The 57,671-nt window shown below is 39.9% G+C and carries 46 protein-coding genes and 2 pseudogenes (2 of these 48 running past the window's edge); 21 read left to right on the plus strand and 27 right to left on the minus strand.

Annotated features, from left to right (window positions below; translation table 11 throughout):
* The 6 genes from cdhA to acsC form a co-directional block, all read left to right on the plus strand.
* Window positions 1-877: the end of a CO dehydrogenase/acetyl-CoA synthase complex subunit alpha gene (cdhA, locus tag MSKOL_RS16100; RefSeq protein ID WP_048157672.1), read on the plus strand. The gene continues 1,544 nt to the left of window position 1, outside the view; only the last 877 of its 2,421 coding nucleotides appear in the window; the start codon falls outside the window, past its left edge; it ends in the stop codon at window positions 875-877.
* A gap of 5 nt (window positions 878-882) precedes the next feature.
* Window positions 883-1,395: a CO dehydrogenase/acetyl-CoA synthase complex subunit epsilon gene (cdhB, locus tag MSKOL_RS16105; RefSeq protein ID WP_048122583.1), complete on the plus strand. Its 513-nt coding sequence runs from the start codon at window positions 883-885 to the stop codon at window positions 1,393-1,395.
* Window positions 1,396-1,419: 24 nt separating this feature from the next.
* Window positions 1,420-2,841, plus strand: coding sequence for a CO dehydrogenase/CO-methylating acetyl-CoA synthase complex subunit beta (gene cdhC / locus MSKOL_RS16110; RefSeq protein ID WP_048154115.1), 1,422 nt, complete (start codon window positions 1,420-1,422; stop codon window positions 2,839-2,841).
* Window positions 2,842-2,899: 58 nt separating this feature from the next.
* The gene (locus tag MSKOL_RS16115) at window positions 2,900-3,661 is read left to right on the plus strand and encodes an AAA family ATPase (RefSeq protein ID WP_048118928.1); all 762 of its coding nucleotides are present in this window, start codon (window positions 2,900-2,902) and stop codon (window positions 3,659-3,661) included.
* Window positions 3,662-3,906: 245 nt separating this feature from the next.
* Complete coding sequence (gene cdhD / locus MSKOL_RS16120; RefSeq protein ID WP_048122577.1) at window positions 3,907-5,232, plus strand: CO dehydrogenase/acetyl-CoA synthase subunit delta; 1,326 nt, start codon at window positions 3,907-3,909, stop codon at window positions 5,230-5,232.
* Between the two features lie 3 nt (window positions 5,233-5,235).
* Window positions 5,236-6,645 (plus strand): acetyl-CoA decarbonylase/synthase complex subunit gamma, encoded by a 1,410-nt coding sequence (gene acsC / locus MSKOL_RS16125; protein ID WP_048118925.1) that lies wholly within the window; start codon window positions 5,236-5,238, stop codon window positions 6,643-6,645.
* A gap of 346 nt (window positions 6,646-6,991) precedes the next feature.
* Here the strand turns inward: acsC and MSKOL_RS16130 are convergent, their stop codons facing one another.
* Complete coding sequence (locus tag MSKOL_RS16130; RefSeq protein ID WP_048157674.1) at window positions 6,992-9,286, minus strand: CDC48 family AAA ATPase; 2,295 nt, start codon at window positions 9,284-9,286, stop codon at window positions 6,992-6,994.
* A 303-nt stretch (window positions 9,287-9,589) separates the two neighbouring features.
* Window positions 9,590-10,720: an alkene reductase gene (locus MSKOL_RS16135; RefSeq protein ID WP_231592286.1), complete on the minus strand. Its 1,131-nt coding sequence runs from the start codon at window positions 10,718-10,720 to the stop codon at window positions 9,590-9,592.
* 611 nt (window positions 10,721-11,331) lie between these two features.
* Here MSKOL_RS16135 and MSKOL_RS16140 point away from each other — a divergent pair.
* Together MSKOL_RS16140 and MSKOL_RS16145 are read left to right on the plus strand one after the other, a co-directional pair.
* Window positions 11,332-12,531 carry a tetratricopeptide repeat protein gene (locus MSKOL_RS16140; RefSeq protein ID WP_052725562.1) on the plus strand — a complete coding sequence of 400 codons (1,200 nt, stop codon included), beginning with the start codon at window positions 11,332-11,334 and terminating at the stop codon, window positions 12,529-12,531.
* Window positions 12,532-12,642: 111 nt separating this feature from the next.
* Window positions 12,643-12,828 (plus strand): hypothetical protein, encoded by a 186-nt coding sequence (locus MSKOL_RS16145; RefSeq protein WP_231592287.1) that lies wholly within the window; start codon window positions 12,643-12,645, stop codon window positions 12,826-12,828.
* Window positions 12,829-12,944: 116 nt separating this feature from the next.
* Here MSKOL_RS16145 and MSKOL_RS16150 read toward each other — a convergent pair whose 3' ends face one another.
* Together MSKOL_RS16150 and MSKOL_RS16155 are read right to left on the minus strand one after the other, a co-directional pair.
* Window positions 12,945-13,871 carry a hypothetical protein gene (locus MSKOL_RS16150; protein WP_048157688.1) on the minus strand — a complete coding sequence of 309 codons (927 nt, stop codon included), beginning with the start codon at window positions 13,869-13,871 and terminating at the stop codon, window positions 12,945-12,947.
* A gap of 403 nt (window positions 13,872-14,274) precedes the next feature.
* Window positions 14,275-18,348, minus strand: coding sequence for an NACHT domain-containing NTPase (locus MSKOL_RS16155; RefSeq protein WP_048157690.1), 4,074 nt, complete (start codon window positions 18,346-18,348; stop codon window positions 14,275-14,277).
* 894 nt (window positions 18,349-19,242) lie between these two features.
* Between MSKOL_RS16155 and MSKOL_RS16160 the strand changes: the two genes are divergently transcribed.
* Together MSKOL_RS16160 and MSKOL_RS16165 are read left to right on the plus strand one after the other, a co-directional pair.
* A complete protein-coding gene (locus MSKOL_RS16160; RefSeq protein WP_048157692.1) occupies window positions 19,243-20,298 on the plus strand; it encodes a 6-bladed beta-propeller in 1,056 nt (351 codons plus the stop codon).
* A 1,250-nt stretch (window positions 20,299-21,548) separates the two neighbouring features.
* Entirely contained in the window at window positions 21,549-22,268 is a 720-nt protein-coding gene (locus tag MSKOL_RS16165) for a CDGSH iron-sulfur domain-containing protein (RefSeq protein ID WP_231592288.1), read from the plus strand.
* Window positions 22,269-22,537: 269 nt separating this feature from the next.
* On the opposite strand, the gene katG is transcribed toward MSKOL_RS16165, so the two are convergent.
* The 3 genes and pseudogenes from katG to MSKOL_RS16175 form a co-directional block, all read right to left on the minus strand.
* Window positions 22,538-24,736 (minus strand): catalase/peroxidase HPI, encoded by a 2,199-nt coding sequence (gene katG / locus MSKOL_RS16170; RefSeq protein ID WP_048157695.1) that lies wholly within the window; start codon window positions 24,734-24,736, stop codon window positions 22,538-22,540.
* A gap of 673 nt (window positions 24,737-25,409) precedes the next feature.
* Window positions 25,410-25,597 (minus strand): annotated as a pseudogene (locus MSKOL_RS19560) (zinc ribbon domain-containing protein); the annotation flags it as partial.
* Window positions 25,598-25,772: 175 nt separating this feature from the next.
* Complete coding sequence (locus MSKOL_RS16175; protein WP_052725647.1) at window positions 25,773-26,546, minus strand: type II CAAX prenyl endopeptidase Rce1 family protein; 774 nt, start codon at window positions 26,544-26,546, stop codon at window positions 25,773-25,775.
* 1,012 nt (window positions 26,547-27,558) lie between these two features.
* Here MSKOL_RS16175 and MSKOL_RS21220 point away from each other — a divergent pair.
* Complete coding sequence (locus tag MSKOL_RS21220) at window positions 27,559-29,238, plus strand: hypothetical protein (RefSeq protein ID WP_231592289.1); 1,680 nt, start codon at window positions 27,559-27,561, stop codon at window positions 29,236-29,238.
* A 242-nt stretch (window positions 29,239-29,480) separates the two neighbouring features.
* Here the strand turns inward: MSKOL_RS21220 and MSKOL_RS16190 are convergent, their stop codons facing one another.
* Both MSKOL_RS16190 and MSKOL_RS20505 read right to left on the minus strand, forming a co-directional pair.
* Entirely contained in the window at window positions 29,481-29,897 is a 417-nt protein-coding gene (locus MSKOL_RS16190; RefSeq protein ID WP_052725564.1) for a GNAT family N-acetyltransferase, read from the minus strand.
* A gap of 44 nt (window positions 29,898-29,941) precedes the next feature.
* Window positions 29,942-30,133, minus strand: a complete 192-nt coding sequence (locus MSKOL_RS20505) for a hypothetical protein (RefSeq protein ID WP_156151125.1) — start codon at window positions 30,131-30,133, stop codon at window positions 29,942-29,944.
* Window positions 30,134-30,414: 281 nt separating this feature from the next.
* Here MSKOL_RS20505 and MSKOL_RS16195 point away from each other — a divergent pair, with 281 nt between their 5' ends.
* Entirely contained in the window at window positions 30,415-30,672 is a 258-nt protein-coding gene (locus MSKOL_RS16195) for a hypothetical protein (RefSeq protein ID WP_156151126.1), read from the plus strand.
* 494 nt (window positions 30,673-31,166) lie between these two features.
* On the opposite strand, the gene MSKOL_RS16200 is transcribed toward MSKOL_RS16195, so the two are convergent.
* Complete coding sequence (locus tag MSKOL_RS16200) at window positions 31,167-32,852, minus strand: phospholipase D-like domain-containing protein (protein WP_048157698.1); 1,686 nt, start codon at window positions 32,850-32,852, stop codon at window positions 31,167-31,169.
* Between the two features lie 128 nt (window positions 32,853-32,980).
* Here MSKOL_RS16200 and MSKOL_RS16205 point away from each other — a divergent pair.
* A pseudogene (locus tag MSKOL_RS16205) lies at window positions 32,981-33,274 on the plus strand (helicase); the annotation flags it as partial.
* A gap of 19 nt (window positions 33,275-33,293) precedes the next feature.
* Here the strand turns inward: MSKOL_RS16205 and MSKOL_RS18945 are convergent.
* From MSKOL_RS18945 to MSKOL_RS16220, 4 genes are all read right to left on the minus strand, one after another.
* Window positions 33,294-34,289, minus strand: a complete 996-nt coding sequence (locus MSKOL_RS18945) for a restriction endonuclease (protein ID WP_052725566.1) — start codon at window positions 34,287-34,289, stop codon at window positions 33,294-33,296.
* Window positions 34,290-34,913: 624 nt separating this feature from the next.
* Window positions 34,914-35,069, minus strand: coding sequence for a type II toxin-antitoxin system RelE/ParE family toxin (locus tag MSKOL_RS21685; RefSeq protein ID WP_369799551.1), 156 nt, complete (start codon window positions 35,067-35,069; stop codon window positions 34,914-34,916).
* The gene (locus MSKOL_RS21225) at window positions 35,015-35,176 is read right to left on the minus strand and encodes a hypothetical protein (protein WP_231592290.1); all 162 of its coding nucleotides are present in this window, start codon (window positions 35,174-35,176) and stop codon (window positions 35,015-35,017) included. Before MSKOL_RS21225 ends, MSKOL_RS21685 begins: the two co-directional genes overlap by 55 nt.
* Window position 35,177: 1 nt before the next feature.
* Window positions 35,178-35,381 carry a hypothetical protein gene (locus tag MSKOL_RS16220; RefSeq protein ID WP_048157701.1) on the minus strand — a complete coding sequence of 68 codons (204 nt, stop codon included), beginning with the start codon at window positions 35,379-35,381 and terminating at the stop codon, window positions 35,178-35,180.
* A 500-nt stretch (window positions 35,382-35,881) separates the two neighbouring features.
* On the opposite strand from MSKOL_RS16220, the gene MSKOL_RS16225 reads away from it, so the two are divergent.
* Together MSKOL_RS16225 and MSKOL_RS16230 are read left to right on the plus strand one after the other, a co-directional pair.
* The gene (locus MSKOL_RS16225; RefSeq protein ID WP_048122687.1) at window positions 35,882-36,262 is read left to right on the plus strand and encodes a lamin tail domain-containing protein; all 381 of its coding nucleotides are present in this window, start codon (window positions 35,882-35,884) and stop codon (window positions 36,260-36,262) included.
* Window positions 36,263-36,340: 78 nt separating this feature from the next.
* The gene (locus MSKOL_RS16230) at window positions 36,341-36,604 is read left to right on the plus strand and encodes a type II toxin-antitoxin system HicB family antitoxin (protein ID WP_048157705.1); all 264 of its coding nucleotides are present in this window, start codon (window positions 36,341-36,343) and stop codon (window positions 36,602-36,604) included.
* Here MSKOL_RS16230 and MSKOL_RS16235 read toward each other — a convergent pair.
* Window positions 36,579-36,842 carry a type II toxin-antitoxin system RelE/ParE family toxin gene (locus MSKOL_RS16235; RefSeq protein WP_048122688.1) on the minus strand — a complete coding sequence of 88 codons (264 nt, stop codon included), beginning with the start codon at window positions 36,840-36,842 and terminating at the stop codon, window positions 36,579-36,581. The two genes, MSKOL_RS16230 and MSKOL_RS16235, sit on opposite strands and share 26 nt — an antisense overlap.
* Window positions 36,842-37,078, minus strand: a complete 237-nt coding sequence (locus MSKOL_RS16240) for a hypothetical protein (RefSeq protein WP_048122689.1) — start codon at window positions 37,076-37,078, stop codon at window positions 36,842-36,844. The genes MSKOL_RS16235 and MSKOL_RS16240 overlap by 1 nt, the downstream gene beginning before the upstream one ends.
* Window positions 37,079-37,523: 445 nt before the next feature.
* Here MSKOL_RS16240 and MSKOL_RS16245 point away from each other — a divergent pair, with 445 nt between their 5' ends.
* Both MSKOL_RS16245 and MSKOL_RS16250 read left to right on the plus strand, forming a co-directional pair.
* Window positions 37,524-38,036 (plus strand): hypothetical protein, encoded by a 513-nt coding sequence (locus tag MSKOL_RS16245; protein ID WP_048157707.1) that lies wholly within the window; start codon window positions 37,524-37,526, stop codon window positions 38,034-38,036.
* 180 nt (window positions 38,037-38,216) lie between these two features.
* A complete protein-coding gene (locus tag MSKOL_RS16250; protein WP_048157710.1) occupies window positions 38,217-39,416 on the plus strand; it encodes a hypothetical protein in 1,200 nt (399 codons plus the stop codon).
* A gap of 413 nt (window positions 39,417-39,829) precedes the next feature.
* On the opposite strand, the gene MSKOL_RS16260 is transcribed toward MSKOL_RS16250, so the two are convergent.
* From MSKOL_RS16260 to MSKOL_RS16280, 5 genes are all read right to left on the minus strand, one after another.
* Window positions 39,830-40,822, minus strand: coding sequence for an ABC transporter ATP-binding protein (locus tag MSKOL_RS16260; protein ID WP_231592291.1), 993 nt, complete (start codon window positions 40,820-40,822; stop codon window positions 39,830-39,832).
* A 123-nt stretch (window positions 40,823-40,945) separates the two neighbouring features.
* A complete protein-coding gene (locus MSKOL_RS16265; protein WP_048122698.1) occupies window positions 40,946-41,641 on the minus strand; it encodes a GTP-binding protein in 696 nt (231 codons plus the stop codon).
* Entirely contained in the window at window positions 41,638-42,870 is a 1,233-nt protein-coding gene (locus MSKOL_RS16270; protein WP_048157714.1) for an ABC transporter substrate-binding protein, read from the minus strand. The genes MSKOL_RS16265 and MSKOL_RS16270 overlap by 4 nt, the downstream gene beginning before the upstream one ends.
* 818 nt (window positions 42,871-43,688) lie before the next feature.
* A complete protein-coding gene (locus tag MSKOL_RS16275) occupies window positions 43,689-44,612 on the minus strand; it encodes a ribose 1,5-bisphosphate isomerase (RefSeq protein ID WP_048122701.1) in 924 nt (307 codons plus the stop codon).
* 78 nt (window positions 44,613-44,690) lie between these two features.
* Window positions 44,691-45,482: a winged helix-turn-helix domain-containing protein gene (locus MSKOL_RS16280; protein WP_048157717.1), complete on the minus strand. Its 792-nt coding sequence runs from the start codon at window positions 45,480-45,482 to the stop codon at window positions 44,691-44,693.
* A gap of 1,268 nt (window positions 45,483-46,750) precedes the next feature.
* On the opposite strand from MSKOL_RS16280, the gene MSKOL_RS16285 reads away from it, so the two are divergent.
* Window positions 46,751-47,335 carry an FmdE family protein gene (locus MSKOL_RS16285; protein WP_048157719.1) on the plus strand — a complete coding sequence of 195 codons (585 nt, stop codon included), beginning with the start codon at window positions 46,751-46,753 and terminating at the stop codon, window positions 47,333-47,335.
* Window positions 47,328-47,762 carry a tRNA (N6-threonylcarbamoyladenosine(37)-N6)-methyltransferase TrmO gene (tsaA, locus tag MSKOL_RS16290; RefSeq protein ID WP_048157721.1) on the plus strand — a complete coding sequence of 145 codons (435 nt, stop codon included), beginning with the start codon at window positions 47,328-47,330 and terminating at the stop codon, window positions 47,760-47,762. Before MSKOL_RS16285 ends, tsaA begins: the two co-directional genes overlap by 8 nt.
* A 230-nt stretch (window positions 47,763-47,992) precedes the next feature.
* Here tsaA and MSKOL_RS16295 read toward each other — a convergent pair whose 3' ends face one another.
* On the minus strand, window positions 47,993-52,375 hold the full coding sequence (locus tag MSKOL_RS16295) for a cobaltochelatase subunit CobN (protein WP_048157723.1): 4,383 nt from the start codon (window positions 52,373-52,375) through the stop codon (window positions 47,993-47,995).
* Window positions 52,376-53,423: 1,048 nt separating this feature from the next.
* Between MSKOL_RS16295 and MSKOL_RS21690 the strand changes: the two genes are divergently transcribed.
* Entirely contained in the window at window positions 53,424-53,543 is a 120-nt protein-coding gene (locus tag MSKOL_RS21690) for a DUF1648 domain-containing protein (protein ID WP_197078783.1), read from the plus strand.
* A 271-nt stretch (window positions 53,544-53,814) separates the two neighbouring features.
* Here the strand turns inward: MSKOL_RS21690 and MSKOL_RS16300 are convergent, their stop codons facing one another.
* The 3 genes from MSKOL_RS16300 to MSKOL_RS16310 are packed head-to-tail and all read right to left on the minus strand — an operon-like array spanning window position 53,815 to window position 55,613.
* A complete protein-coding gene (locus MSKOL_RS16300; RefSeq protein ID WP_048124244.1) occupies window positions 53,815-54,267 on the minus strand; it encodes a DUF2149 domain-containing protein in 453 nt (150 codons plus the stop codon).
* Between the two features lie 33 nt (window positions 54,268-54,300).
* A complete protein-coding gene (locus MSKOL_RS16305; RefSeq protein ID WP_048122714.1) occupies window positions 54,301-54,924 on the minus strand; it encodes a MotA/TolQ/ExbB proton channel family protein in 624 nt (207 codons plus the stop codon).
* The gene (locus MSKOL_RS16310; protein WP_048157725.1) at window positions 54,921-55,613 is read right to left on the minus strand and encodes a DUF2162 domain-containing protein; all 693 of its coding nucleotides are present in this window, start codon (window positions 55,611-55,613) and stop codon (window positions 54,921-54,923) included. The genes MSKOL_RS16305 and MSKOL_RS16310 overlap by 4 nt, the downstream gene beginning before the upstream one ends.
* A 601-nt stretch (window positions 55,614-56,214) precedes the next feature.
* Here MSKOL_RS16310 and MSKOL_RS16315 point away from each other — a divergent pair.
* Complete coding sequence (locus MSKOL_RS16315; RefSeq protein WP_048122718.1) at window positions 56,215-56,760, plus strand: helix-turn-helix domain-containing protein; 546 nt, start codon at window positions 56,215-56,217, stop codon at window positions 56,758-56,760.
* Between the two features lie 162 nt (window positions 56,761-56,922).
* On the opposite strand, the gene MSKOL_RS16320 is transcribed toward MSKOL_RS16315, so the two are convergent.
* Window positions 56,923-57,603, minus strand: a complete 681-nt coding sequence (locus MSKOL_RS16320) for a fibrillarin-like rRNA/tRNA 2'-O-methyltransferase (RefSeq protein WP_048122720.1) — start codon at window positions 57,601-57,603, stop codon at window positions 56,923-56,925.
* On the minus strand, window positions 57,604-57,671 hold the end of the coding sequence (locus tag MSKOL_RS16325; RefSeq protein ID WP_048157727.1) for an NOP5/NOP56 family protein. It continues 943 nt past the right edge of the window; the window shows 68 of its 1,011 coding nt (coding positions 944-1,011); the start codon falls outside the window, past its right edge — the gene reads right to left on this strand; the stop codon is at window positions 57,604-57,606.

Raw genomic sequence — 57,671 nt, forward strand, 5'->3', positions numbered from 1 at the left:
AGGTATTATCGCAATTATTGGATGCCCGAACTATCCAGAAGGCACAAAGGACGTTTACTACATCGCAGAAGAGTTCCTGAAGAGAAACTTCATTGTAGTGACGACAGGCTGTGGAGCAATGGATATTGGTATGTTCAAGGATGAGGATGGCAAGACTCTCTATGAGAGGTTCCCAGGAGGATTTGAGTGTGGAGGACTTGCCAACATTGGGTCCTGTGTTTCTAACGCTCACATTACAGGAGCAGCTGAAAAAGTCGCGGCTATCTTTGCCCAGAGGACACTTGAAGGAAACCTCGCCGAGATCGCAGACTATATCCTTAATCGTGTAGGTGCCTGCGGGCTTGCCTGGGGTGCATTCTCACAGAAGGCTTCATCAATCGGTACCGGCTGTAACATACTTGGTATCCCTGCAGTACTCGGTCCCCACTCCTCTAAGTACAGGAGAGCACTGATTGCCAAGACCTATGAAGAGGACAAGTGGAAAGTCTACGATGCAAGGAATGGACAGGAAATGGCGATCCCACCAGCACCAGAATTCCTCTTGACCACAGCAGAGACCTGGCAGGAAGCAATCCCGATGATGGCAAAGGCATGCATCCGTGTATCCGATAATAGCATGGGTAGATCCATAAAATTGACTCACTGGATGGAACTCCACAGGAAGTACCTTGGAGCAGAACCAGAAGACTGGTGGAAGTTCGTCAGAAACGAAGCTGACCTCCCGCTGGCTACCCGTGAAGCACTCCTCAAGAAACTTGAAACAGAACATGGCTGGGAAATTGACTGGAAGAGGAGGAAAGTCATCTCCGGTCCAAAGATCAAGTTCGACGTATCGGCACAGCCCACTAACCTCAAAAGACTTTGCAAGGAGGCCTGAATTAAATGGTTGACACTACCAAGAACACAAAGGTCTTTACCAGCTACGGGGTGAATACCTCAAAAACCTTAACTCCTGAAATGGCTGCAAAGCTTATCTCAAAAGCAAAGAGACCGCTCCTTATGGTAGGAACCCTGACTCTTGAACCAGAGATGCTTGATCGTGTAGTAAAAATTTCAAAGGCTGCAAATCTCCCTATTGCTGCAACCGGGAGTTCTATGGCAGTCCTTGCTGATAAAGATGTAGATGCAAAGTATATCAATGCACATATGCTCGGCTTCTACCTGACTGATCCCAGCTGGCCTGGCCTTGATGGAAACGGAAACTACGACATGGTCATAGTCATAGGATTCAAGAAATACTACATCAACCAGGTACTGTCAGCAGCAAAGAACTTCAGTAACTTGAAAACAATTGCGATTGAAAGAGGCTATATCCAGAACTCAACGATGTCCTTTGGAAACCTTAGCAAAGCAGATCACATCGCAGCACTGGATGAACTTATTAACGCATTATAAGTTTAATTTAGGAGGCGAAATATAATGGCAGAATTCCCATTTGAGATTTCTCCAATGTTTGAAGGAGAAAGAGTAAGAAAGGAAGGAATGTTTGTTGAACTAGGTGGCCCAAAGTCCCTGGGTCTAGAACTTGTCCGTGCAAAACCCATGGACGAGATCGAAGATGACAAAGTTACGATTATCGGCCCTGATCTCAAGGAAATGGAAGAGGGTAAAACCTACCCCTGGGCAATGGTCTTCAACATCGGTGGAGAACTCATAGAGGCTGACCTTGAATCTGTCATCGAGAGGCGTATCCACGATTTCATCAACTACTGCCAGGGCATTATGCACCTGAACCAGAGATATGATGTATGGATGAGAATCTCCAAGGATACAGCTGCAAAGATGGACTCCCTTGATTCTTTCGGAAAAGCTGTCATGATGCTCTTCAAGACCGAGCTTCCCTTTATTGAGAAGATGCAGGTGACCTTCTACACCGACCAGGCTGAAGTTGAGAAAAAGCTGGTAGAAGCAAAGGAAATTTTCAAGATAAGAGATGCCAGGACAAAGAACCTCCATGACGAAGATGTTGACGTCTTCTATGGATGTACCCTCTGTCAGGCTTTTGCTCCAACCAACGTCTGTGTAGTTTCCCCTGACAGAGTCTCTCTTTGTGGTGCAATCAACTGGTTCGACGGCCGTGCAGCAGCAAAGGTAGACCCAGAAGGACCTCAGTTTGCAATCGAGAAGGGTGAACTCCTCGATTCCAACACCGGTGAATACTCCGGTGTCAATGACATTGCTGTAAAGCTTTCAAGTGGCGAATTTAGCAAGATTAAACTCCACTCCTTCTTCGACTCCCCACACACCTCCTGTGGCTGCTTTGAAGTTGTCGGATTCTACATCCCTGAGGTTGACGGTATTGGCTGGGTTAGCAGAGAATACCAGGGAATGGCCCCTAACGGTCTTGGTTTCTCCTCTATGGCAGGTCAGACAGGCGGTGGAAAGCAGATCGTAGGTTTCCTCGGTATCGGTGTCGCCTACTTCTATTCCCCCAAGTTTATCCAGGCTGATGGTGGCTGGAACAGAGTTGTCTGGCTCCCATCCATGCTCAAGGAAAAGATTGCCGAAACTATTCCAGAAGACATCAAAGATAAGATCGCAACTGAGAACGATGCAACTGACATTGATTCCTTGAAGGCTTTCCTGCAGGAGAAGAACCACCCGGTCGTTGCTAGCTGGGCAGCTGCAGAAGAGGAAGAAGAGGAAGAAGAGGAAGAGGAAGAAGAAGAGGAAGTAGCTGTTGCAGCCGCTCCAATGATGATGCCTGCAGCCGGATTCCAGATGCCTGCAATGGCTTCAATGCCAATGATGCCTGCTGGTAAGGCTGGTGGAATTAAGATCACCTTCAAGAAGGCAAAGATCTCCATTGAAAGAATGGTCATCAGCGAGAAGAAGGACTAAACGTAGTTGGGTGACTAAGTAATCGCCTAAGACGAAAAACAATCCAATGGGGTATTCTGTGACAAAAGTAATTGCAATAACGGGAAAAGGTGGGACTGGTAAAACAGCGGTAGCGGCTCTTCTGATCCGCTCCCTTTCCAAAAAAGGTCAGTTTCTCCTGGCAGTTGATGCAGATGCAGACACTAACCTGCCTGAGACTCTTGGCTGTGAGAACGTAAAAACCATCGGGGATGCAAAGGAGTATTTACAGGCTGAGATCACAAAACCAAGGCCTGACAATCCCGATATGAATAAAGAGTCCGTACTTAAAAGCAAGGTTTATGAGATCATCGAAGAAATGCCTGGCTATGACCTCCTGGTCATGGGCCGGCCCGAAGGTTCAGGATGCTACTGTTATGTAAACAACCTTCTCCGTGGCATCATGGATAAACTGATCATGAATTATGATGTAGTTATTATTGATGCAGAGGCCGGTCTTGAACATTTCAGCAGGAAGATTATACGGGACATAGATGACCTTATTGTCGTAACAGACGCTTCTCGAAGGGGTTTTCGGACTGCTGAGAGAATTCATGAACTTGTGGGTGAACTGGACTCAAACATTGGTAGAATTCACGTTATTGCAAACAAGGTTACAGATGCTAACCGCGACAAGCTTGTCAAACTGGCAGAGGACCTGAAACTTAACATGATAGGTATGATTCCACTCGACCCTAAAATCGAGGAAATGGATATAAAAGGCGTACCTCTCTTCGAAATTTCGGACGACTCAATTGCTGCAATAGAAATCGAAAGTATTGTGAAAAAACTGGGATTCTAATCCCGGTTTTCTTTTGAATTTGTAATATTGCAGAAAAACGTGCCGGAAATAAGATACAAATCCTTTTGCCCGTTTTAATAGCTTAAAACAATATTCAAAATCATGTGAAATATGGGGCAGAGTTTACTTCAACTTCAATTTTTCTTTCCATATCAGGGAAGAATCTGGAAGTAAAATCTGTATTATTTCTTTATTTATACAGTCACTCATCAAAACGGAAAACTTACAGAAAAGGTGAGGTTTACATGGCAAAGAAAGCTAAGTTATCAGAAATGACAGACATGTTCAAGGATGTAGATATACTCTCCCTTGAAGGTGTAACTATAGAAGGGGACATTGAGATTGAACTCGATGGACTTGGAGGCGGCTTTGACCCGATGCTTGCTGCTATCCTCGGACAGGAGAATGCAGTACTTGCACAGCACTTCGCAAGACTTGCTGGCATATTCGGCGTCCCTGTAGGCATTGGTGCCCCTGCGGCTGGTGCCCCTGCTGCCCCTGCTATTTCCCCTGCTCTGGCAGCTCCTAAGTTTAAGGATCTCATTCCTGCCAAATTCAGTTTTGAAAACTTTGCAGAATGGGCAACCCCTATTCAGGAAGTCCCAATAGGTAACACCTCTGCAGATGGTGGAAGCCGTGGAAAGAGAGTGTTGGTTGGTGGCGAAAAAGCCCTCCCATTCTTCCCTGACGCCGTAATGCCCAACAGGAACCAGGTTACCATTGACGTATTCGATATGAGAATCGGTCTTGCAAAAGCTGTCAAGGAGAACTATGATGAGGTCATGGACAGCCCAGGAGAATGGGCAAAGAAGAACGTTGAAAAGTTCAACGCAGACATGATCACAATCCACCTGATTTCAACCGACCCACTGGTTAAAGACACACCTGCCAAGGAAGCAGCAAAGACTGTGGAAGAAGTACTTCAGGCTGTTGATGTCCCAATCGCAATTGGCGGTTCCGGGAACCCACAGAAAGACCCTGAAGTACTTGCAAGAGCTGCAGAAGTTGCAGAAGGCGAGCGCTGCCTGATTGCATCTGCAAGCCTGAACCTTGACTACGCAAAGATTGCAGAAGCCGCATTAAAATATGACCATGATGTACTATCCTGGACTCAGCTGGATATGAACTCCCAGAAGGAGCTTAACAGGAAGCTCATGAAGCAGTGCAACGTCCCAAGAGACAGGATCATCATGGACCCAACCACTGCAGCACTCGGCTATGGTCTCGACTACGCTTACACCAACATGGAGCGTATCCGCCTCGCAGCCCTTATGGGTGACGAAGAACTGACCTTCCCAATGTCATCCGGTACCACCAATGCATGGGGTGCCCGTGAGTCCTGGATGGTTAGCTCACCACTGAAGGAAGACTCGGATTGGGGCCCCAGAGAATACAGAGGACCAATCTGGGAAATCGTTACAGGTCTCTCTCTTGCTATTGCAGGAAACGACCTCTTCATGATGATGCACCCAACCTCGGTTGCTGTCCTGAAGCACATTACCCAGACTTTATTTGGTTCAATTGAGGCAGAGCCTATTGACCTTGCTAACTGGATTGGATCGGGGGTGTAAAACATGAAAATAAACAGCCCATTAGAAGCTTACAAATACCTTCCTCAGACCAACTGTGGAGAATGTGGTGAGCCTACCTGTATGGCATTTGCCTCCAAGCTGATCGACAGATCCGGGAAGACAACAGACTGCCCACCCCTCGTAAAGGAGAAGAAGTTTGCAAAGAAACTCGCAGAGCTTGACAAGCTCCTTGCCCCGGAAATTCGTGAAGTTGCAATAGGTGTAGGCGACAGAGTAGCCAAGATTGGTGGCGACGATGTGCTTTACCGTCACAAGCTGACCTTCTTCAACAAGACAAAGATGTTCTTCGATGTTACTGATACAATGGAGGAAGCTGCCCTTGTTGAAAGAGTTAAGAAAATTACTGACTACAAAAAGTTCTACGTCGGACGCAACCTGCTCCTTGACGGTGTAGCAATAAGAGCTGCATCCAATGACCCTGCAAAGTTTGCAGCAGCTGTCAAGAAAGTTATAGAAAACACAGAATTGCCAGTGATTCTCTGTTCCTTTAACCCTGCAGTCCTGAAGGCAGGACTTGAGGTTGCAAAGGACAAGAACCCTCTGCTTTATGCTGCAAACAAAGACAATTGGAAGGAAGTAGGAGAACTGGCCCTTGAATATAAGGTGCCTGTCGTAGTCTCAGCTTTCAATGACCTTGATACCCTTAAGAGCCTCGCAAAAACCTTTGCAGAAGCAGGTATCAAGGACATTGTTCTCGACCCAGGAACCTACCCAAGTGGCAAAGGCCTGAAAGACACCTTTACCAACTTCCTGAAGATTAGGAGAGCAGGCATTATGGGCGATACCGAGATCGCATATCCAATCATGGCTATGCCGCTTACTGCCTGGATGTCTGGAATTTCGGATCCTGTCAGTGCATCCTACTGGGAAACAGTTCTTTCCTCGGTCTTTACCATCAGGTACGGAGACATTATGCTTCTCCACAGCATGGAACCATACGCCACCATGCCCGAAGTGCACCTGGCCGAGACAATTTACACAGACCCGAGGTCTCCTGTCGCTGTGGACTCGAAGATGTACAAGGTAGGAACCCCAGATGAGAATTCCCCAGTTCTCTTCACAACAAACTTTGCTCTTACCTACTACACAGTAGAGAGCGATCTTGCCTCAAACGGCATCAACTGCTGGCTGCTTGCAGTTAACACAGACGGTATCGGTGTGGAAGCATCTGTTGCCGGTGGGCAGCTGACCGCTGATAAAGTGAAGGAAGCTTTTGAGAAGTCAGGCTTTGACCTCAAGAAAGATGTTACCCACAACACGGTAATTACTCCGGGTCTTGCTGCCCGTCTACAGGGTGACATTGAGGACAAACTCGGTGCAAAGGTTCTTGTGGGACCAATGGACTCAGGAAGGCTCCCTGGATTTATGGAAAAGAACTGGCCTCCAAAATAATCAGAAAATAAATTTGAATATTAATATTCCGTGTCAAAAGGACACGGAAATTTCTTTTTTTGATATGGAATGTAGTTTATTGAAACTTTTACAAAACACAGATGTCGACTTTCCAGATAGGTTCTGAATTAAAGAAAAAATGACATAAAAAGTAAAATGTAGAAGAAAAATAACAGGAAAAATAGTAAAACGCAAACAGGAAAAATAGTAGAATACAAACAGGAAAAATAGTAGAATACAAACAGGAAAAATAGTAGAATACAAACAGGAAAAATAGTAGAATACAAACAGGAAAAATAGTAGAATGCAAATCGGAAAAATAGTAGAATACAAATTGCGCTCTTACTCATATATATAAGGGATTTTCTATTTCCTTTGATTTCCTGGTTATGATTTCTCCTTTTATTGCTTCATAGTATTTCATAGTATCAGGGGTAACTGAAGGTCGTGTCTCTGAAACTGCTTTAAGGAAATGTTTCTGTTTAACATTGTCTGCATGAAGTTCTTCACGCAGGGCGTATCTTCCTGCCTTTTTACATATTGCTGCAAGATCTGCGCCTGTGTAATTATCGGTACGGGCAACGAGTTCCTCGATATCCACATCTTCTGCAAGGGCCATCTTCTTTGTGTGAACCTTGAGAATTTCCCTTCTAGCTCCTTTATCAGGGACCGGGACGAGAATAAGCTCATCAAAACGCCCTGGACGAATCAAAGCCGGGTCTATGATATCAGGGCGGTTAGTTGCACCGATCACTACCACTCCTTTGAGTTCTTCAAGCCCATCCATTTCGGAAAGAAGCTGATTAAGGATTCTGGCTGTAACCTGAGGCTCACCTGCTGAGATCCCACGGATGGGAGCAAGTGAGTCAAGTTCGTCCAGAAAAACAATAGAAGGGGCAACCTGTCTCGCCCTGGTGAAGACCTCAGCAATCCTTTTTTCAGACTCTCCATACCACTTGGAAAGAAGGTCGCTTCCTTTGGCAGTGATAAAGTTGGCATCTGACTCATGGGCAATGGCTTTTGCCAGAAGGGTCTTTCCAGTGCCCGGAGGACCATATAGGAGTACGCCTTTTGGAGCTTCCACACCTATATGCCGATAAGACTCAGGGTTTTTAAGTGGCCATTCTACAGCTTCTTTCAGGAGACATTTTACGTCTTCCAGGCCGCCAACATCATTCCAACTGATATTGGGAATCTCAATAAGTATTTCCCGGATGGCTGAGGGCTGCACGTCTTTCATGGCCTCTTCGAAGTCTGCTCTTGTGACCTGTAATGAATCCAGGATTTCTTTTGGGATATGAGGTTCTTTTAGATCAATCCTTGGGAAGACACGCCTAAGAGCTCTCATGGCAGCTTCCCGGCAGAGTGCTGCAATATCAGACCCCACAAACCCATAGGTAATTTGAGCAAGATCCATGAGGTTTACGTCCTCTGTAAGGGGCATTCCTCTCGTATGAATATGGAAAATTTCGAGCCTGCCTTCGGTACTCGGGACCCTGAGCTCAATTTCCCTGTCAAACCTGCCCGGGCGGCGCAGTGCCAGATCCAGAGCTTCAGGGCGGTTCGTTGCACCTATCACGATTACATTCTTGCGGCTTTTCAGCCCATCCATCAGGGAAAGGAGCTGTGCGACCACTCTCCTCTCAACTTCCCCTGTGACCTCAGCTCTTTTCGGGGCAATGGAATCGATCTCGTCCAGAAAGATGATTGCTGGTGCATTCTTTTCAGCCTCATCGAATATATCGCGGATAGCTTTTTCGGACTCCCCGTAATATTTGGACATTATTTCCGGGCCGTTGATAGAGATAAAATAAGCATCAGACTCACTTGCAACAGCCCTTGCAAGCATAGTCTTGCCAGTACCGGGAGGGCCATGGAGCAACACTCCTTTTGGGGCTTCAATCCCTAACCGATCAAAAAGTTCAGGGTATTTCAGAGGGATTTCTACCATTTCCCTGACCTTTAAAATTGCATCCTGGAGTCCACCCAGATCTTCATACATAACAGTTGGAATGGCCTGCTCAGGAGTAATTTCCCTGGCTTCTGGCAGGAGTTCAATTTCGGTCATGTCAGTGATCTTTACTATCCCCGACGGAGAGGTAGAAACAACCTGAAGCTTGATTTCCCCGAGCCCGAAAGAGGAGCCGAAGCCCTGCCTGAAAAAGTCCTGGAAAAATTCATCCAACATGAGTCCTTTGCCATAAGTATCCATATCTCGAGAGCTACTTAAACTGGTGGTGGAGATAAAATCCCCTTTTGAAACCGTACGGTTCATGAAAACAGCACTAAGAGTCTCACTGGGAGCATAAATCTTTATTCCCCTTTTTACAGGAGAGAGGGTCACATGTTTTGCTTCTTTCCATTCTGCTTTGCAGATTTCCACGTATTCTCCTATGCTGGTCTTCGCATTCGTGCGGATAAGCCCGTCCATACGGATGATATCAAGACCCTCATCGTCAGGATAAGGTCTTCCTATAAGAGCTGAGGTCACCTTTCCCCCTCTGATTTCCACAACGTCAAAGGGGTTTAAACCAAGCTTTTCCCTGAAGGCTTCATCTATACGAACTATACCTTTTCCGACGTCACGATGGTTAGCTTCTGCAACTTTCAGTTTGATTGTCTTTTCATCTCCATTAGTCAAGCAATCTCCCCCATTTACACACTACTCCCGTATTTACACACTACTCCCCATTTACACACTAATATTGCGATTCCGAAATAGGTCATGAAACTTGCTTTTTGAATAGATCCGACGATCACGGATTTTTCCAGGAAATAAGAAATCAATTTTGGAATCGAAGCACTGGTGTGGAATCGATGCACTAGTAGAACCTATAAATTTACTCATCCCCCGAAGATTTGACAGTACTATTCTTTGAGCCATATCATCTATAGACCAATTCTTTGAGCCATATCATCTATGGACCAATTCTTTGAGCCATTATTATCTATGGACCAGGACAGGATAGTCCGTGTAGCCTTTCGCACCGCCCATATAGAAGGTGGCCACATCCGGCTCGTTCAGCGGTGCATTCTGCCTGAAACGCTCTGGCAGGTCAGGATTGGCCAGGAATGGCACTCCGAAGGCGATAAGGTCGGCCTCGCCGCTGGCAATGGCCTCATTCCCGCTGTGGAGGCCATAGCCGCCGTTCAGTATTAACGTCCTTTTGAAAATGCTGCGCAGGATAGGCCCAATCCGTGCTTCGGGTGGCACGAACCCCATTCGGCCTCCTATGAGCTCGATTAAATGAAGGTATCCCAGGCCCGTTTTGTTCAGCTCTCTGGTGAAATAGGAAAAGGTCTCCTGGGAATTGGCATCTGACATAGAATGCTCGGTATTGTGCGGGGAGATTCGGTAGCCGACACGGTTGCCTCCCCACACTTCAATGACGGCTTTTGTGACTTCAAGCGGTAAACGGGCCCGGTTTTCAAGGCTGCCGCCGTACTTATCGCTTCGCTTGTTGGACCCGCTCCGCAGGAATTGGTCCAGCAGGTAACCGTTGGCTCCATGAATTTCGACGCCATCGAACCCGGCGTTTCTGGCGTTCTCTGCCGCCTGCCGGAACTGCTTGACAATATCCGGCACCTCTTCGGTATTCAGGGCTCTGGGCACGGGAATTGGCTTTTTTCCACCGGGTGTGTGGGTAAAGCCTTCGACGGGTAGTGCGGATGGTGCAACCGGCAGAGAGCCTCCCAGCAAGTCGGGGTGGGAAATCCGTCCTACGTGCCAGAGCTGGATGAAAATCCTGCCGCCAGCCTTGTGGACGGCGTCTGTCACCCTCTTCCAGCCGGCGACCTGTGCTGCAGAGTATATGCCCGGCGTATGCATGTAACCTACTCCCTGCGGGCTGACCTGCGAGCCCTCGGTGATAATCATGCCGGCTGAGGCTCGCTGTACATAATAAGTGGCCGTCAGTGAGACCGGGACGTCGGCATCCCCTGCACGGTTTCGGGTCATTGGTGCCATCACTATGCGGTTTGGCAGCGTGAGATCGCCCATCTGATAATGTGAAAATAAATCTGTGTCTCCTGCCATGATAATCATCTCCTTTAAGCTTGAAAAATCAGTAGCCATCTTTTTAGTATCAGCTATCTTTTTAGCTGGATTTTTAGTATCAGTTATCTTTTTAATAGCAGCTATTAGTATCAGCTATCTTTTTAGCTGGATTTTTAGAATCTCGGAATCTTCTCAATGCTCCCGCAATCATTGAACTGGTTCTGGTTATTGTCTCAGCGTTTAGCACCATCCCCCATTGTGCGACGCTTACAATTTAACCTTGAATCATTAAATACGAGCTAATCATTAAATACGAGCTCCGGGTAATTACTTCTACGATAATTATTATGGATTTTTTATTTAAATATTCGTAGCTTGCCTGATGATTGTCGGGTATTTAAACTACCAAATCGCAGTCACTGTGCAGTCACTGTGCAGTCTAATGGGAGGACAAGTATTCTTTCCAGCCTGCGGTTGAGCTTATAAGTGTCCATCGTTCTGAGACTATGCAGTATACAGCACCTTCTCTCCTATTATTTTGTCAAATAGCAACCAAAAGCATCGGGCTGCCATAAACTGACAAATTCTAAAAATCAAGAGATGATCACTAATTTTAACCATTCAAACAGGAAGATATTCATTGCATACAGGATGTATAAGAATTATATTTTGATGGACGGACTCTGCTTATGAAAGAAAGAGATCGAAACGAAGAGACAGAAAAGCAGTATAAGCTTGCTCTGGAAGCTGATCCCAATGATGTTGATTCTCACTTTAATTACGGGGTTTTCCTATATGAAATGGGTCGCATGAAGGAAGCTGAAATACAGTATAAACTTGGACTGAAAATAGATCCAAAAGATGTATCAGTACATTCAAATTACGGACTTCTCCTGTACGAAATGGGTCGCATGGAAGAAGCTGAAAAACATTATAAACTTGTTCTGAAAATCGATCCTAAAAACGTATCCATACACATAAATTACGGACTTCTTCTCGAAAGTTTGGGACGTATGGGAGACGCTGAAAAGCATTATAAACTTGCTCTGAAAATTGATCCAAAAGATGTAGCTACACATGCAAACTATGGACTTCTTCTGAGCAAATTAGGTCGCGTGAAGGAAGCTGAAATACAGTACAAACTCGGACTGGAAATCGATAAAGATGAGCCATTAATACATTATAATTACGGACGTCTGCTGAGCAAAATGAATCGTATGGAGGAAGCGGAGGTACAGTATAAACTTGCTTTGAAAACCGATATAAAAATTGCAACCATATATTGTGACTATGGGAATTTCCTGCAACGAATGGGGCGCGAGAAAGAAGCTGAAAAACAGTATAAGCTTGCTTTGAAAATCGATCCCAATTTTGCAGCTGCACACAATAATTACGGTGTTTTGCTTGAGATGATGGGAAATCAGGCCAAAGCTGAAAAACAGTATAAGCTTGCAGTTGAAGCAAACCCAAATTATGCGGCGGCTTACTATAACTACGGAAATATCTTAAACGAAATGGGACGATTTGAAGAAGCTGAAAAGCAGTATCAGCTATCTCTTGAAAAAGATCCTAATAGCGCAGATGCACATTATAATTACGGGCTTCTCCTGCACAATATGAATCGCATGGAGGAAGCGGAGGTACAGTATAAGCTATCTCTTGAAAACGATCCTAAAAGTACAGAGGCACATTGTAATTACGGGCTTCTCCTGCACGATATGAACCGCATGGAGGAAGCGGAGGTACAGTATAAACTTGCTCTAGAAGCTGATCCCGAAGATACAGATACACACTGGAATTATGGAGTTCTCCTCGAAGAATTGGGCCGTAAGGAAGAAGCTGCAATGCAGTATCTTCTTGCTTTGAAAGTCAGTTATGACAATGTATAATTGTATCATTGTATCTATTGAACGGCTCTATGTAGTCTGCGGGTTTGGGATGGATTTCCAGGACTGATTACAATGCAAAAGACCTTCAGAAAATTTAGTGGCAAAACCTTCATGCTCGACGAATTCAGCTATTCAGGTATTTGTAAATCAGATGCAGAAAAGCGCAAAGATATGTGGAAGAAGAATGGGCTTGGAGCCAGGTGCATAAAAAAGACAAACGGCAAGTATGTAGTTTATCGGGAATATCATGGAGACCCGAATGACGTAGAAGGCTCATCACTGTTTCCTGTTGACTGAAATTTATTTCCCTTCTTCACAAAAATTGTCAAGATCTTTTCTGAGATAGAAAATTCCTCTTTGCAGCTTTCGTGCCTGTAACCTCAATAAATGGGGATAAATAAAGGGGAAAAGTCTCACCAGATACTTGGAGTGTAATTGAATTCGATTTCATCCAGTTTCTCGACAGGTAGGCCGACGTTTTCGAACATTTCCCTGAACACTGTTCTGTACTCCTCTTCAGGGATTTCTTTTCCGGCGCTGCCTGTGGGCATATCGATATCTACACGTATAAGTCCCGAACTGCTCACATAGATCTCGTATTTATTGAAATGATGTTTCCGAGTGATGGTAGTTTCAGGGATAACAAATTCTACGCACCCAAGTTTTGTATCGTTTCTGTAAAATTTGTCTTCAGACCCTATGAAAGTTGTTGTTTTGCTCTGGTTAAGATAAGCATAGACTGCCGGAAAATCCACATTTTCTTTTGTAGTCAGACTCACAACTCCTTTCTGAACCCCTTTCTGGGTTGATGCCTCATTCTTTAGCTTTTTAAGAAATTCTCCAGATTCAGTTTCGTTAAGCTCTAAACTCACTCCAAGCATCTTAAGCATCCAGGGGTCGTCCGGAAACATGGAAGGCATTTGCGGGGTAATATCACCGGCGTCATCATGATGAGAATAATTGTAGAGTGTTACAAGCGTTTGATTTTTCTCATCTTTTTCAAATTCGAGATACGTGTTTAAGTTGTAGTAGAGAGCGATTCTTGCTACCCTGTAGTCTGTTTTAAACCTGTCTTCAAGAGATTCAACATTTCCCGGTTCTATTAAATTTGCTTCATCCAGCCTGGTATAAGGTCCACTGAGATCATATCCGGCCTTTTCTGCTTTTGTGACAATGGAATTGTAATCGATTGGTCCGACATCAACAGTATCTCCAGAATAAGAGGCTTGATCACTAATAGTCATTAACATAAGAAACCCAAAGAAGCCCACAAAGAGAAGCACAGCCAAACCTGCAATTGCCAATAGCAAATATTTCAAAATTTCGAGGGATTTACTCATTTCAAGAACCTCTGATTTCTCATTATTTTGCAGGAGATGTCTTTCTTAAAACCCGAAATGTCAGAAAAAATTACAAAATTTCTTTATTTAATCAAGGCTAAATCCGCCACTCAATGATTACTTATTTTCAGTCTATCCAGTTTATATTAATTATTTTTGAAATTGTGAGCTTTTCAGGAAAACCGAGTATTTTTTGGGGAACTTTGGACTCCTAAAGTGACTACTCTAATAAAAAGTTCATATTATCTAATAAATATTTGTAATTTCTTTTAATAATACCTAAAAACTTCCTCCACGACCGCATACTGCGGAGCAGCAGATATCGGGCGGTCACTGACAAAAAAGAAGTAAAAATAGAGAAGTAAAAGTTCTGAATCTCAAAACAAAGATTCCAATAAGGCCATTATATCTTAATATCTAATTCCTTAAACTTAGTAATCACATAATTTATATCTTTATTTCTTGTCTCGCTAAATTTAAGTTCTAAGTCTTCCAAATATGAATATAAGAAATGAATATTCTTCATGGTTGATTTATTTTCAGTTATAAAACCTTCTATGCACATTTTTATGCTATAATAATTACTTTCAGAGTCCATTGCTATTCTGGATAAAGCTTCCAAAACGTCATTATGCAAGCTGTGGAAACTGTCTTGGGAAATGTTTTCTTGGTAACTCATTTTCAATAACTTTAATAAATCTGGAACAAAAATAAAACCGTGAAGGGATCGCAGAGGAGATTCACCAATAAACCAGGGATATTTTTCATTTTCTTTTATCCATTCAATTAAAAATTGAAGTCCCTTTATGTTTTGGGATTTCATTAAATAAGCAGAAGACTGTAGTTTATCATTTTCGTCTCCGTTGTTATAAGTGTTTAAAAGAAAAGCTTCACAATTCTTATTGTTGTCAATAAGTGTTTTAAGAATTTCCCATTTAAAGGCATCACTTATTTTTGTTAATATAACTTCTAATTCATTTAGGTCTTCTGACATTTCAGTAGTAATGTCCAGTGCTAGTTTTCGCGTACTATAAGCTCGATTTTCATCATTTATGATGTCAGGAGTAAATTGTAGTATTTGTTTTATTCTGTGGTTTTTGCAGAAAATAATGTGGTTTTCCAAAACGAAATCATATTCGATTCCCTCATTCAAATTTTCTAAAATTCTTGTTTTCATTTCTTGGGGAGATAATCGCCTTTCCAGATATTCTATTCCAACAAATTCGGTTCCTAAATCAAAACTATCAAAAGAAATCATGTCTAATAGAATATTTACTGGATAAGAAATATCAAATTTTCTTAAAAAATACCACAGAAGTATAGCTGTTCGATTAGTAGTTATTCTTCTATCTATTTTAGAAATTGCTTTTTTAAAATCAACATCATGAACATGTGAAAGGCACCATTCAGATACATATTGTTTTTGTTCCGGCGTAAGACTAATGCTCTCATCTCTTATCGACATCTCGTAAACTTTGCCTATGACAAAATAGTCCCACTTTAAACCATTAATATGTTCAATGGCATCTTCAAGGGTAATTGTTTTATCACCAGCAATTTTGTATAATAAATGAATTATTAACTTAGAAATATTATCTTCAAAATTCTCTAATTCGATATGAGAAAGCTCGGAGCGTGTAAGTTTTTCTTTCTTGCTTATTTTGAAGATCCTCGAAATTTCTTCAAGGAATAGTTCTTTATTAAAAATCAAATCAATGTCTCTCTGAACTCCTTGAATCCTCATTTTTTCATAATCTTTTTTGGGAGGTAAAGCAAACATTTCTCCAAACTTTTCGACAATAAGTCTGTTAAATTGAGGACATAACTGCTTATTTTCAAACGCAAGTGAATTTTGTAGGCTCCATATTTCGGAATCTGTAATTCTCCTTTCCTCATATTCTTTAATATAAAATTCAATACAGTTCATATCAGCTAAAGCTCCGAGGATTAAAAATGCATCTTTCTCAACATTCCTTTCCGAATAAATATTTTGAAAAACCTGAAGTCTCAAATCGGCATTGTCAAAAAAGCATAGAAAGTTTTGAGCTTGCCTTTCATGCCCTATTAATAATGCTTTGAATAACTCCAAACAAGGTTCTAAAATTGAAGGATCTTTCTTGTAAGCTTGAACAGCATTGTCCAAAAAACCAATTTCCCGGTTAAAATAAATATTCTCTAAATTTTCAGGTTTTTTCCTAAAGAATTCTACAATTTTTTTAATTGATTCAGGAGAATTAGCTTTATTAAAACCTTCTTTTAAATATGTAAGTTCTGAAGAAGAAAAAACCTTTCGGGAATATGCATAATCAACTCCTTCTAGAAAAATATCTATGTAATCATTAAGAAAATCACTATTACATAAGAGACGATACAATCCTGACCTAATGTTATCATCTTTTGATCTTCTCAGTGAAGGCACAATTTGATCAACGATCTCTTTTGAATCGAATTTCTGGACCGACAAACACTCAAGGGCATAATTTTGCACAATTCCTTCATAACTTATTTCCAAAGCGCGTTTTATTAAAATATTTTTTGCCCTATCTTTATACTCTGTCGGCATATCTTTTATTTCGCACAATAATTCAATTGCCGTTCCTATAGTAGTAAAATGTGCATCGCTTTCGATCTTGTTCAGCAAGTAGTCGACTATCTCGTCAGATTGTCCGAATCTTGCAAGTTCATCAATTCGGAACTTACCCCATGGTATCCATATTTCTTTTTCTTCATAGCTTTCGAATATTTCCTTGAATATTCGAATCCTCTCTTTTTTACCGAGTTTTTCATGCTCAAACTTTACAAAAAGCTCAGGTTGCACAGATAAGATCCATTTTTGTAGATCATCAGTGTCATAAATGCTAACAAGAAAAGAAAGTGTATTTATCCAAGATAGGGAGATTTTTTTATGCTCATATCCAGTAGATACAAACTCTTTAATCACTTCAAGGGGATAGTTTGCTAGTTTTTTGGCTGCCAAATATTCCTGAAAATTATTGTGCTCAAATTGCCAAGTTACTTTATCTGTTTCTTGTTTAATCCATGTCGTACAATATTCCAATAATTCCCTTGAAGATGAATCTGGTAGTATTTCCTCTAATTCTTCGTTATATATATAGTTTCTACCTAGACATTCCATTGCTAAGGCAACATATTCTAGGTTTTTCATCACATTTTTTTTCTCTTTCTCCAGTTGTTTTGTTGTTTGGTAGTGTGTAATATCAAGCTTAATTCTTAATTTCAATAAATTTTCGAATATTTCGGCTTTACTTCTTGGTAGGTCATTGTTTTTCATAAACAATTCAATTAAATATTTCAAATAAAAAGGAGATTTCAGTAAGGGATAAAGATTTTTCTCGTAAATCGAATCAAAAAAGTAAGTTGATTTAAAATCAAGCTTATCATTGACGTATTTTTTGATTTCTTTATTTCCAAGGTCAAGAAGTATATAAGAAGTAAATCCACTTAATGTATTCATACCAAAAATATTTTCATTTTCTATTTTGTAAAAATTAGTCCTGCAAGAAATTACAATGCATATATTGGGATGATTTTCTGCAAATAATCCTATTTCACGGATTGCATCGTTTTCGTTTTTACTTTCAATTTCATCAAGGCCATCAAGTAAAATAATTAGTTTTTCCTCTGGTATTAGTTCCCAATAGTTTGGAAAATATTCAGATATACTTTTATTTGTGTACTTATTAAGACGAACAAGGATTGGGTAATAAAGACGATTTCTTGAATAATGATAAGCAAGTTGTTTTAGCTCGGTTGTTTTTCCCACTCCAGCATCACTGAGGAGTACAACATGCTTGTTTATATCGGTTACTTTGATAATATTTTCATAATTTTCATAGTCGGAAAATAAATAATAATTGTGACTGAAATTCTCTGCTTTTGCCACCTTGCGAGGTAAGTAATCAGAGATGTTGGTGTATTTACTCAAAGACTGGTAAAACTCTTTTAGTTGATTGTATTGCTCTATGAACTTTTTGTGATTATCAAGAGCAGGTTGAGAAGAAAGGTCTCCATCATTATTTAATATCGTCAAAGTTTTGTTACATCCTTCAATCATTATTCCAAAAAGTATTGAGGTAAAATCGATTGTTTTATGCTTTTCCAATTTGAAATATTGTAAAACTATACATTCAAATTCAGTATAAATTTTGTTTATATCATAATAACTGAGAGGATCCGAATGATATGGAGAATACATTTTTCCGATTATATCTTTTAACTGAGGAATTTTAAAAAAACTGAGAATTAATCCTTGTTCTATTGGGCTTACATTCTCCGATAATAAAGAATCTTTCATTACGTCATAATAACTTTCAATTAGAGGATCAAAATTAGTTTTTTTAAATAATTTTGTTTCTATATCCTCGCGCCTGAAAGCATATTTTTCAATAAATTTCCACAAGTATTTTATGGATCCTACAAGACTAGATAAGATTTTAACTATGAATGTAGGAACCATAAATGCGTCTCCTTTGTTCAAAAAATTGATATTTATTAATCAAAAATAATTTAGTACCTTTATTTCTATATGTTTATTAAATTTTTCTATTTTGCCAGCGACCGCCCGATACCTGCTCCCTTCATGAGCATGCGGGCGTGGAGGGAAGTTTCAGATTAATTGTATCCTCTTCAAATTTGATGGGTTTTTAATCGACTCTGTTCCAAAATAGAGTGATTTTTGCATTTCTTCCTAGATTAGGCAGGTCGACATTTCATTTCCGATCATTTTTACTGATTGCGGTTTTGAAATGAGGGTCCCTTATTATGTGCAGTTGGGCGGTTTACATATGATCCAAACATAATCTTTCATGCTAAACTTCAATAAAAAAATGATACATTATTTATATGTGTCGTGGGAGTTGAACCACACGTTAACCAACTTTAAATCTAATGTATATTTATCAAATGTTCAAAAAACGATATCAATAAAAATGTTCAAATTTCTTATGTCGACCTGCCGAATCTAGGTTTCTTGATTGAAAATCTGAATTCGTAAAAAAGATTCAGTCTCTAATTAGAATTAAGATTCAATATGTATAGCCTTCAACTCACATTTTGAATTCTGGTATTTTTGTACAAATTCATGGTACAAATATGCCATTTTGTTGAGGTCCTATTAATTAAATGGCCAATATACAGGAATTATTTGCCCCTATTGGCAGGGGGTCGAAATGTGGATTGAAATAGCTTACTGTCTCTATACAATTGTTTTTCTATGAGATTATTTTTATATATATTCAACCGTTTGAATATTTAATATAATTGCACATTAAGCAAGGAAAGTTTTAATATCTAATCATAGCTTGGACTTTTAAAGGTCGTAGATGAAAAAAAACAAGGAAGGATTTCAAAAATGAAATATCAACGAGTTAGTGTTTCTGGGAAAATATTGTTTTGTTTGGTTTTATTATTTCTTGGATTGATGAGCTCTTCGGTTGCGCATGCTGAGACTTATAATTTTGTTACTAAATGGGGTTCGTATGGCACCGGCAACGTTTTTAGTTATCCAAGAAGTATTGCTGTAGATTCTTCTGGCTATGTTTATGTTGCCTTTTTGCATAAAGATCGAATTGAGAAGTTCGATAGCAACGGAACTTTCCTTACAAAATGGGGTTCGTATGGCACCGGCAACGGACAATTTGAAGAACCATCTGGTGTTGCTGTAGATTCTTCGGGCAATGTTTATGTAGTCGATCCAAGCAACAATCGCATTGAGAAATTTAACAGCACTGGCGGATATCTTACACAATGGGTTTGTAATGGCAGCGGCTATGAACATATATATGGACACTATTCTTGTACATCCGGTATCGCTGTAGATTCTCTGGGCAATGTTTATGCTGACAATCCTCACAATTCTCTCATTCAGAAATTTAACAGCAACGGCGGATACCTTACACAATGGGGCTCTTTAGGCACCGGCAACGGACAATTTAATGGTTCAATAGGTGTTGCTGTAGATTCTTCGGGCAATGTTTATGTTGCCGATCAATATAATAATCGAATTCAGAAGTTTGACAGCAACGGTGGATACCTTACTCAATGGGGTTCTTCGGGAAGCGGCAACGGACAATTTAAAAATCCATCTGGTGTTGCTGTAGATTCTTCGGACAATGTATATGTTGCCGATTCAAGCAATAATCGTATTCAGAAGTTTGATAGCAGTGGTAACTATATTACCCAATGGGGTTCGTATGGCACCGGCAACGGACAATTTAATGAACCATTTGGTGTTGCTTTAGATTCTTCGGGTAATGTTTATGTTGCCGATTATAGTATACTATGCATTCAGAAGTTTGCTCCAAATATCAGTAAATCTACCACTAATTTCTCAGATTTCCCTTCAATTATTGTACCTGTTGCTGCAATGCTTGTTTTAACAGTAATATTTAGATGTAAAAAATGGTGAAGTCATCCTCTTTTAAACTTTTTATCAAAACTCCAACATGTATTTTTTCTCAGAGTGCTCTTTTGAATCAGCACGAACACTCTGGCTACACCGCGAATAACGCTTTTTTAATTACCTTAACTCTCCCTCGTGTAGGGAATAAACCAATTCGAGGATTGTGTCTTTTGATGCTGTTTTTTAAAGGATTTTTGCATTTTTCCCTTCTCTACTGCTTTTTCTTCTTTTTTGCCAGTGACCGTCCGATATCTACTCCCTTCGTGAGCATGCGGACGTGGAGGGAAGTTTAAGATAGTTAATTAAACAGAGATTTGATAACTTCTTCAGAGTAAATAAGGCACTGCGGGGTCTTTACACCTAAAACTCTCCTATTTTTCACCGTTGAAATTATTAGCGTTATATCCGTGTATGACAGACTAAACAAATGTTTTTGCAATAAAAGTTTAATTTCAAGACTCTCTCTAATCTGGTTTACGATAGCAGTTTATTACTAATATACTCAGAGTTATGAATAAATACGGAAAGATAGATTCCCATATAGATGCAACACTTGCACTTATAATAAAAAAAATAGGATTAGTAAACCAGAAATTATTACACCATGATTTGGTATAGGGATTGAAAAACCATGAACTATTATAAATATTGTACAAATTATATAAGAATAGCGGGATAAACAAAGCAAAAAACAATTTTAAGTAACTCGATTTACTCATACAGTGTCTTTCTTTTCTTGTCATCCTACAGTATAAATATAAACCAAATAATACAAATAATGCTACAATGACAATGTAAACAACCGGTATCCCATATAATGTTACAACATGACTCGAAACTACTACTGCTTTTCCTACTACTACTTCTCCTGTGCCAGAGCCAATGATTGCACTTTCATTGTTCACATTTCTATATATGTTTTAAAAAGTTAAAAGATTTTTTATTTCACCCAGCACCCTTGGACTTGATAAACTTTATTTTATCTCCAGTGGAGAAATGAGATTTAGAAATCCGTAATCATCGTTTGTCTCTGATCCCTCTCTCTTAGTCTTGAAACCCTCAGTTGAGCTGATAGCTATCGAATATGTCCGCAGCAGTAACCATCTTATTGCCTGGTTGAGGATTTGATCAATCCTATTACAGGCTCTCTTATTGGAGACAGTATGAATCGGAAAACAATAGAAATAATCAAAGAGACGAATAGTCAAACTAAACATCCAGTACTGCATTATAAGAGGTAATGGGGAATTATGATTATGGCAGCCAATGAGAAAGAAATGAGGATTAAGATAATCAAAGACGGGCCATATCGGGTTACAGGTGGAGTGCCGCTTTTAGAACAGGTAATTGTCACCGATGATGCCGGCCACACAAGAGAATTAATTGATATAAAGGAATACCCTCAGCTGGAAGCCTATATTTTATGCCGCTGTGGCTCATCCGAAAACAAGCCCTTCTGTGACGGGACCCACCGCAAGATCGGTTTTAACGGTAGCGAAACAGCCAGCAGAAAGCCTTACCTGGAAAAAGCGGAAGCTTTTGAAGGTCCTGATCTAAAACTCACCGATGCCTACGAGCTCTGCGATCATTCCCGTTTCTGCCAGCGGTCTGGCGGAATAAGGAATCTCATACAAAAATCAGACGACCCGGAAGCCAGAAAAACCGCCATAGAGGAAGCTATGATCTGCCCGTCGGGACGGCTGGTCCTGTGGGACAAGAAGACAGGCAAACCCTTTGAAAAAGAATTTGAACCATCTATTGTACTGGTTCACGACAAACAAAAAGGTTGTGAAGGCCCCCTTTGGGTTAGAGGCGGTGTCCCCATTGAATCTGCTGATGGCAGCATGTACGAATCCCGGAACAGAGTAACCCTCTGCCGCTGCGGGAAGTCAGAAAACAAGCCCTACTGTGACGGCAGCCACTGGATGAATAGCCAGCAGAAGCTCGAGTTCAGGAAGAAATGGGGTCTGGAATGAGTGAGTTCGTTGATTTATAGAGATTCTTAACTTGCGGAAATAGTAATCTCGCATACAATCAGGCAATCCAAAAGCCAGAGTGAAAGCAATAAATGAGCGATTCCGCGATAAAAAATAGAAAATTCGAGGATAGTCTTCTTTAGATAGTCTTCTTTATCTTGAGATATCCTCTAATTCCTTCTGGCTCTACTGATCTGCAAAGTCTCATCAGCCTGAGCAAAGTCGTTTGTTTTGAAGATCTTCAAGCCCTTGAAGACATTTATACGTGATCAGGCTAGGTCGAAGCGATCAAGGTTCATTACCTTGGTCCAGGCTGCCACGAAGTCCTGGATAAACTTCTCCTGCGCGTCCGCGCTTCCGTAAACCTCGGCCAGAGCCCGGAGCTGGGAGTTCGAACCGAAGATGAGATCGACACGCGTGCCGGTCCACTTGACTTTGCCAGTCTTGCGATCGCGCCCTTCAAACATATCCCTTGTTTCCGATACCGCCTTCCACTCCGTGCCCATGTCAAGCAAGTTCACGAAGAAGTCGTTTGTTAGCGCCTCCGGCTTCAGGGTAAAAACGCCGTGCTGGGTCTGTTCGAAGTTGGTGTTTAGCACGCGCATACCGCCAACGAGAACCGTCATCTCTGGTGCGGTCAACGTCAGCAATTGCGCCTTGTCAACCAGCAATGCCTCGGCTGATACAGTGTATTGGCTTTTGAGGTAGTTGCGGAAACCATCCGCAATCGGTTCCATTAAGGCGAAGGAGACAACATCGGTCTGCTCCTGCAAGGCATCCATGCGCCCTGGCGAGAAGGGGACCGTCACATCGTGGCCAGCATTTCTCGCAGCCTGCTCAACGCCTGCACAACCAGCCAGAACTATCAGGTCAGCAAGCGAGACCTTCTTGCCGTCGGAGGCCGCACTGTTAAACTCTTTCAGAATACCTTCGAGAGTGTTCAGCACTTTCGCCAGCTCTACTGGCTGGTTGACTTCCCAATCCTTCTGTGGAGAGAGGCGAATTCGTGCACCGTTCACACCGCCACGCTTGTCGGAGCCACGGAAGGTGGACGCCGATGCCCAGGCAGTTGAAACCAGTTGCGCGATCGACAGCCCAGAAGTGAGGATCCTGTCCTTGAGGGAGGAAATGTCCTTCTCATCGATCAACTTGTGATTGACTGCGGGGATGGGGTCTTGCCAGATGAGCTCTTCGGCAGGGACTTCCGGACCGAGATAGCGGGCGTGCGGACCCATGTCGCGGTGCGTTAGCTTGAACCATGCGCGGGCGAATGCATCCGTTAATTGATCCGGGTTCTCGTAGAAGTGCCTTGAAATCTTTTCGTAGACGGGGTCGAACCTCAAGGAAAGGTCAGTGGTCATCATGCTTGGCGGGTGACGCTTGGAAGGGTCGTGGGCGTCCGGAATCGTGCCTGCACCTGCGCCACCTTTAGGTTGCCACTGATATGCACCGGCCGGGCTCTTCGTCAATTCCCACTCGTAGCCAAACAGAATCCTGAAGAAGTTGTTACTCCACTTCGTTGGCGTGTTGGTCCAGGTGACCTCCAGGCCGCCGGTGATCGTGTCACCGCCTTTGCCGGTGCCGAAGCTGCTCTTCCAACCGAGGCCCTGCTCCTCAATACTGGCCGCTTCTGGCTCAGGCCCGACATGGGACGCAGGACCGGCACCGTGGGTTTTACCGAAGGCATGACCGCCAGCGATGAGCGCAACGGTCTCTTCGTCGTTCATGGACATGCGAGCGAAAATATCGCGGATATCCTTGGCCGCCGCTATCGGATCCGGGTTGCCGTTCGGGCCTTCCGGATTGACGTAGATCAGCCCCATCTGCACGGCAGCGAGCGGATTTTCGAGGTCCCGGGCACCGGAGTAGCGTTTATCACCACCAAGCCACGTATCCTCAGGGCCCCAATAGACATCCTGATCCGGCTCCCATACATCCTCGCGGCCGCCTCCGAAACCGAACGTTTTGAAACCCATTGTTTCCAGGGCGACGTTACCAGCAAGAATCATGAGGTCGGCCCATGAAATCTTCCGGCCATACTTCTGCTTAATTGGCCAGAGCAGGCGACGCGCCTTGTCCAGATTGACGTTGTCCGGCCAACTGTTGAGCGGAGCAAAGCGCTGCTGGCCTCTACCGCCACCGCCACGGCCGTCAAAGGCACGGTAGGTTCCGGCGCTGTGCCACGCCATGCGAATAAATAAAGGGCCATAGTGACCAAAGTCCGCTGGCCACCAGTCCTGCGAATCAGTCATCAGCGCCGCGAGATCTTTCTTCACAGCCGCCAGATCGAGGCTCTTGAACTCTTTCGCGTAGTTGAAGTCCTCACCCATAGGGTTGGACTTGGAAGAATGCTGGCGCAGGATCTCGATCTTCAACTGGTTTGGCCACCAGTCGCGGTTCGACATGCCTTTACCGGTTTCTTGTTTGTCTGCTCTGCTCGTTTCAGGAATCTTTCTTTCTTCAGTCATAACGTTACCTACCCCAACTATTAATAAAAATTCAAGACCAAATCTCTAGTATGTAATCTCAAATCTTGTCTCCTCTGGAAGAATTGAGTGCCGTTTGCCAGAGAGATTAATTTCGGTCCGCTTTTCAAAAGCTTGAAATTCTTACATGATGTTTTACCATTTCCAATTTATCATCTTTTAATGTGAGCTTGTTTCAAAACTACCTCTAATCCTTCCATGCCAATTTTTGGAGTAAAGAAATCAAGATCATCAAGTCGAATGGAAAATCTGCTTTATATAAAACATGAATAATCGGGATTTTGAAACTAGCTCGATATGAACGACATGAGCCTCTTAATAGGCTTCATCATAATACAGCTCATGTAAAGTCCATTGCTATTCTTTCAAACCGTCATCCTCTTGTCGAATTTGCCTTTCCAATCCTGGAAGCTCGTTACTTCAGGTCTTACGACTCCGATTCTGGCTATATTTCCCCCTTTAATCATTACTATTAGTTTTATCCCTAAAGAAATTATTCAAATTCAATATTAAAAACTATATAACCACGGATATCTATTTAATATTGAGTAGTGAACTATCCCTCCCTGCCTGATGGTGAGGAAGGGGCTTCTTGCTTCATCCCTCGAACCACTGCTCGCAAATCCACAAGCCCATCCCCTACGTTCCGCAGGTGTCAGATAACTATTAGGTTTTGATCTTGAAGAGAGAACTTTTTTTATATTGATTGCAGCATTTACATCTCTATCGCGTTTGGTTTTGCAATCAGGACATATCCATCCTCTGTCTCTCAAGGTCAAATTTGAATTAGAATATCCACACAAAACAACGAAGAGCCCAGGTTTTTGAAGAAGGCTCAAACTTTCTATGAAGAACCGCTTCAACTTTTCCAATCTTTGGAAGTTTGATAATATTTTTGTCAAAGTCTACCGTGTAATGATGTGGAATTTGCTTTATGACGCCGAATTTGCTTTATGACGCCGAATGCACTTGATTTTGCATCATACGCGCGTAAGTCCTGTTTATGTAAACTAATTCTTCAAATCACTACGATCAATGGTAAAATCACATGCAATACTATATCAGCAGAGAAATGCGATATCATAGCTGATTCTAAACCTTTTTTCCAGTAAAGCCATCCAAATATAATTCCAGCGACACAATTTATAACAATGGTACGGACAATTAACAGCGGGCTGGGTGTTGTTATTGCTAACAAAGTTGGTAGATGACCAATACCAAAAATAACGGCTGCCAGAATAATAGCTAACCACATATCTGCGTTTGTTGGCTTTCCATCCTCTGTTTTTTTAATTTTAAAAAATATCCAAACAAGTAGAGTCATTAAAAATAATCTTAAAAGGATCTCTTCGTTTATTCCACCATAAAACGATGAAAGGAAGCCCTGCCATGCCGGAGGATTTAGCTGACCTGTCTGAGCTACATTAATTGTTACACCCGCAAAGGAAAACAGGTAATCAAGTCCAATTATCAGGATACCGGCTAATATTCCAAGCCCAATAGATATTCCAAGTATGGATTTTAAATAACTTTTAACCTCTCTGCCTTCAATCCATCCTTCAAGGATTGGAAGACCAAGTCCGACTTTTTTGGCAAGATGAAGGCCAATAATGATGGCAACCGAAAACAGAATTATACTCTGGATAACCTGAGCAGCCAGGAAGACGTATAAAGGCACGGGTAAATTTTGAAGTAATTCTCCTTGAAGAGTAAGAGTATAAGGAAGTACAAATATAACTCCAAAGATACATGCAATTAGTAAGATTATAAATAATTTCCACTCTGTTTTCATTTTTATCTCCATATTACTTCATTTAATTATTTTCTCCTGATATCCGATATTTTCCAATGGCCACTTTTCTTCTCCAGGGAATTCCATGTTGAATACAAGGGCTTGAACATTGAGGGGTTAAATGTTACTGGGTCAAATGTTACTGGGTTAAATGTTCCTATTAGCGGTTGGGCAGAATAACGGATGAATAAAACTCTTTTCTAATTACGAGTAACTGGGAACGATTCTGGAGGGCGAACCCTATCAGAACGATTCTGGAGGAAGGGCCCTATCAGTTTGTGAGCAGATATCGGGCGTGGAGAGAAGTACAGGTTCAAATTTAAAATCTGGAAATTTGACATTTTCAAATTAAATTTTAGTAGTATATTAAATTTTTTAGTTTTTAGTCATTTTCTATGGATAAGACGATTTCCAATTCAAAGCCGCATTGGTTTTTATGAGGACATTATGAGGACATTATGAGGACATTATGAGGATATCCACAAAACAACGAAGAGCTAATTCAACATGAAAATGCTGTCCATGTGCAAGCATTTTCATAGGTTGTGCATGTTATTCAAAGAATATCATGTTCGTTTAACATGAAAATGCCGCGATCTGCAAGCATTTTTTAAATAAATATTCAACTTAGTGCCAAAATTTACAACTAGGTTGCAACCAGCTAACAAAGTCAGACTTTAAAATAAGAGCTATTCCCTTTTTGTTGACAGCATATGAATTTACTTGCGGCAATCGGGTCATATATAATTTTTCTGTGCGAATCTTTGAACAATCAAAGATAAGAAAACGGCTTCACGTCCAAATTCTCACGAAAATTGCATAATGTAACACTTTATACGGAAAACTTATAAAGAGTAAGTAAAGAGGGATTTATGAAGTTCAAATGTAGTCTTCTAGACCACCAAAGACTCCATAAGATACGCTCTAAGAGGAATTATTGAGTTAGCTTTGAGTGTTTTAAGCTTGTGTTATTCTGCCTCCTAAGGAAAATAGACTCTTCGGAATGAAATAAATGATCAGGAACAAAATTGGAACAAGAGTACTGCTTTTGGCAGTGTTTCTGGCTGCTGTCGCATTGGTGCCGGCTGTTAATGCTCAAAATGAGAATGATTATTCTGTAACTGAAGAGGTAGCTTTTGAACATGCAAATGCGCAAATAATAGATTTTATTGCAAACGATGCTGAATTTGAAGAGTGGAAAGGAGCAGCTATCGATCCCAAGCCATTAGAACTCTATGATCCAAACGGGCAGAAACTGTATTATCAATTTTCGGTATATAAAAATAATAGCCTGATAGGTAGAGTCGACGTAGGGGCTAATAAGACCCTTGGGCAGTCAATTCAGGTTATCGAACAAACTCCGGTTCTGTATAATATAACTGAAGCAGTGAATAAATCAATTGAAACTGCCAGAAATGAATATCCAGACGGTGAAATAAAATCAACCGAGGTGGTTGTATATTGCTATCCCAGTATTGGGGCAATGACCGTAATAAAAGACAAAGCCTCAGGAGATGAGCATCGGATATTTGTAGATGCATATACTCTTGAAGTGATACCGGATAGACCTGCAACTGAAACGGAGCCCGGAATTTGGTCAATTTTTGATAGGAGATTACAGAATGGGGTGGAGGAGAATTTAAAGAGCTGGCAGGCAAGCGATCAGCTTACTAAATCTATAGAACAAGAAGCGGCTAGTAAAGGAATTTGTATCAGTGTGCCAGTAACATTGAATGATTACCTGAATTCCGAAGCAACTAATGTGAATTATGAGTACTATAATTACTTTTTTGGACTTTATTCACTGGGAAATACTGTAATTAGCAGATACGGCAAACTTCCTGTACTGGAAAATGAAGAACAAAAAGAAAACTGGAACTCTACTCTTGAAGAACTCAGTAACAGGATAGAAGATCCGGTTGCTTCAAAATATATGTATCCCCATGGAGAGGTAATGTCATGCGGAATTAATGACAGGGGATACTTTGTAATTTTGTTCAAGTATGGCAATGTTGACGAGCCTTTGATGAATGAGATGTACACTCTAATAGACGACTCTGCAAAAGAGATGGGTATACAGGACGTTCCGGTAGAATTTGGTTACGGAACCTATTGGGAGGAAATTTACCTGGAAGGTATTAACGGCTGGTACTGGTTTGGAAAAAGTACAGAGAATCTATCCAAATCAGATATTAATACTCTTGAAGAGGTTATGGAGCACAAACCGACCATGCCTCTGAATAAAACAATTGCAGCTTATGGAATCATTCCTTTGTTAAAAGACCCGAATGAGATAAACTTATGGCAAGAAAAACTGTATACGATTACTTGTCAAATACAGAAAAAAATGACGCCATATATGGAAAAGGGCCAGATAATAACCTATGGGGCAAGGATAAGACTGGAAATAGAAATTAACGAAAATTTGTCTTCCGAAGAACAGAACACTGTAGTTAAAGAGGTTTACCAGATAATTGATGAAGAAGCAAGAAAACAAAATATTACCGACGTCCCGGTTGTTTTTATAACACCGGAAGAAGAATCCATGACAGAACCTGACAATTCAAGCAATAATAGTGATTCTGAATCTGATGTTGGGGGTAAACAAAGCAAAAATAACTCTACTCCAGGTTTTGGATTATTGGCAAGCTTAACCTGCCTTTATGGAGGATGGAAACTCAAGAGAAAATAATGAGAGAAAATAATGAGAGAAAATAATGAGAGAAAATAATGGGAGAAAATAATGAGAGAAAATAATGAGAGAAAATAATGAGAGAAAATAATGAGAGAAAATAATGGGAGAAAATAATGGGAGAAAATGATACAGGACAGAAAGTTACTATGAAACAACAAACCTCGTTTTTCATCTGGTCGCTTCTCAAAAAACTGCGTAATTAGGCTGGTACGTATCCATCTCCATCAACTACACAAATCTCATAAAGTTACCCAGTATACCTGTACAATTTTTCCATTGGGATGTAAAATCTCTTTTTCAAAGATACCATTGCATTTTTGAATTATTTTACTTGAAGCTTCATTGTCTTTATAACATGCCAGCATCACTTTTGACAATCTAATTTGTCTCGCGTAATCAAGTGCCATTTTCAGCATTTGTGTGGCATAACCTTTTTTGCGTTCGGAGGGACGTACACCGTAACCAATGTGTCCGTAATTACGTAAAAAGTCGTTTAGGCTGTGCCGAATATCAATCATACCTATAATTTTTTGATCAGACTTACGAACAACAAAAAATGTACTTGCGACTACCCAATCACTATGTACGGTTTTTTCATTGGAGTTTTCTTCTATAATTTTGAGCCAATCCGAGTAAAGATCTAGGCTCTTCGTCATTTCCTATGGATAAGATGATTTTCAATTCAAGACCGCATTGGTTTTTATGAGAGTATTATGAGAATATCCACACAAAACAACGAAGAGCCAAGATCTATTTTGTCAAGCAGAGCGCTACCATGTAATTCATATTCTCCGATATCAAAGTGTTCTTTTTTATATTCTAAAGCAGCCTCTTCAAGCGTTGTAGTCGGTTTTATTAATTCGAGGTCATCCATAAAGTACTTCTCTGACATTCATTCGGACATTGATTACGACATATATAAAAATTTTTGTATTGCCCGTATTTTCTAAAATTTTTGCAACAAATCCGGATTAAACGCCTGAGTTTTATTGAAGAATTTGGTAACTGTGTGTATATGCAAGAGTTGAATTCTATTATATTTTTAGATCCTTAAACGTTAAATAGAGATCCAGATAAACAATTTATCATTACCGAAGTGAGCCATTCTCGGTATTTGAGAAAACCAGGAGGTGTTTTAACGGTTCAAAAGTTAAATAGTAGAGTGGTGGGATTATGGTATTAGTGAGTAAGAGATGGATTTTAGATAATGTTCAAATGTTGTACTGCTCCAGTGGAGTACTTGACCTTGAAGATATCAAGGATTTCAAGGAACCTAAAGAGGGTTTTGAAACAAATCTGAGCCATATTGAAAAGCTGGAAGTAGAGAAAGGGGAAAGAAGGGAAACGTTCCATGTCCTTATTCCTGGAGAGTTTGGATGGGCTGAAGCGCTCCCTTTCACTGCGTACCCCGAAGAAACTGACGAATATTAAATGTGTAAAGGATATCGGATGTTAAAACCGAATAACTGTGAAAAAAGATCGGCTACGATAGATACAAAAATATAAAAGGAATAAAATTAAGCGGAATAAAATTAAGCGGAATAAAATTAAGCGGAATAAAATTAAGCGTTTTCTTACACTCTTCTTCTTGCTTTTCTATTTGTCTTATTCACTTTATTTCTGCACTTTCATAGAAACATTTACACTGATGCCAACTAACACAACAATTGAACAATTTAACCAAAAATTGATTGCAAAAAACATGTCATTTCATAACATCTTTAACACTTTTCACCCAAAGACCCAGGAAGCCCTCAAAACTCTTGGCTTTACAAAACCCACAGAACCGAGCGCTGTTTTTTCATAAGGCTCTTCGTCATTTCCGATGGATAAGATGATTTTCAATTCAAGGCCGCATTGGTTTTTATGAGGACATTATGAGGATATCCACACAAAAAAAGAAGAGCCCTTTTTATGAGTTGCTGTTACTTCGGCCCTTGAGATTGTTGTGTGCCGATGAATAATTTTCTTGTTTGGCACCTTAGATCACTTGAGTTGTAGAAAGGTTTTACCCAGTTATCTGTTGTATCGAGTTGCAATGGTTTGTTTGACGTACTGTTTTCATGCAGGCTTCTGAACCTGTAGTGGTCGAATAGCCGGATAGCTTCAATGGCGTAATAGTAAGCTATATCTACATCCCGGATTTCGATCAAATTATCACCATTGCTTTTTTCGCCACCCTGGGAGAGATTGGAAGAGCCGCAGTACACAACCGGATTATCGCCATTAAAGTCGCAGACAACGAATTTGTGGTGGATAACCTGTCCCGTCCCCCCGCTATATTCTTCCTTGAACGGCTCTGGAATGTCCTTTTCCAGGAACTCAAAACTTGTCACTCCACTATTCTTTCCTTGCTTGAACAAACTTAGCTGGCTGTTTTTTTCAATAGTTCCAAGAGAGAGAATATTATCTCTTTTTGACAGGTTCTCAAGGGCTGGCATCACAGGTCCTCCTCCAGAAGTCTCCATAACCGCAAAGAAGACCGAACTTTTTGCCGAATCTATGGTTTGAGACACGGTTTCCAAGGAGAATGCTGTTTTATGCGGAGCATAGCTGATTGAGACCGAAGGGTTGTGATTCGTTGTTGCTTCAAACCATTGTGATGCGATGGTTGAGGATTTAAACTTTTTTTGATCATTGAAAGCCTGTTCGAATGCCTTTTCATAGAGTTCGGCGGTTGTGGGGTCATTAAAGATCAGAACACTGTTAGCCTGGACGTAGAATCCTCTTAATGAGAAGTTGGCTGAGCCTGTTAGCACTTTTACAGCTTTGCCATTTTTCTTTTGAATCATTACTTTGTTATGCGCAAAACGAGAGAAATGACCGGTTTTTACAGCCGCTCCTGCCTGCTTCAACTTGTTGACAACATCAGGTTCAACCGCCGTGGATTTAGTATGTAGCGGAGCATCGTCCTGAAATACACGAACACGAGACCCCATAGAAGCAAGTTTTCGAATAATATCAGGTTCGTCGAAGTCGTAAGCGAATACGTCTACACTAATCGAATTATCATTCAAGCACTCTTCAAGAAAATCGAAAACCATTTTCCTTGCGTGAGCACCAAGCCATTTATATTGTGCCTGGTATGGAGCAGTATCGAAATCAATGGACTTGGTCTTCGGCCTGATAGCCTTATTATCAAACCTGTCAGCATAAGCCTGAGATGAAATATATCCCCTAGTAAAACCCAGCTCAAGATTGGGAAAAGCACGATAACTCAGGTCTGCTTCAGTTTGAACGCTGGGACCTAAATCAACAGATCCATTGCTATTGAAATAACACGCATAAACAGTGTAAACGTACTTCCCAGGGCCTGCACTTGGAAAATGAACCCAGTGGAATATCTGAAAAGGAGCTTTATTCGAATCTTCCCACATTTCAGGAGTAAGTTCAGTTTCACTTGAAAGTTCTCTCTTAAAACTAAGCCTGTTCTTCAACCAGTACTCGTTCGACCTGTAAGGACCTTTGTTCGGAGTAATAACCTTCACCGCAAAGCCAGCAAGGTTTTTCGTCTTCTCCTCATCAATATCAAATGCCAGAAGAACAGTACCGTCTCCATCATAAGCAGTGACTGCCAATCCTTCATTCTTAGACAATTTGCTCAAAGGCATAATAATGCGCTCCCTATATAATTTTAGTAATAATAAATTATAAAAGAACAGAATTTAAAGATGTTAGTATCAAAAATAAAACGAAAGTACATTGTGATTTGGATTCATTGGCTACTCTAAAACTCTAAATGGTTGCAGACTTCAAACCCTGGGAAGAAGAGGAAATCAAGCTTGTCAAAAAAGGGGCAAAAAAGGTTAAAGTCTCCGCTGAAGAAAAGAAATGGATACGGAGAGTTTACAGAAACGCAAGTGTGGTCAGCTTGCAGGGGAAAAAGGTGGTTATCGCACTTGCTAGGCGGGGAATTGGGCGTGATACGGCGTAAAAGGTGATTGAAAAAATGATAGTGGGTGAAGGGAAGTTTTACAGGGATATTTTGATTGCAGAGAGGAATTATGTGAAGACGAAGAAGTTTTGGGAATGAGAAAGAACTTTAGCAAAAATCAAGACTTATGTCTTTTAATGCTTTCTGAAATAATATAGTCTATATGCATTGGCCACTTTGGACCAAAATATTCATTCATCAATTTTTGCAAATTAAAATTACCAATTAGTTCTATTCGATTATTTTGATCTACCAGTTTCTTTGAATCTGGTGTAAATTCTGCTGTTGTAACTAAAACGCCTTTTGTTGCCTTACTATCTGAGACAACTCCTAGTAAAGCTCTGGTTTTATCAACGTTAACATTTTTTCCTTGTTTTTTGCATTGAATCAAGATTTTTTCTCTCATCCCTATTTCCTTCCTTTCTGCAATGATGTCTTTGCCTCCATCGTGCGTTTTCTTAGTCATGGTAGTTGTATATCCCATCTCATAATAGAGTGCTTCAACAACATGCTCAAATTGATATGGATCAATAGCTTCGAAGATTTCTCGAGGGTGAGACATCTCCATGAACTTTGCGCGAATTATTGCAATTGCATCAAGAAGACCCTGCGATCTTTCATCAGGTAACAACTGAATATGAGCAAATAAATATGCGTTTAACGAATTTATCGCATGCTTAGGCTCATGTGGCAGTAAATCAATAACCCAAGTAATACCTTCCCAAACTGGTTGTTTATTAATATACGACCTTGACAAGCGTTTATAATATTCAATTTTTGTCAGTGTTGCAAATTTCTTTTTATTATTTTTAGCACACTCTATCAAAAAACATAAATTAAGATTGTCTATCCCCATAGATCCTGAGGTAATAAGGAATTTTCGGAGTAAGAAAATTACTTCTTCTTCACTTCTACTATTGATTGTTTCCAAATATTTTTCCCGAATCTCATCATTTGGAAACATATAATTTATGAATTGGAGATTTTTACTTTCTTTTGATTTAATTAATTTTAACCATTCCTCAAGACTATAACCGGTTACATCAACGAATTCTTTATCCGTATCAAGACGATACGCGGTTAAATCAACCACTTCTTTGTCATTAGTTCTCATTCTGCATCAATCAATAATACTCTTATTTAGTTTTTGACATATTTTCTTTTATCTCTATTAGAACTCTGCTATTTCTTTAATGCTTAGTATTTATGGAGTCAATCCCAAAAATTATAATTGCGACTCTAAATCCTTTATTCCAAATAATAAATCGAGTTTCTGATCACGAAACTCAGTTCGGAAAACTTCACCGACTTGAGGGATAAATTGGTTTTGGGATGAGTTCATTCTGTAAAAATAAGTACGAAAATCAGATAAGCCATATAATACAATTTTGAAATACTAAAATAGTTTTTCCGATACAGTAAAACATGAGCCTATCTCAAAACTTAAAATTTACTTCTTTAGGTCTCGTACTTTAAGTGACCAATCGAACTTCTAATTATGAAAGTAATTCTGAATAATTTTGGTATTGGGGTAAAACCAGGTTTTGGGATGAGCTCAGGGTGTACACTCAAAAGTATCTCTAAATTTGTACAAGAGAAATATATGTCCAGTATCACGCTCAAAAAAATAATAATCTCCAAAGTGGAGGCGCAATTGAAGGATTTCCAATCGAAGAATTTGATAAGTTGGGCCGGAAATATAATAAAAAAGTGATTTAAAAACCGGTTGCTTTTAAACTTAGAAATCTCGATATACCCTCTTTCTCGAATCGACGCTGACAATAATTATAATAATCTCTTCATAGTCAATCCGATAGAGAATCCTGAAATCCCCAACTCTTATTCTAAAAAGCTTTTCGCTGGTGCCGTAGATTCTTTTAGCATCATGAGGAATAGGATCTTCAGCAAGTTTTTCAATGGCTTTGATGATTCTCTGGCTGTTTTTGGAATCCAGTTTTTGAGAAAATTCTTTGCAGGCGTGTCCAGAAAAATTTCAAACATATTAGATTCCCAGTTCTTTCTTGAACTCCGAAAGGGAAGTCAGTTTTTCTTTTTTCTGGTGCTCATAGCTTTTATCTACGAGCTTTCTTTCCTCATCAGTGAGTATACAGTCTATGTCTACCATATGCTCTCTTATGTCTGTCAGTTGTTTTTTGATAGAATCGAGTTCCTTTATTACTTTCTCCTCAAAATCAGCCTCAGCCATAATAACTGGTTAATATGAATCTTATTTATAAGTATGCTTTCTTGGTATACCTGTTTTTCTTTCAAGGTTTATCTTAATGGTAGAAAATCATACTTCCTAGACTAAACGAACATGAAATTCTTTGAATAACAGGCACAAAGAAATGAAAGTACTTTTATGAAAGTACTTTTTACCTCAACCTTTTTTGACTGTAGATCCCATCATCATCTTGGGCAGTAAGGTTGTACTTATTTTGGTTCTTCGAAGCCGTAGCTAAACTAACCAGTGAATTGCCATCGCAGGCTCAAATGTGACTTTGATCACTTATGCTAAATATGATTACATACACCAAACTTTGGATATTTCTTGAAATATAAATTTTATTTCTTTGGGTTTAATCGGAAGAGATATACACTATTCAAAAGTTACTCTCCAACATTATAAAACAGCGAATAGATATTGGAGGCAGTAATACGATAAGAAACAAAACATTTGTTATCTTTTTGGCTATTTGTTTAATTTTGGGTACCGTTCCTTTTGCTTTGGGTGCCACTGAAAAGGTAAGTGGTTCTACAACCTCGGTTTATATAAGTGCTTTATATGTTGGAGCTCGTGGTGAACAGCCGAATCAAGAGTATGTTAAAATTACAAATAAAGGAACAACATCAGTAAATCTGAAAGGTTGGAAAATTAAGGACAAGGGTGCAAAGCATACCTACACTTTTTCTTCATACAAATTAAAATCTAAAGCTTCGGTAACTCTCAGAAGCGGAAAGGGTAGAAACTCTGGAAGCACGTTGTATTGGAATAAGTACTCCTATATTTGGAATAATGACGGAGATACGGCGTATTTGTATAATGCTCAAGGAAAATTGGTTTCTTCGAAAACTGTAAAGAAATGAGGATTGCCTCATTTCTTCTTTTTTATTATATGAGCTAATCCCAGAACTTAAAAATACTTCACTGAAATTCCGGTAAAGATGGAAGGCAAGAGCCTGAATTATACGCTTCTGATCGAGAAGGACGAAGATGGAATATATATTGCAAAAATTCCTGACATACCGGGTTGCTATACTCAGGGAAAAACAGTTGAACGGGCTATGGAACGCATAAGAGAAACGATACAGGTCTGTCCTTCGCTGAAAAACAGTTCAGACATAATTATTGTAACAAGACCTGTTTTTTATCAGAACCTAATTTCCTATTCAGTGATTTTAGTTAAAATTTTCTGTAAACTGTGCTGAGATATCCAGCTCCGATTACAAAAATAATAAGCTGTGACCGTGTAATATTCAACAGTACTCGATATTCTCCTACTCTCAAAGAATAGATAGGTGAATCAGGAGATGTTTTTAATTTCTTGACATGTGAGTAAGGTTTTTCCTTAATCTCAGTAATCGCATCAAAAATTCTTTTTCTAGCTTCAGGTGGCAGTTTATTGATATCCTTAATAGCGCGTGAAGTATACTGAACAGTGTACATTAGTCTATACCTAACATTTTCTTTGCTTCATCTTCGCTATAGTATCTTCCTGCTTTTATGTCCTTCAGGCTTTCTTCAATTCCTTTAATTTCACTGTCTGTCAAGGGCTCACTATCATAAGCCATAGTTGCGATCCTTTCGATAACAGAATTATAAGATTCTTCTCGGTGGGTTTTCAAGCCATTAAGCATCTCTTTTACTCTAGGTTCAAGGCAAACTGTAGTTGTAGCAGCCATATACTATCCTATAGGATACTATAGATTATAAACGTTTTTAGCTCAATAGGTTGTGTATCAAAGTTATCTAAAATTAAATAGATTCTCTGTCCTTTTAGTGTTACAACAGTTATGATGGAATTATTATAGGCCTTAAAACAGTCACCAAAATTTCCACCACTTTTTTCTCCCCAGGCACTTCAATCTGCTTGACTTCGACGTTTTTGAAGCTGAAGAACTTGAACATAATATGAACGGCGAAATAATAAGATTTAATGAAGTTGGGTAAAATCATAATAAAAAATATTTAATAGAAGATTATTCCTGATTTATAACTCTCGATATGCACCGCTTTCTCAAAACGATTTATCCAGAACTTATATCAGAAAAACATAACCATAACATAACTTATAATACATCTTCTCTAAATCTTTATTGTTACAGATGAACTTTTAAGGGAGTGTATATGAAAAAATACATCTACATCGCATTGTTTATTTTGCTAGTTGCACTGTTTGTCGGGATTTTAGCCGGGTCACAAAACGAAGAAAATGTTTCTCAGGCTCAATCAAACTCACTGAAAAATTCCCTCAAGTCAGCATCCCAGGATATTGCATGGGCAGCTAACGTCCAGAAGCATTTGAAGATACTTAATGCAGATCTGAACGGTGTATCCAACGCTACAAACAATTCTGATTATACCGCACTCGCAGTTTACGCCGAAAAAATAGTAAATGATACTCAGAACGCCATAGATGAAAATGATCAATATACCGTATCTTCCAAACTCCAGGATGCGCAGAAAGAATGGAGAGCGGCTCTTCAGGACTATAACTCTGCAGGCCAGTCATTGTTGCAGGGAGCAAATGAAGCGAAAAACGGTACTATAGGAGCTGAAAATTTCCAAAAGGCCAGAACATTTCGCGATTCCGGTACAGATCATCTTAAGAAAGCATCTGAGTTAGCAGGAATAACATAAACATATTTCTTTTTTGAAGAAAGAACCTGTGAAGAAATATATGAAACAATACAATTTTAAGTTAATTTAATAACACTTTTATAATCTATCACATGTATGGCTGTATGAAATCGGAATTTCTTAAAATCAACTTTTTGTTGCAAGTGAAGAAAAAAGGTTTTGTACATAGTGGTGTGATTAATGAAAATTAAAGAGATATTAAAACCGGTAATTTTTGTACTTTTTTCACTTCTGGCAGTTTCAGGGGTTGCTCTTGGTGCATGCCAGAATAATAGCCAGAATAATAGTTTGATAGGAGAACTTTCAACGGTTGATGTTTTTCATCCTCCGACAGACAGTAGTATGATGCCCCTATACAATGAGTGGCATTACTTCAATGTAATAGATGAAGAACAGAACCTTTCAATCATCTGTACATTTAAATTAAATGGGGTCTTTAATTCCTCTTCTGTTCTTCTTGGTTATGATACTGGCGACGAGAATTCCAATGCCTCTTTTGGATCATATCCAATAGGTATTGCAGAATACTCTTCTCAAACGCCAAATGTTACGATAGCTAATAGTACGGTCAGGCTGACTCCAGCGGGATATTCTGTGCACGTAGAATCCGATGACGGATCTACGGTCTTCGATGCATTATTTAAACCGGAGGTAGAGCCGTCCCCAGAGTTTAATGCTTCTGGTTTCTCTACAGTACCGGGAGAAGGTATCAACTGGATAGTAGCTTCATCAAAAATGAAGGTCAACGGAGAACTTTCTGTTAATGGGAAAAAATATATCCTGAAAAACGAAAGAGGTTACCATGACCACAACTGGGGATACTGGTCTTGGGGAGATGATCTTGGATGGGACTGGGGTCAGGTTACTCAGACCAAGAATGGTTTGAATGGAAACGATGTCGGAAAATATTCAATTAACTTTGGGAACATCACCGATGCTGGATATACTCAATCATTAAGATCAGTTTTGAACATATGGAAGAACAGGGAAATCGCTGCTACTTTTAATGATAAGGAGATCCAAATCATGCATTCGAACTTTATATATGTCAATGAGCCCGTTCCGATGCCATACTTAGGTGCTTATATGCCGGCAGGTTCGTTCCCTCTGCCTCTTAACACAGATATACTTGTCTCATCCGATTCTGGTGATTGTCTAAATATAGAGTTTACAACCACCTCGGAACATTCTACTCCACTTCCAGTATCTGTACCAACAATTGATGAAAATGGAAACGTGACATTTAAATATCGTGTAATCTGGGAGATGATTGGAACTTACCACGTCAATGGAGAAATTGACGGGAAACCGGTTTCATATGTTGCAGATGGATTTATGGAATACGTAACTGGAGATTCCGTTTCACCCGTATCTCAGTAATGAATGGAGAAATTCGGATAGGCAATATAATTTGGTTGATTTACAGCTATAGTTTTCCAACTATAGTTAAAAACGGATTTTTAAACTTTTTTATTTTTTATAGCCAGGTGATTCACATTCGCTCCTTTTTATTCTTCCAAATATTTCTCTGGGCAGCAGTCAATTTCCTCATAGCTAACGATCTTGTTCTTTACAAATTATTGTAAAAGCAGTGCAGTCAAAGTATCTGAGGTATTGTGGAGCCGAAATCTAACAAAAAGGCATTAATACAAACTTATTTTTAATTTCTAAGTCGCAATATATACGCTTTCTCAATTATTTCTCAAAACGATTTTTTCCATACCTTATTAAAAATGTTATTGGATGACAGGAATAACGAAATCTTGTGCAATTTTTATCCCGACAAAATTAAGTTACACCAGAAAATCACTGAAGTCGATCTCTTTACCCATTCTCAACTGATTTCGGAGAAGAGTAAGTTTGCGATCTATTTTTTCGAGGCTCTTCAGGTACTTTTTCTCATTCAGCGTGGTTTTTATAAGTTTTGAAATCCCGCCATTTTGAATAACCAGCCGCTGATCTGCCGATAAAGCCAGAAGAGGGTCATGAGTACTGATTAAAACAATCTTATTATTACTTACCAGAAGCTCCAGAGATCTGACCTTGTCAACGCCTGCATTCTCAATCTCATCGATCAAAACAACAGATGCCGGACTGAGAAGTGCGGTATCTGCAATCATCAGAGCGCGTGATTGTCCTCCTGAGAGCTCCGTAACAGGAGTTTCCCTGCTGAAAGGTTCTCCTGCCAGGATGTTTGCAGTATCATATATTTTCTGAACAATAAGAGAAACCTCATCAACCATACGGCTCTCGGCGTGCAGGGTCAGAAACTCCTCTACACTGAGGTCCATAACAAAGTTCATGTTCTGTGAAAGCTGCGCAATAAAACGCCCTTCAGTTGAGAAACGCTCCTCGTCACCTGGAGCCCGGCCATTAACCAGTATTTTCCGGCCGGTTGGAGTGTCCTCCTGAGCCAGAGATTCAATATCAGCCAGAAGACGTGACTTGCCTGATCCTGTCGGGCCGACTATTGCTGTAACCTCACCCTTTTTCAGATTTACCGAAAATGCTTCTTTTCCACCATTTTTATTATGTCCAGGGAGCACTGTAAGGGATTCAACTGTGGACCCGCTTCCCTGTTGAAGAGCCCTTGCCTGCTCAATAAATAGAAAGAAACCATCAATAAAAGCAAGAGAACTGCTTTCCATCTCGATAAAATAATCTTCACCAAGTATCGAACCCAGCTCTTCCAGTTTCCTGCTCCCGAACTGTGCAGGATCAATTGCAAATGCAGAGAAATAGTCCTCTATCCAGGGCATCATCTTCCTGAGTTCATTTATCGTCATTTGGAGCAAATCTGTCCGCAAGCTCTTCCTTCTCCTCTGAAATTTATTCATTCCATCTGAAATTTATATTTCTCATCTGAAATTTATTCTTCCCATCTGAAAGTTATTCATCCCATCTGAAAGTTATTCATCTCCTCTAAAATTTACCAGCTTTGAAACGCCAATCTGCCTGTCATCCCCGATTTTTCTCTCTCCAAGACAGTATGAACATAGAGCTGCAGGCATGGTAAATCGAAGTGTAGCTCCCTGAAGGGTTTCAATTGTAGAGGTTTTTTCCACAAGTTTTGCAAGATAGAAACTACCCTGTCCTGTAACGCCATTAATCTGGACTATCATTCCCCTGGGATTAACCTGTCTAACCCTGTATGCAAAGACCTCACGCTCTGCCTGGGAAACGATATCCCCTTTAGTAATAACAACGATGTCTGCAAGTTTTAACATGGGACCGATTTTTTTAGGTGTGTTGACACCGCTCAGGTTATCAATAACACAGATTGCCAGAACATCCTTAATATGGGGAGAACAACGGTTGCAAAGACCGGCACTCTCAGTAATCAGAAAATCAAACTTCTTCTCTTTGGCCCACCTGAGGGCTTCTTCAATATTGCTCACAAAAAAGTGGTCAGGACAGAGCCCTCTGGAGAGGCCGGTCTTGACCGGAATATTGTGAGCGGAATAAAGTTCCTCATCCTGAGCCGAGAGACAGTCGAATTTTACCACACCGATTGTAAAACCCTTTTGTCTAAGCTCTTCGATGGTCTTGATAATGATACTGGTTTTTCCTGATGAGGGAGGACCTGCCACCGTAACAAGCCTCACACCATGCCTCCGGTCTCATAAAAATGTTCATTGAAAACCACTTCAACCTCTTTTTTAAGTGTTCCTATGTCAGTATTCATCAGGAAGTCCCAACCCAGCCAATAGAGTTTGATTCCTTTAAGATTATTCTCAACTTCGGGGTTTGTTGTCGGGAAAAAGGCTCGGGCAGAGATTTTACCAAACTCTTTTCCACAGAGGAAATCCGTGATCTCGTTAACCCGTTCTACTGCACTTTTTTTAACCAGCATCTGCACAGGGCTTACAATAGCTCCTTCTGAAGGTATATTGATCGTTATCCGGGATTTGTCCTGAATTTTCCTGGCAAAGAAGAGAGGCATGATATACATTGGGGGTACATCATCTTTTTTGCTGTCTATCATTTTGACCATCTCGGATGGATGGATTCCCGTATATACTGATGAAGCAAGTTTTTTAATTCCCTCCATACCGTACAGCCGGTAGAACGGGAGCAGTACTCCATTACAGAAAAAGCCGTCCTGTCCCCGCATAACAACCCTGTTCCGGTACTCATCTTTCAAGATATCTTCCCAGGATTCCGGTTTGGGGTTATCCTTCATGAGTTCATCTATTGTAACCAGAACAAGAAGGTTTGCAGAGATCATGGTAAACTGGCCGCGAGGATCCGCAAAACCGATGGATTCAAAATCACGGTTCATCGGGGATGAATTGAGAGTTACAAAATATTCCTTATTGAGAAAATTCTCCTGGAAGGGTTTATGGTAAAAGCTGTTAATATCAGAACTGACTATTATGTCCGGCAGTTCGTCAATCGATGTAACCAGATCGATATAGGCATAATATGAGAGCTCATGATTGACATTACCTTCTACAAGAGAATGGAGCACATTATTTATTTGCCTGCTGTATTCGGATGAAAAGTCATCAAATGCACGGTTAAAGGGCATCTTCATGCCGCATGGCAAAAGGGCAAGAAGGGTCAGCTCTTTTTGTCGTTCCGGAGAATCTGCAAGGGTAAAATCTCCTTTTGTTTCATTGGACACAACAGCCTGATTCAGGAGCTCAATAAAAGAGTCTTTATTCACCGATACCATTGATAGAGCTGTTTTCAATTTTAGTAAAGGGCCAAGTTTTTCGAGAACTTCCTTATTTTCAAATTTCTCCATCCCATGCTGTTTAAATATTTTTAGCAAAAAAGGATATTCACTTAAGATCTGGTATATACTCATTGTTTCATCAATTGCTTTCATATCATTCCACCTGATATGTTTTTGAGTAATATCTTATTTCCCTTCATGACATTAAGATTAAAATTTTTAATGATGATGTTTCTCTTAAGGAAAAACTTACGTTATCAAATATTATCAATTCCACATTTATACCAGTCTTTATTTTTTGTTCTGTTCTGTGGAATATCAATTATTTCAATAAAGATACAAACATATAAATATTGTTATCTCGGAAGTAATGTTCCGATAAGAGTTACAAATTAGCTCATCGCCTGTTCCATTTTACATTCCGATTTTTGACTCTGTTCCAAAATCCAGTGATTTTTGAATTTCTTGATTGAAAATCTGACTTAACAAGAAGAATCCGGCATTCAGTAAAATCAATATTCGATATCTTAAGACTTCAACAATCCAATACTCCAATACATTTGTGTATATTTCGCCATCTTTTCAGGAGAAGCGGTTTAGTTTCTTACACGAGAATAGATTCTTCTGCTAATGATCAGTGTCAGCATTGCTATCTATAATAGTATTCTAAAAACATATGCAAGAGATGGGATTTTATGCTAACCGATGACCAATGAAAATTAATCTAAATTTTGGTTGTTCCATAATAAATTAAAAAGTGTCGCAACTACCCTAACATATGCATTGCTGAATTGTTCCTCTTGCATATTAATATCCACTATTAACCCTTAAGAAATAAACACTTTCGTTCGCATAACGCAAAGAATTCCATGAATAAATTCTTCATTATTTGATTTCAAAACATATGAAAAACACCAATATTTAGACGCTAATCAACGGGGTCAAATTTGATCAGTATACTATCACCCAAATTATAAATCCCCAAGCTCCCAGCCAAGATGTTCTTTTATAACGGTATATGCCATTTCAGGCGGGATAATTCCAATATCAGTTACGATCATATCAATGTATTCGGCAGGCGTGAAGTCAAAAGCCGGATTTCTTACCTGCACATGAGAAAGCTCTTTCAGGACTATAGGATCGACTACCTCGTCTACAGACCTTTCTTCGATTTCTATGGGGTTTCCTACAATCGTGCTCGGGCTAAACTTGAAGGTCTCGGCAGCGACCATAAAACTTTTTCTGGCCTCATGGGCTGCAAGCGCAAGCTGTGAGGTCCCAATCTTGTTTACCAGTGCGCCATTAGCTGCAATAGCATCAGCCCCGACAACAACCTTATCCACGTCTTTCATGTAGTAACGCACCGCAGAATCTACAATAAGGGTTGTGGGAATTCCAAAATTGTTAAGGTGGCGAATTGTCAATAAGCCCTGGCGCCTGGGACGGCTTTCAGTAGCAATTACCGAAATATCCTTTCCATCTTCAAAGGCTGTTGTGATGATCGAAAGAGCAGCATGGGAATTGCAGTGGGTCATTATAACATCCCCGTCCCGAATTCTTCTCGACCCAATTTTTCCGATTTTTTCAAGGGCTTTGTCAGCTATCTCAATAAAGAGGTTTGAATTTTTAATAATTTCCTGCCTTGCTTCCTCCACGTTTGCTGAAGAATACTTTGATGAGAGTTTCACGGCATTCGGGAGGGAAACAGCTGTCGGGCGGGTACTGATGAGAAGATTAGAGACTTCCTTTATTCTGGCACTGAATTCTTCCATTGAAGCTGCGTCCAGCTCTGTGGCATAATCTCTGATAGCTTCAGCAGCGGCTTTTGCAATCCTGCCTGCACCCCGGATCTCCATTGTCCGGATTTTTTCTGCGGTTTCCTGAACTTTTTGCATGGTATAAGGGATGGCAAGGGTCCAATTTATAACTATCTTCCGGCTGTTCCGGGAACTGACCTGAAAGTAATTCAGATTTCAGTGAATTTCAGTAAGTTTATCCGAGATCTTCCTGTAATAAGCAAAAAGGTCTTCTCCCCACCGTATAGCCTGAGGTTCAAAACACAGGACATCTTCTATATGGTCGTAAGTGCCGTCTGAAAAAGGTAGGGTGAGAGAAAGGAACCTATCGGTAACTGCATAGGCAAGTTCGATTTTTTTGCTGCAAACGTAGAAATTTGCATTTTCGAATTTAAGAAATTCACTTAATTCAGGACCATATTCTTCTTTTATTCTCTCATAAATCGGGCAAGTTACGAGAATAGAAATGTTCACTCCCTTTTTTGCGAAAGTAAGAAATAGAGATGGATAAAGAGGGTGAAAAACCGAGGCAATACCGCTTATTTTTTTTGATTTCATAAGGTTTTCTACAAATTCTTTGTGAGGCTCAAAGAGGCGCGTCCTATCGGGGGGTTCGGAAAACGTGCAGTTAGCCAGCTCTCCTATTCTTTCCCGCAGAGGGTCGGGTATGGACTCAACTGCATGGTTTGCCCAATATTCATATTTGCTTCCGAAGACAGTTAAGACATCCATCATTGGCTTCATTTTGCCAACTACTGCTATCCCGAGAGGAGCTAAGCTGTAGATATCACCTGTCTTTGAAATCAAGGAGTTTTCCCTCAGTTTTTTTAATTGAGGGAGAATTGCCACCAGACCTACATTCAGGTTTTCTTTGATCTCGGAAATCGTTTTGGGCCCATCCTTCAAAAATAAAAGAAGATCTTTCCTTTTTTCGGAAAGGAAAATCAATTCTAGAAGCGGGCTGTTCATGATTTTATTATATATACAGATATTTAATAAATATCTTCCTCATTTTTTAACTGTCCTCTATTTTTCAACTGTACTTCTACTGAAAGCCTCAATTGTTAACAGGAACCTGATATTAAAATAAATGTTTATTCATCCTGATATTGCAAGTTTTTTGAGCAAATTAAAATTACAAAAGAGAGTTTCTGCTATCTTTACTAAAACTTTTATTTTCCAATATTATTCAATAGTAACGCATGTTTTGTAAAATCACTTTTTTAAGCAAATATAAAAAATCATTTAATGTAATATTAATTCACTAAATTCAGTTAAACCCGCTTTTGCTCGTGTAATTTAGTAGAAAGCCACTATATAGTTTTCAACACATAATTTTTATTTATAATAGTGTTTAATATGTAGAAAAAAATTATATTGAATGTTAATTTCTAATATATATATATTATGAATTAGTTTCTATAACCAGACTTTGTATCTATTTTCACCTGAAAATTGAATTTTATAGACAGTATATATAATTTTTTAGTTAATTAATTCTAGCTCTCCTTTTTTTTGGTTTTAAAGCAATTTCGTCACTTTTTGTAAAACTTTAACATATATAAAATATATTTAATGATTGAAAATTCCATTAAGTCTAACGATTGTGATTTCAAGGAGACTAAATAATTTAATGCAACGCAAATTTTAAAGTCGTATAGGTTATATACCTCTATAACATAAAGAGAAAGTCAACGATTAAGAGTTAAGGGGTTTTTCTCTTAATCGTAGGGGTTGAATCACATAATTGGGAGCCTATCAGAGGTGGCAAACAAGGCTCCCAATTTTAATAATTATTCATGGGGTTTTTATATAAAAAAGAATGTTATCAGACATTTTTCATAATATTCTCGAGATAAGGTTGATTACTCTAAATTTATACTATATAAAGTGAGCGGAGTCCTGTGTATAAATATAAATTAGTGATCTCAGACCAGATCTTTATTTTCCTTCAAGATTTTAATAAATAAAACTCTTAAACCAGAGTTCGGCTTTTCTGTTATTCCATGAGTAAAACTTCAGAAACAGTGCAGAGTGAATATTCTTATTTTTGAAATCTCGAAAGCAGGCCTTCTCTTATTACGAGAAATTTTTTTTGTAATATTAATTAAACAAAAAACATATAAATAATACCTAAATAATATGGAACTAGTTCATTAAAGTTAATCATTTCCAACATGACAATCTAACGTGGAAATCAGTAAAACTAAGAGCTAAAAACATCAGGAGTCAAAAACTTGGATTTCAATACTGCAGTACAGTTTCATGGACATGTCTGCCCCGGACTTTCCATTGGCTACAGAGTAGCAACACTTGCCGCCAACCACTTCAAAGACCGCAGCAAAGATGAAGAACTGGTCGCAATTGTAGAAAACCGGTCCTGTGCCGTGGATGCCATTCAGGCAATAAACGGTTGCACCTGTGGGAAAGGGAATCTAATTTTCAAGGATCATGGGAAACATGTTTACACATACTTCAAAAGAGGCGATAATAAAGCTCTGAGGATTTCCCTGAAACCCGATGCTCTCCCCACGGACGAAAAGCACACCGAACTCTTCGCAAAATTAAGGGCAGGCACTGCAAGCCCAGAAGAGGCAAAAGAGTTTCGGGCCTCTCATGATGCAAAAAGCCAGAGAATACTGGAAATACCTGAAGAAGAGCTTTTCTGGGTTAGGGAAGTTGAAGCCGAGCCGCCGGAAAAAGCCATAATTTACCCCACCCTGGTCTGCAGTAAATGTGGAGAAGGTTTCATGGAGCCTATGGGCAGGGTTAAAAATGGAAAAATAGTTTGCATTCCATGTTTTGAGGCAAAAGATGAATGAAATTCCTGAGGCTTCCGAAAGAATTGAAATGGTCCCTGTAGGCTACGTTGAAAACGACTACCTTGAACCGGTATACAATGAAGAGGTATACAATAAAGTCTCAAAGATAGCCCTCAAGAAAGAGTTTACAGAGGGGCTTTACAGAATAGAAGACTTTGAAAAACTGTACATTCTGTTTTATTTCAGCAAATCGAAAGGATATAAGCTCATCCACCGCCGCCATTATGATGGAGAAATCTCCGGAGTCTTTGCCAGCCGGAGCCCTTATCGCCCTAACGGGATAGGGCTTACCATTGTAGAGCTTTTGAAAGTGGAGGGTAATGTGCTCCATGTAAAAGGGCTTGATGCAATTAATGGGACACCTGTGCTGGATATTAAGCCCTACATAAAAGAGACTGAAGAAAAAGACGAGGAAGCAACGGACTGAAAAAACAAAACTAATGCCAAAAATATAAAACTAATGCTGAAAAAACAAAAATAGTGCCGAAAATCAATAATATCAAAAATCAAAACATAAAGAGTCTTTTTTTAAGAAAAAAGAAAAAGGGATTAACCCTTTTTGAATTTTATTCCTTTTTTCCATTAATTTAATTTCATATAATTCCATTTAATTCCATTTAATTCCATTTAACTCCATTTAACTCCATTTTTCTGTGTTTATCTCTTCCTCATGCCCAGGTAAATTCCACCGGCAGCTACCACTACAAAGAGAATTCCGATAATATCCGAGCCCGAAAACGAGAGACCACTATTATCAGGTTCTTCGGTAGAATCTTTCTGCATCTCGTACCCTTCAACATAATCAGTATCTGAGGATTTCTGAACTCCAGGGACAGGTTCGGAAGTATCTGTACCATATCCTCCGTTCGAATCCTGAGACGTCTGGTTGCTGGATGAACTGGCTTTTACGGTAGCATTTCCAGTATTATGACTGTGATGACTACCACTGCTACTGTTCTGGGTCTTTTCTGTTGTCTCCAGAGTTTCAGCTTTGGTTGCAGCTTCTATTTGCTCGGAGTAGCCCGGAACAGATACTTTTCCACTTACAAACTCATGAAGAAGAGGATTTCCACAGGTGTGGTGACAACACGAAGCACCGTTCTCGGCCACAGATTCCTCATAATCCTTTGCAAGGCTTTCGATAACATCCTCTGAAGGTGTCCAGTAATCATGCCTGACTGCTTCAAGCATTCTAGCTGTCATAGACTGATAAGCACTGGGGTTGTTCTGCTTAAACCATTCTTTCATAGAAGGATCATTTACATAGGTTTCATACACATCTTGCCAGACAGTATCATCCACAAGGTCAGGGTCACTTACCTCCCATCCAAATAGGTTGTCCACAAATTCGGACATCATGCTGCCGCCTGAGTATCCGGAGGTCTTCATTCCTTCGATCCATTTGTCGTTGAAATATCTGGCCCGCAAATCCTTGCTGAGGTACTCCTGCATTCCTACCATCTGAGCTCCGTCCGAGTTACTTGTGTCCGAAATATACATCTCTGGAGTATTGCCGCTAAGATACCTCGTTGCCAGGTTCATGCCGCCGAAGTACTGGAAAAGGTCATCGTTATCAAGGGAGTCGTACAGGTTTGAAGAGGACGAATGTACTGACGCTTCAACGCTTTTCAGGTTGCCTTCAAGGAGCTCTCTGCACTGTATTCCCCAGTAATCTTCTCCATAAGCGTATCCCATTTTGTTCAGGTATACGTTTGCAATATCTTCTTCATTATCCCATGACCCGCTTGCACTGATAGCATCTGAGACCCCTATATCATAAGTACCGTCCATTACTGCAAAGCAGCGCATTGTAGAGAGCTTTGTTGCAGTCTCATTGTCATACCCTTCAGATATCAGGGAATCATAGAGCGTAAGGGAGCTCTGATTTACGTAGTTTGGATAGTTTACGCCAGGAAGAGAGCTTGCAAGCTTCACAGCACTGTCTATCAGTTTTATCTTATCCGGGAAAGCATCCCTCATACCTGCGGTAGTATAAACAATATCAATACGCGGCCTTCCAGGCTTTGAAGTATCATAATTTGGCAATAGCTCTTCTTCAGGGATAGCTTCAACTCCGGTTACATACCCGTACTCATCCCAGACAGGTTTTACCCCAAGCAGGTAAAGCACTTCGGCTTCCAGAGTTCCGTGGTCTGCAATAAACTCCACTCCGAACCTTGAGAATGAAACTTTTTTGGGATATTCTCCATGTTCGTTATAGTAGTCCTCAAGCAACTGAATTGCAAGAGTTTTTCCAACTTCCCAGGTTGCTTCTGAAGGATAGAGCTTTGAATTTATGCTGTAATAATTGCGTCCTGTAGGCACTGCATCCGGATTCATTATAGGGTCCAGCCCTGAGCCTGGTGGGATGAAGCCTCCGTTCAGGGCTGAAAGAATTCTGTCAATCTCCACATCGCAGTTAAGAAGCCTGTCTTTATAATCCAGCCCCTGTTCAAGATCAAGTGTAACTGTGCTGTTAGTTTTCCCATAAACTGCAGTCTGCGCTTTAGAAACGCTCGTATTATTGGTTACGACTTCCCAGACAAGTCTGGTAACTTTTGTATCATTCAATGGAATTCCGAGAGGATATGAAGATTCAGGGTAGAAGGCAGCAGTGATATTATCCTCAAAACTTCCTCCAAGCATAGCCCTTACCATTCCTGTAAGTTCATCACTTTCAGGATCTGTCATATTCGTCGCAGGAACATGGCTGAGAATATGCATACCGTATGGGATATTTTCATTTCCTACATCTTCCAGGTATTCGTGAAGGACATTTTTAACGAAATCTTCAAACTCCGTTTCGTTGTAATCTTGAAGAACAGTTACGTTATCTATTCCCAGATCAACACTGAGGTTGAGTGCGATTATCTCATTTACTATGGCCTTCTGGTATCCTGCCCTTGTTTGAGAAGAAATCCCGGGGTCGTAATACCCCTCCACATCAGTTGAAAGGTTTAGCAAATCTCCATAAAGCCCGCTGCGTTCAAGGGTTGGAGTCAAATGGTCAATAATTAAGGCATTACCTCTGTATTCCGCAGTTATTCCTTCTCCCACGTTGGCAATGATATAGGGATAGATATTCGGAATGTCCTGCAGCAGAAGAGGAGACCAGTCTGAAGTCCGGTTCATTCCGTAAGTAGAACCCGGAAGCCACTCGTGCGTACCATGAGTACCCATATGAATAAGTGCATCAGGCTTGAATTCATGGTTTAGCCAGAGATAGAAAGCTATGTACTGATGTGTGGGAGGTACAACATTGCTGTGGTAAAGAGTGTCATTATTTTGTCCTGTTCCTCTGGCAGGCTGAGGCATGAGCCAGACATTTCCGAAACGCACCGTTGGAATTACAATGTATTTTCCGGTTTCATTCTCATAGATCATAACACTCTTATTTTGAGGCAGATCTTCAGACCAGGGTTCACCCCATTCGGCTGTTACATTGGCTCTCAGATTTTCCGGAATTTCGGACTCAAACCACTCTTTATAGGTATCCATAGGTATGAGTTGAAGGCCCCACTCAGTCCTGTTTTCCACCATCCCATCCAGAACTCCGGGAGCCCAGGAACCAACATTGATGCCCTGGGCCTGAAGCATTTCCATGAGCTTACTACTGTTTTCCGGGATTCCGGAGACCCCATAACCGCTGTTATTCATTGCATTCAGGAGTTCAAACATGCTCTGGGTGGAATTGAGATAATTTGCTACGATGTTATCCTTTCCTGAAGGATAGTTGTAATAGATGACAGCTACTTTCTTGTCTTCGTTTACCTCTAACTTCAGGTTTGCCCAGTTAATCGACCTGTTTGCCATCCAGTCAATCTGAGAAGGCAGTGGTTCATAGCTGTTTTCACCTGTTGCGGAATCATAATTATCAATTCCTATTACAATGTACTCGAAAATCCCGTCAATGCTCGGGAGCAGAGTCTTGTATACAACCTCTTCACTGGGGATACCTCTATTACTATCAGCTATGTCGGTAGAATTAGCAGGGTTTGTAACAACCAATCCCGTGAGGACAGGCACATCAAGGTCTTCAAGCTCCTGCACACCTTTATCAGGGTCATCATAATTCAAACGGAAGCTCTTTAGAGAAATTACGCACTGGACAAGAGGTTCTCCATTTTCGTCAAAGTAAAAATTATGAATATCATTGAAAGTATCAAAACCCGCAATCACATTGCAGCCTTTTCCTTCCAGATCACGGATAAGAGCATCTATGACTTTAAGGTTGTCACCTGTATAGTCGGAAGCATGGAACCATATCCCTATAGTGGGTTTACTCTTGTCGTAAATATGTCGTGATTCATTTGAGTTAGTTGAATTTGAGTTAGTTGAATTTGAGTTAGTTGAATTTGAGTTAGTTGAATTTGAGTTAGTTGAATTTGAGTTAGTTGAGTCAGAGTACCATTCAAGGTAATCAGTAGTATTTTCAAACCAGTCTGGCTGAGATTCATTAGTGGAAGAACGAGCGTCAGGGTGGTAAATCGCTGCTTCAGGGAATTCTATAGGATCTTCATAAACCCAGTCTTTCGTAAGCTCGGGTTTATCTCCATAAGTTTTTGCGAGATATATAAGGAAGTTCTCAGTATTTTCCTTCAGGACTCCTCTGGAACCCATATTGTAGAAGAATTTTTCTTCGGTAGAATTATACGGGGTAGTCCCGGAAAAAATCTGATCATAACTTGAGGTGTTGATGTATGCTGTGTCTATTACGGAAGTAATATCTATGAGTGCAGTCCCGTTTTCGTGAGCGTTTTCAAGATCGTCCCCGATATCTTTGAACTGCGACCAGAGCATATAAGTAAATATTACATCCTGGTTTTCAAAAGTGACATTGCTAAAATCGGAATATCCTGAAATATATGTTACATTCATACTTGCATTATACGGATTGGACTGCGCTGCTGCAGCAAGGGCGCTCCCATCATAACAGATAAAAGTAATATTTACGTGATTTTCATCAGCCGATACGTTCTGTGCTAGTAATAAAAGAACTACCGCACATAAAACCAATAATCTACTTTGTGCCGTACGCATCTTATCCCCAGAACAATATATCATGAACCCTGAAGCACCCGGTTAGAAAAAGAATCAGGATGCTTGGCCCACAGAATAATTTTATTATGAATTATTATGAATCTTAGAAATAATACAGAAACAGCTATTAAACATCAAAAATGAACTCGGAAGCTCTTGATTCTAATATGCAGTCCAATCAAAAACTTCCTAAATCCAATGAGTGGCCACTCTGTATGATAGATTCAACATTCGGAGCATTAGGGAATAAGATACATAAAACACAGTTTTTGGCTCATAATTGTTAGCTATTTGGGTAAAAACGGGTTAGATGGAGGTTTTACGTAATATATTATGATTCCTCTCTATTTTGTAGGAGTTGAAGATGCTTCTTCAGTTAAGAAGTAACTGCACAAAACAGATAATCCTCTACATTAAATGTGATTCCCATGAGAATCGTTTCGTATATTATATGTGCAGGTCAAATTTAGAATGTAACTGTAAATTACCCATTCAAAATCGTGAAGAGCCAATACTCTTTCGTCCATAAACCAACGAAATTCTTTTAAAATCATTATGATGTGATATATTGATAATTTTGCAATAAATGAAATTGCTTATTTATTTTCAAATCATTGTTTTTATTATAATATGCCATTATAATATAGTGTCATATATTATATTATTTTTATACAATGTGCATTTTCATTTTAAATTGTGTTGTTCTCCCTAGTATTTACAAACTGCGTCTTACGCATACGAAATATTTATATACATAGATGTAATTTTAGTTATAGACAAATCAGATTTACTTGATTTGTCTTATGAGGCGCCATTTTAAACCTCCGTAAATCTGTAGTTTTCCAGGAGCAATTTGCCATTTTACCTCCTTAAAGCTGCAGTCTTCCGGGAATAATTTGCTATTTTTAGTCTCTCTAAACTGCAGTCTTCCAGGAGTAATTTGCCATTTTATCTCCTTAAAACTGCAGTCTTCCGGGAGTAATTTGTCTCTAAATATCTATCCATTGGTTATCGGTTAAGGAACTTTCTTTCCTGAAAGCTATCGATTTTGCTTTTCATTTACGCCCGGTGGGTTCAAATTCCTCAACAAGTTCCTGTGCACTATAATGCATTGGGTGAAATAGATAGCTGGGGAAGTAAATTCAAACCCTTATTCTGCCAACCATAAGTATTTTGCTTTATATTTTATTACTGTAGTATTTTTTTACAGAAGGGGAATGTTTCTGTTCAAATAACAGATGAAAACAATCTGGCAGAAGACCATATCCTGTTTTTTATTCTAAAAAAGAAAGTTATTCTGAGGGTGTAAAAAGAATAAAATGAAGTGCTTATTATTCGGCGTCACTTTCCAAATACAAATTTAATTTTTTCCGAGATTTTAGGTAAATTACATTGACTCAGTTCATAACAAATAAAATTCACCTATTTTATTGAAATTATTACTGTGAAGTGGATACTTTAATTGTACGGGATGATGTAGATGTGCCTGATGATGTAGATGTACCTGACGAAGTGGATGTACCTGACGAAGAAGATGTACCATTCCCATTGTCAGGTACGTAAATTACCCTGCCGTCGGCGAGCCTGTAAGCTGTTCCAAGAGCCTCTCCCGTCCCCCCTCCTATGTTATCGGTCATGTTCATGACTTCAATGGGTTTGCCTTCTTCTTTGATGACAATCTTCATATCCTGAGATCCGGGATTTTTGACAATAGTGAAATCCTCATTGGAACTTAGAAGTTCAGGGAGGTGATATGACATAACAAGTGCAACCAACAGAGCTACGGAAAAGACCATTGCAACATCAAAAACATTTGCAACGCTGGTCATAGGACTTTGCTCATCTTCATCTTTTAAAAGTCCTGTCCGCCTGTATCTTCTGGATTTTCGCATGAGTTCTTCCTCATTATTAAGAGACAATTAGCTTCAGTTCTTTTCCTCAATCGTATCCAGGATATAATCGATATCCGACATATCTTCCCAGTACCATCGCCTTCTGACCTGTGTAAGTACGTAGCCTATCCCGGCCGCAAAAAGCCCCACAACCGTTGTCGCAAAGGCAATCATCAGGTTTTGCGCAAGGGTCTCAAGGTCTCCTTTCGAAAGCCCTATCAGAGCAGGGCCTAATGGAATAAGCGTTCCCATAAGGCCAAGCATGGGACCGATAGTTGAAGTTATCTTTGTATGTTCAAGGCGCTTTGCCATCTTGATTTCATATTCCTGCGAAAGTCTCTCAATTGCAGGAAAATGTCGCTCTTTCAGGTATTTTGCAGCATCTCGTGCAAAAGAAGTGACCATGTAATTTTGTTTGATGTTTTCAAGAGCTCTGGATGCTTCCGAAAAATCCGAATTCTGAAGCTCGCACTCAATTTTTTTGCAGTTAGTCTCTAGATTAGTCCAGTCCCTATGCCTTTTCGTATATTCGGAAAGGAATTCTCCTAATTGAATCAAGGAAACAAATACCAGAATAGTGAGAAGAAACATTACAGGAATTAGCAAAGCCGTTGAGAAGACGTTCATCATATTGGATAATAAATTCATAAGGCTCAAAGATCATGCCTCCTTATACGTTCCAGGAAAAAACCTGCAAGGACAATGACTCCAAAAGCCATAAGAGGAATAATTCCTGTTTCTCCTCCACCGGTTGCAACAAGGTTCATCTTTTTTGTTTGTATATACGCAGGGATAAGCAGAGCCCCTAACAGATAGTAAATCCCTATCAGCATCATTGCGCTGCCCATAGTTTCAGGGGTTTTTCCAAACCGGACCTTTCCAAGCCTGAAAAGAAAAGAAGAAGCCACCACTGCTATAAAAAAAGCAACCCCAACAAGAAGTCCTACTTTTATCCCGGAAAGGTTAAGACTTTCTGAAAGCAGTATGCAGGAGACTGCAAGAGCTGCCAGGCAGACCGGGCAGGGTATGGATATAGCGAGGAAAGTGTGTCTTGAAACATCTTTTCCTGAATTCCACTTTTTCTGGGTGTAAATCCCTATCACTATAAGGAGAAAGGAAACAAGTACATGGATTCCCATGCCCATTGAAGAAAACTTCTCAAAAGATTCCAGGCTTATATGGTCGGCAACGCCTCCGAATAAAAGGGCCAGAAGTAAATAACTGCCTCCAATTGCAAAAATTTCTTTTGTACTTATGTTTGAAAATCCGCATCCTATTCCAGATTTAATTCCAAAGACAAGGATACCTATCAAAATCCCAATCACAGTTAATGCCGTAGAGTCCATAATACCTTCTGAGCATCTATAGTAAAATTAAATAAAAACTGGTTTTTGGGTAATATTCGTTATCTTTTTGGATAACAAGGGCTCATTGAGTGTATATTTTATACTAAAAGTTTGTCTACACCCTTTTTTCTGCCGGAGAGATAGAAATAATTACACAAGTTAAAATCAGAACATGTGCAGAAGTTAAGATAGTAAGAGAGTAAGAGGGTATAAGAGTAAAATAGTTAAATAGTAAAGTTACTATGAATCCCTTATTAGACAGGTCCCTGTAACCAAAATCGATATTATTTGACTTAGTTATGGCACCTGAATCGTAACATAATTACATAATACTATAATAAAATAGTAAAATAGTTTCTTTTTTTTAAAACGGTATCAATTAACGTTAGTCATACATTAGAATTAAAACTTAACAAATATTATGTGAAAATTTACTTTGCTTGCCAGGCAGTAATATAGAAAAAAGAAAAGAAAAATCCGTAATTAAAGTAAATTTGCTAAAATTAAATATAAAAAAGACAATGAAAAGATCTAATAGTTTACTTTACTTGTTCTAATAAAAGCAATAATTATAAGTATTTGAGATAAAATAGAGTTCATCATGGTAGTAAATGTTATGAGGAGTTCTGGAATGAACGGCGGTAGAGAAAACCTTTTCAAAGCTATTTCTAGCGATACACGCCTCTCAATTCTCGAACACCTGAGTGAAGGAGATATGCATATATCCGGTCTGGCAAGAGAAATAGGGATTTCTGTGCCTGTGGCTGCCAAACATGTAAAAATATTAGAAAAAGCTGATCTTATAGAACGAAAAAAGTTCGGAAATACTCATATGATAGGCATCAAACTGAACAACATCTATTCTTTCCTGGACCACTTTGCAGAAAACAGGAGACTGGAGGTTGAACAGGGAACGACTCTGCTTGATGCTCTGAAAAGCGTGGCTGCCGTGGAAGTTAAGAAAATGGGGAACAGAGTCAAGGTCATCTCTACGGATGGGGAAGAGGGATTTTATATATATGAGGTGGATGGCAAATTTTCGGATAAGACTGTAGACGAATATGAGTTTTACGACGATGCTGTAGTCGAGTGGAAAAAGTTAGTGCCCGTAACGAAAAAAAGATTACTGGTAAGTATCAGAAGGTAAACAGCCCACAACGCTTACCTCCTTAGACGCTCATATCTGTTCACTGAGCTTGCAAAATCTCTACTCATGAAATCTTTAAAGGGTTTGAAAAGTCCACTGAAATATGATACTTTTCTTATCTTTCTCCTGAAAAAACCCAAAAACTCTTGAAAAACGGGCGTTTCACCTCAACTTCGCCAGAACTCCAAGATGGTCTTCGTGATAGGGCATCAGGTCCTTTGCATTAAGAACCTCAAACCTGGGCTCAAAAGCCTGTTCAAGTTTCTTTACCTCTGCCTTAAATATCTCTTTTGGTTTTGCTGCGGTGTCTATACTCCGCGCTTTAATGGAAAGCAGGAGATATCCATCCTTTTTTAAAAAACATACTGCATTCCTTGCAGCAATTTCGGCCTGGTTGGGCTGTGCAACATCCTGAAAAATAAGGTCCACAGGCTCAACGAGATGGGAGTAACTGTCAGGCTTTCCCGCATCAGCCATAATCGGGTGGATATTTTTCCTCCTTGATGCAAGCCCTATAAGATCTCGCATGCTCCTTGGGGCAAATTCAACGGCGTAAACTGCACCTTCCGAAACAATATCAGAAACATGGCTGACCGTTGTACCTGAAGCCGCACCTAAGTAGAGAACCTTCGAATCTTCCTTTAGTGGAATATCGAATTTTTTCAGGACCATGGCTCCAAGCTTGCTCCTCCGAGGGTCCCAGGTCCGGTATTCAACTCCTTCAACCGTAATCAGTTTTTCTCCATAAACGGTTTTTCCAGGGTCAAGGTTCTTTGTAGCAAGCTGTCTTTTGTCTTTTATAACTTCAAAGATCCCATCCGATATCTTTTTGACTTCAGGCATTTACTTCCTCCTCCTTCTCTTTGGCTTTTCTCCGCTTTCCTGCTTTTTTTGAGGAGGCCTGGGGTTCA

The sequence above is a fragment of the Methanosarcina sp. Kolksee genome (assembly GCF_000969945.1).
In the GTDB taxonomy this organism is placed as follows: Archaea; Halobacteriota; Methanosarcinia; order Methanosarcinales; family Methanosarcinaceae; genus Methanosarcina; species Methanosarcina vacuolata.

Excerpts from the sequence above, each read along its gene's own strand:
- MSKOL_RS16165 (WP_231592288.1), top strand. The coding sequence starts at position 21,549 with ATGGCAGCCAATGAGAAAGAAATGAGGATTAAGATAATCAAAGACGGG.
- MSKOL_RS16300 (WP_048124244.1), bottom strand. The coding sequence starts at position 54,267 with ATGCGAAAATCCAGAAGATACAGGCGGACAGGACTTTTAAAAGATGAA.
- MSKOL_RS16135 (WP_231592286.1), bottom strand. The coding sequence starts at position 10,720 with ATGGCTACTGATTTTTCAAGCTTAAAGGAGATGATTATCATGGCAGGA.
- MSKOL_RS16235 (WP_048122688.1), bottom strand. The coding sequence starts at position 36,842 with ATGTACACTGTTCAGTATACTTCACGCGCTATTAAGGATATCAATAAA.
- MSKOL_RS16155 (WP_048157690.1), bottom strand. The coding sequence starts at position 18,348 with ATGGTTCCTACATTCATAGTTAAAATCTTATCTAGTCTTGTAGGATCC.
- MSKOL_RS18945 (WP_052725566.1), bottom strand. The coding sequence starts at position 34,289 with ATGAGAACTAATGACAAAGAAGTGGTTGATTTAACCGCGTATCGTCTT.
- cdhB (WP_048122583.1), top strand. The coding sequence starts at position 883 with ATGGTTGACACTACCAAGAACACAAAGGTCTTTACCAGCTACGGGGTG.
- acsC (WP_048118925.1), top strand. The coding sequence starts at position 5,236 with ATGAAAATAAACAGCCCATTAGAAGCTTACAAATACCTTCCTCAGACC.
- MSKOL_RS16295 (WP_048157723.1), bottom strand. The coding sequence starts at position 52,375 with ATGCGTACGGCACAAAGTAGATTATTGGTTTTATGTGCGGTAGTTCTT.
- MSKOL_RS16230 (WP_048157705.1), top strand. The coding sequence starts at position 36,341 with ATGGAAGGCAAGAGCCTGAATTATACGCTTCTGATCGAGAAGGACGAA.
- MSKOL_RS16220 (WP_048157701.1), bottom strand. The coding sequence starts at position 35,381 with ATGGCTGAGGCTGATTTTGAGGAGAAAGTAATAAAGGAACTCGATTCT.
- MSKOL_RS16270 (WP_048157714.1), bottom strand. The coding sequence starts at position 42,870 with ATGAAAGCAATTGATGAAACAATGAGTATATACCAGATCTTAAGTGAA.
- MSKOL_RS16160 (WP_048157692.1), top strand. The coding sequence starts at position 19,243 with ATGAAATATCAACGAGTTAGTGTTTCTGGGAAAATATTGTTTTGTTTG.
- MSKOL_RS16240 (WP_048122689.1), bottom strand. The coding sequence starts at position 37,078 with ATGGCTGCTACAACTACAGTTTGCCTTGAACCTAGAGTAAAAGAGATG.
- MSKOL_RS16175 (WP_052725647.1), bottom strand. The coding sequence starts at position 26,546 with ATGAAAACAGAGTGGAAATTATTTATAATCTTACTAATTGCATGTATC.
- cdhD (WP_048122577.1), top strand. The coding sequence starts at position 3,907 with ATGGCAAAGAAAGCTAAGTTATCAGAAATGACAGACATGTTCAAGGAT.
- MSKOL_RS16320 (WP_048122720.1), bottom strand. The coding sequence starts at position 57,603 with ATGCCTGAAGTCAAAAAGATATCGGATGGGATCTTTGAAGTTATAAAA.
- tsaA (WP_048157721.1), top strand. The coding sequence starts at position 47,328 with ATGAATGAAATTCCTGAGGCTTCCGAAAGAATTGAAATGGTCCCTGTA.
- MSKOL_RS16310 (WP_048157725.1), bottom strand. The coding sequence starts at position 55,613 with ATGGACTCTACGGCATTAACTGTGATTGGGATTTTGATAGGTATCCTT.
- MSKOL_RS16280 (WP_048157717.1), bottom strand. The coding sequence starts at position 45,482 with ATGAACAGCCCGCTTCTAGAATTGATTTTCCTTTCCGAAAAAAGGAAA.
- MSKOL_RS16200 (WP_048157698.1), bottom strand. The coding sequence starts at position 32,852 with ATGCCTTTGAGCAAATTGTCTAAGAATGAAGGATTGGCAGTCACTGCT.
- MSKOL_RS16275 (WP_048122701.1), bottom strand. The coding sequence starts at position 44,612 with ATGCAAAAAGTTCAGGAAACCGCAGAAAAAATCCGGACAATGGAGATC.
- MSKOL_RS20505 (WP_156151125.1), bottom strand. The coding sequence starts at position 30,133 with ATGTCAGAGAAGTACTTTATGGATGACCTCGAATTAATAAAACCGACT.
- MSKOL_RS16145 (WP_231592287.1), top strand. The coding sequence starts at position 12,643 with ATGCTCGACGAATTCAGCTATTCAGGTATTTGTAAATCAGATGCAGAA.
- MSKOL_RS16260 (WP_231592291.1), bottom strand. The coding sequence starts at position 40,822 with ATGACGATAAATGAACTCAGGAAGATGATGCCCTGGATAGAGGACTAT.
- cdhC (WP_048154115.1), top strand. The coding sequence starts at position 1,420 with ATGGCAGAATTCCCATTTGAGATTTCTCCAATGTTTGAAGGAGAAAGA.
- MSKOL_RS16190 (WP_052725564.1), bottom strand. The coding sequence starts at position 29,897 with ATGACGAAGAGCCTAGATCTTTACTCGGATTGGCTCAAAATTATAGAA.
- MSKOL_RS21220 (WP_231592289.1), top strand. The coding sequence starts at position 27,559 with ATGATCAGGAACAAAATTGGAACAAGAGTACTGCTTTTGGCAGTGTTT.
- MSKOL_RS16315 (WP_048122718.1), top strand. The coding sequence starts at position 56,215 with ATGGTAGTAAATGTTATGAGGAGTTCTGGAATGAACGGCGGTAGAGAA.
- katG (WP_048157695.1), bottom strand. The coding sequence starts at position 24,736 with ATGACTGAAGAAAGAAAGATTCCTGAAACGAGCAGAGCAGACAAACAA.
- MSKOL_RS16245 (WP_048157707.1), top strand. The coding sequence starts at position 37,524 with ATGAAAAAATACATCTACATCGCATTGTTTATTTTGCTAGTTGCACTG.
- MSKOL_RS16140 (WP_052725562.1), top strand. The coding sequence starts at position 11,332 with ATGAAAGAAAGAGATCGAAACGAAGAGACAGAAAAGCAGTATAAGCTT.
- MSKOL_RS16150 (WP_048157688.1), bottom strand. The coding sequence starts at position 13,871 with ATGAGTAAATCCCTCGAAATTTTGAAATATTTGCTATTGGCAATTGCA.
- MSKOL_RS21225 (WP_231592290.1), bottom strand. The coding sequence starts at position 35,176 with ATGTTTGAAATTTTTCTGGACACGCCTGCAAAGAATTTTCTCAAAAAC.
- MSKOL_RS16250 (WP_048157710.1), top strand. The coding sequence starts at position 38,217 with ATGAAAATTAAAGAGATATTAAAACCGGTAATTTTTGTACTTTTTTCA.
- MSKOL_RS16195 (WP_156151126.1), top strand. The coding sequence starts at position 30,415 with ATGGTATTAGTGAGTAAGAGATGGATTTTAGATAATGTTCAAATGTTG.